Origin of the sequence: Rhodococcus sp. NPDC059179, from assembly GCF_042754885.1 — a bacterium.
In the GTDB taxonomy this organism is placed as follows: Bacteria; Actinomycetota; Actinomycetes; order Mycobacteriales; family Mycobacteriaceae; genus Rhodococcus_G.
This window is the reverse complement of the sequence record NZ_JBHZBV010000004.1, coordinates 301,660-358,330: the sequence shown is the minus strand read 5'-3', so window position 1 is coordinate 358,330 and position 56,671 is coordinate 301,660. Positions and strand designations below refer to the sequence as shown.

The window sequence follows — 56,671 nt, the reverse complement described above, 5'->3', positions numbered from 1 at the left end:
GGTGGACATCAGCCCGCCACTGACCTCCTTCTCGTTGCCGCTACGGGTGTAACCCTCGAAAAGCATTCCGTTGCCGACGAATACGCGGCCGACGGTGCCGTGCTCGACCTGCTTGCCGCGCTCGTCGAGTACCCGCACGACGGTGCCGAGCGGGGGACGGCCTGCGGTGGTGGGATGCGCACGGAGTTCGTGCGGCTGCGCGATCGACGCCCAGCTCACCTCCGTGGAGCCGTAGAAGTTGTACAGCACGGACCCGAACACCTCGAAGGTCTTGTGCACCACCCCGGTCGGGATCGCCGAGCCGCTCGCCGCGATCACCCGCAGGGTGGCGAGGTCGACGTCCCGGTCGCCGGACGGCAGGTCGGTGATCCGCTGGAGCATCGTCGGGACCACCCACAGCGCGGTGGCGCGGTGCTCGGCGATCTGCGCGACGGCGGCGGCCGGGTCGAATCGACGGGCGAGCACCATGGTGGAGCGCAGCGCCAGGCCGACCTGCGCGGCGGCCAGGCCCCAGGTGTGGAAGATCGGCGATGCCACGACGGTGGTCTCGGCGCTGCGCAGCGGCAGCCGCGAGAGCAGGGCGGACGCGGGCATCCAGCTGCGCGGTTCGGGCCGGGTGGCGCCCTTCGGGGTGCCCGTCGTGCCGGAGGTGAGCACCACGATCCTGCCCCGACGCGGGCGGCGGGGCAACGGACCCGTGCCCCGCCGCCCGTCCGTGAGCAGGCCCTCCACGGACGCCCAGCCCCGCGCAGGCTCCGCGTCCGGAACCGACCCCTCTGACGGTCCGGACACCTCCTCCGCGGCATAGGCGTCCGCGTTTCCTGGACGCTCCGCGGGCTCCGCGTCCGCGTTTCCTGGACGCTCCGCGGGCTCCCCGTCCGCGAACACCGCGACGCGGGTCGCTGTGTCCGTCAGCAGCGGGGTGAACTCGGAGTCGACCAGCAGCCAGTCGATCTGCTGTTCGGCGACGACCTCGGCGAGCTGGGTGGTCGACGCCCCGGTGTTCAGCAGTACCAGGTCGGTGCCGAGCCGGGCGGAGGCGCCCATCGCGATCAGGAAGCCGCGGTGGTTGCGGGCCAGGATGCCGATCCGTCCGCGTTCGCGCAGCCCACGGTCCCGCAGGGCAACCGCGAGCGCGCGGGCGTCCGCGTCGAGCTGCCGGTAGCTGATGGGACCGCGGTCGTCGATGACCGCGATCCGGTCGCCGTCGCGGCGCGCGGCCACCGCGAGCAGGCCACCCGCGGTGAAATCCCACTGGTACCAGGCGGATACGACGCCGACGAGACTGCCAGGGCCCATCGGGCCGACGATGCCCGCCTTGGTGACGGGTACGAGTCCCTTGAGTAGGTCGGTTGCTCCGGTAACGCTCGGCATCTCGGCGGTGTCCTCCTGGCCCTGGGGTGTACGGCGTGGGCCGCACCACCCGGTAACTTACTCGCCGGTAAGGATCATGCCAATGGGTACCCGACCGCTTGTGTCGGTGACCGGCGGGTGGACACCACCCGGGCACGTGGCCGACCATGGGGCGATGTTGCTCAGTGCGCGCGAGGCCGACCTGTTCGAGGGCTTCAGGGGACGCTTGGAGGCGATCGCCTACCGGCTGCTGGGGTCCGCCGGTGATGCCGAGGACGCGGTGCAGGATGCGTTCCTGCGCTGGCATGCCGCGGACCGGGAACGGATCGAGACGCCCGAGGCCTGGCTGACCAAGGTGCTCACCAATCTCTGTCTCAATCAGCTCACCTCGGCGCGGGCACGGCGGGAAACCTATGTAGGGCAGTGGCTCCCGGAGCCTGTCCTGGACGGGGACCGGATGCTCGGCCCCGCCGACACCGCCGAGCAGCGCGAGTCGGTCTCCATTGCGATGCTCACCGTCATGGAGCGGCTCTCGCCCAACGAGCGCGTGGTCTACGTGCTGCGCGAGGCGTTCGGGTACTCGCACCGCGAGATCGCCGGGATCCTCGACCTCAGTGAGTCGAACTGTCAGCAGATCTACCGGCGAGCCAAACAGCACGTCGCCGGGCGTGCCCGAACCACGGTCGACTCGGTCGCCGCGCGGCGGATCGTCGAGGAATTCCTCGCCGCGGTCCTCAGTGGTGACACGGATCCGCTGATCCGGCTGCTCGCCGACGATGCGGTCGGCGTCGCCGACGGCGGCGGCCGGGTCCCGGCCCGCAAGACGCAGATCCTCGGTGCGCTCGATATTGCGCGCTACCTGAGCCATGTGTTCCACCGGACCGATGCCAAGCGCCGCTACGTCGGTGGCGATCCGGTGTTCTACGCCTGCGTGGTCAACGGTGGTCCCGGCGTGCTGGCGCAGGTCGGAGAGCGGGTCATCGCCGTCCTCGACCTCGACGCGACCCCGGACGGCATCGCGGCGGTGCACATTCAGGTCAACCCCGAGAAGCTGGATCGCGTCACGCGCCAGTGGGCGGCAGGGGGCCCGCACACCGCCCTCGACATGACGTGGTGACCCACATCACACACGGTTCGTGTCAGGGATCGCGCGCCTGTCCGGTTCAGGAGGTGAGTCCAACCGATAGGAGCGAACCATGAAGCACCGCATTGTCGTCCTCGGAGCCGGGTACGCCGGAGCCATCGCCGCCGGTCGTCTCGCGAAGCGGCTACACCGTGACGACGCCCTGATCACCCTCATCAATGCCGACCCCGAGTTCGTCGAACGGGTGCGTATGCACCAGCTCGCGAGCGGCCAGGATCTGCGCCCCCGTCCGCTGCGTGAGGTCTACGCGGGCACCGGTGTGCAGGTCAGGACCGCGCGGGTCACCGCCGTCGACGTCGATCGCAAGACCGTCGATCTCGCTGGCGCCGAGACCCTCGGCTACGACAGCCTCGTGTACGCCCTGGGGAGCACCGGCGCCGACCACGGCATCCCCGGTGTCGCCGAGTATGCCCACAGCGTCGCCGGAAAGCAGGTCGCCTTGCGGCTGCGGGCGCGGCTGGGCGAACTGGCGCCGGGTGCGACGGTAGTGGTCGTCGGCGGCGGCCTGACCGGCATCGAAGCCGCCACCGAGATCGCCGAGACCCGTCCGGATCTCGCGGTCTCGATCGCCGCCCGGGCAGGCGTCGGCGACTGGCTGAGCGAGAAGGCGCAGCGTCATCTGCGCGGCGCCTTCGACCGTCTCGGCATCACGGTCCACGACAACGTCGACATCACGCGCGTCACCGCCAGTGCCGTGATCGACGGTGCCGCAACGGAAATCCCGGCCGAGCTGACGGTGTGGACCGCGGGCTTCACCGTGCATCCGATCGCGGCCGCCACCACGCTGACGGTGTCCGACACCGGGCGAATCGTCGTCGACGCCACCATGCGTTCGGTCTCGCACCCCGACGTGTATGCCGCGGGCGACGCCGCGCTCGCCGACGGAGGGGGCGGTCGACCGCTGCGGATGTCCTGCGCGACGGGAACCCCGATGGCGTGGCGGGCCGCCGACGCCATCGCCGCGCGCCTGACCGGTCGCAAGGTTCCCGATGCCACGATCGGCTACGCCTCTCAGTGCATCAGCCTCGGTCGCCGCGACGGCATCGTCCAGCGCGTCACCTTCGACGATCAGCCGACGTCGACGGTTCTCACGGGCCGGATCGCCGCTCGCGTCAAGGAATTCGTCTGCGCGGGCGCGGCCTGGAGCATCGGCCACCCGACCGTGCTGCTGCCGAGCCGGCGCCGACGCCTCGCCGCAACCGACGAGGTGGAGACCGACCTCGTCACCCCGTGACCGCGGTGCCGCCACGAGCCCTGCCTGCTACAGCGAGGATTCCCTCCGAAGCAGGTCGTCGATGGTCTCCCGACGGATCAACTCGCGGGCGGAACCGTTGCACACCGCGATGATCGGTGGTCGACCGACCGAGTTGTAGCTGGACGCGAGGCTGTGGTGGTAGGCGCCGGTGCCGGGGATCGCCAGCACATCGCCGGGATGCACGTCGTCGGGCAGCGCGACATCGACGGCCAGCTCGTCGCCCGATTCGCAGTGCCGTCCCGCCACGGTCACCGGAACCTGGGCGCCGACGGGGTGCCGGTTGGCCAGCGCGACGCCGTACCTGGCTCCGTAGAGGCAGACGCGAGGGTTGTCGCTCATGCCGCCGTCGACGCAGACGAAGGTGCGCCCGCCCTCGATGTGTTTGACGGACACGACCCGGTACACGGTCACCCCCGACCTGGCGACGATGGCCCGGCCCGGTTCGAGGGTGATCCGCGGCCGCGGGAACCGGTGACGCGCGCATGCCTCGTCGAGCGCGTCCTCGATGGTCGACGCGAGCTGGGTGAGGTCGAGCGCCACGCCGTCGAATCCGTAGGAGACCGCATGACCGCCACCGAGATTGAGCTCGGTGAGGATCAGTCCGTGGTCGCGGTACACCTGCGACATCTGGGCGATCATCCGGTGCACCGCGGTTCCGAAGTGCTCGGGTTCGGTGATTTGCGACCCCAGGTGGCAGTGCAGGCCGATCAGGTTCAGGTGTGGTTGGTCGATCACCCGCTTGATGGCGGCGTCCGCCTGGCCGTGCTCGATGGGGAAGCCGAACTTCTGGTCCGCCACCCCGGTCCTGACCGCGTGGTGACCGTGCACGTCGATGTCCGGGGTGACGCGGACCAGGACGTCCTGCTTGTGGTCGAGGGCGGAGGCGAGCACCACGATCTCGGTGTGCGAGTCGATGACGATGCGACCGACGCCCGCGTCGAGCGCGGCGGCGAGTTCGGCGGGGGTCTTGGCGTTGCCGTGCATGATGATTCGCCTCGGATCGACCCCCGAGGACAGGGCGATGGCCAGTTCGCCCGCCGAGCACACGTCCAGCGACAGTCCCTCCTGGCTCACCCACGAGGCGAGGGCCCGGGTCATCAGGGCCTTACCCGCGTAGGCGATTTCCGCCTCGGGGAAGATCTCGCGGTAGGTGCGGCAACGGTGCCGGACGTCCAGCTCGTCGATCACGTAACTGGGCGTTCCGTACTGGTCGGCGATGTCCGCAAGCGCCACGCCGCCGACGGTGATCCGACCGTGGTCGTCGTGGTGGGTGTTGATCGGCCACACCGCCGGATCGAGCCGCGGGGCCATGGCCGAGCGCAGCGACGGAAAGATGTCGAGAAGTGTCACCGGGTTCTCCTTGGGGGGTGGTGGTTCATCCTCCGGAGTACTCGTGTTCCGGCGCGTTGCGGCGGCCCTTGACGCGACCTTGATGCCGCCCGGTCTCGGCTTGACGTCACGCTGACGGATCCGCGGTTTGGGGCAGTGTGACCACCTGTGCGGCGTAGGACAGCCCGGCGCCGAACGCGATGAGCAGCGCCGTGCCACCCGCGGGAGCCTCGCCTGATCGGAGCAGGGTGTCCATCGCCAGGGGAACCGAGGCGGCCGAGGTGTTGCCGGAGTCGACGATGTCCCGTGCCACCGCGGCGTCGGGGGAGAGCCTGAGCCGCTTGGCGATGATGTCGGTGATCCGGAGGTTCGCCTGATGTGGGATGAAGGCGTCCAACTGCTCGGGCGTCACACCCGCCCGGTCCAGCGCGGACCTGGCCACCTTCTCCATTTCGAAAGCGGCCCAACGGAACACGGCCATCCCGTCCAGCTTCACGGTCGGTCGCGGTCCGGTCGGGTTGTCGCGGTAGACGTCCCAGGACGGAGCCTGGCAGATCACATGTGACTGCGACCCGTCCGAGCCCCACTCGACCGGTCCGATCCCGGGCGTCTGCGACGGTCCGACCACCACGGCACCGGCGCCGTCGGCGAAGATGAACGCGGTTGTCCTGTCGGTCTTGTCGAGGCATTCGCTCATCCGCTCGACGCCAATGACCAGAACATGCTCCGCGCTGCCGCCCCGGACCATGTCGGAGGCGACGGCCAGGGAATGGCAGAAGCCGGCGCACCCGGCCGAGACGTCGAATGCGGCGCCGTAGATGCCGAGTCGGTGGGCGATCTGCGGGGCGACGGCCGGAGACTGGTAGAGGTAGGTCGACGTCGCGACGATCACGCAGCCGATCTGCTCGGCCGCCGCCCCGGACGACGCCAGGGCCCGGCGCCCGGCCGCGACGGACATCTCGAGGACCGACTCCTCCGGCCCGGCGAACCGCCTGGTCTTGATCCCGGAACGGGTCTGGATCCACTCGTCACTGGAGTCGATGCTCTGACAGACCTCGGCGTTGTCGACGACGCGGGATGGGCGGTACACCCCCAGCCCGACGATCGCGCTGTGCGGTGAGCCGGTGGTGGCGGTGATCGGGGCGGCCATCGTTCATCTCCTGATGCGGCGGATGTTGCCTTGCCGTTCCAGCGTCGGTCCTGGCCGGGCCCGTCGATAGGCACCCTAGGGGTCGCCGATGGCCCCCCTGGTGCAACACCCGGATTCGGCTCGCTGCCCGCGAGCCGAATCCGGACGTGGGTTCACCAGCCGGAGCCGGAACCACCCGATCCGGTGTTGGCGAGGATGGTGCCGATGACCATCTGCGCGATACCGGCGACAGAGCCAACAAATTCCACGGTGTCCTCCGACTTTCCTCATCGCCGATTGTCCGGCGTAGTCGTGAACTTAGCCGAACTATCTTGTGGAAGAGAGGTGTTTCCCGAGTTCTCGGCGCAGGATCGAAGGAGAGCCGGTCGCCTGCTCCTAGCCGCCCAACTTCTTGTAGAAGGTGCCGACGATCGGCGCGATCACCGCGCGCGGGCTGTACTGCCCGGCCACCGACATGCCCTTGCTCAGGATGCCCGGCACCACCCGCATCTTGTTCTTCGCGAGCGCGTCCAGCGACAGCTTCGCCGTGTACTCGCTGGAGATCCAGAGGAAGTCCGGGACCAACTTGTCGACGATGGACGCGTCCGCCGGATCCGGGATCTCGGTGCGCACGGGGCCCGGAGCGAGCAGGGTCACGTGTACGCCGGTGCCGGTGAGCTCGCCGCGCAGGGACTCGGAGAAGGTGTTCACGAAGGCCTTGGTGGCCGCGTAGGTGGCGTTGTTCGGGATCGGCATGTTGCCCGCCGCCGATCCGACCATGAGGATGCCGCCGGAGTCGCGGGCGAGCATCCCGGGCAGCACGGCCAGCGTGAGGTCGTGCACGGCAACGGCATTGAGCTCGACCTGGGCGCGCTCGTATCCGGGATCCAGCTCGGCGACGGGTCCGAACGTGGCGATCCCGGCGTTGTTGCACAGGATGCTGATCGGGCGTTCCGCGAGCTCGGCGACCAGCACGCCGCGCTGGTCGCGATCGGAGAGGTCCACGGCGCGGACCTCGACCTCGACGCCGTGCGCCGAGGTCAGCTTCGCCGCAAGCGCCTCGAGCAGGTCGCCGCGACGGGCCACCAGGATCAGCGAGTGGCCGCGGGCGGCCAGCTCGGTGGCCAGCGCCTCGCCGATGCCGGAGGAGGCGCCGGTCACGACCGCGCGGGTGTCAGGGGTGGGGATAGGCAGGCTCACGGAGGTCAGGCTATCGCCCGTGCGCGCTTCTGGTAGTCACCGCTACCAAAAGCGCGCACGGGTGGCGGAGCCGCCTACAGCGTCGCGGCCAGTCGGGTGCCCTGCTCGATCGCCCGCTTGGCGTCGAGTTCGGCGGCGACGTCGGCCCCGCCGATCACGTGCGTGGTCACCCCGGCCGTTTCCAGGTCGCCGACCAGGTCGCGCACCGATTCCTGGCCCGCGCAGATCACCACGTTGTCGACGGCGAGGACCTGCGGTCGTTCCCGCTTCTCGCCGAATGTGATGTGCAGCCCGGCGTCGTCGATCCGCTCGTAGTTCACGCCCGAGAGCTGGTGCACGCCCTTCTTTTTCAGCGCTGCCCGGTGCACCCAGCCGGAGGTCTTGCCCAGGCGCGCGCCGATCTGGCCCGGCTTGCGCTGGAGCAGGTACACCTCGCGCGGCGACGGCTCGGTGGTCGGAGTGGTGAGCGCGCCGGGGGCGGTGTCGGAATCGGTGACACCCCACTCGCGCTTCCACTCCGCCAGGTCGAGGGTGGGGGAGCTCTCGTGGGTGAGGTACTCGGAGACGTCGACGCCGATGCCGCCTGCACCGATCACCGCGACCCTGTCGCCGACCGGCCTGCCGTCGCGGACGAGCTCGGCGTACGCGAGCACGCTGGGGTGCTCGATGCCGGGGATGCTGGGGATCCGCGGGGTCACGCCGGTGGCGAGGACCACCTCGTCGTATCCGCCGTCGATCAGCTGCCGGGCGTCGACCCTGGTACCCAGGTGCACCTTCACCCCGGACAGTTCCAGCCGGCGGGTGTAGTAGCGGATGGTCTCGGCGAACTCCTCCTTGCCGGGGATCCGCCGGGCGATGCCGAACTGGCCGCCGATCTCGGCGCCCGCCTCGAAGAGCTCGACGGTGTGGCCGCGCTCCGCGAGGTTCAGTGCGGCGGACAGGCCCGCGGGCCCGGCGCCGACGACGGCCACGCTCTTCGCGCGTCTGGTCGGTGCCAGCACCAGCTCGGTCTCGCGACCGGCACGGGGGTTGAGCAGGCAGGACACGTTCTTGCGGACGAAAGCGTGATCGAGGCAGGCCTGGTTGCAGGCGATGCAGGTGTTGATCTCGTCGCCGCGGTCGGCCTCGGCCTTGCGGACCCACTCGGGATCGGCGAGCATCGGCCGGGCCATCGAGATCAGCTCGGCGTCGCCGCGGGTGAGGATCTCCTCGGCGACCTCCGGCATGTTGATCCGGTTGGACGCGCAGACCGGGATCGACACGGCCGCGGCGACCTTGGCGGTGAACTCGACGAACGCGGCCCGGGGCACGGAGGTGACGATGGTGGGCACCCGGGCCTCGTGCCAGCCGATGTCGGTGTTGATGATGGTGGTGCCGGCCTCCTCGAGTTCGGTTGCCAGGGCGGAGATCTCGCCCCAGGTCTGGCCCTTCTCGACGAGGTCGGCCATGGACAGCCGGAAGACGATGATGAAGTTCGGCCCGACCGCCGCGCGGGTGCGCCGCACGATCTCCACGGCCAGCCTGCGCCGGTTCTCGGCGCTGCCGCCCCACTTGTCCTTGCGCTTGTTGGTGCGGGCCGCGAGGAACTGGTTGACGAAATAGCCCTCGCCGCCCATGATCTCGACGCCGTCGTACCCGGCGGACTGCGCGAGTCGGGCGGTGCGCACGAAGTCGCCGATGGTGCTCTCCACGCCCCTGCCGGTGAGCGCGCGGGGGCGGAACGGATTGATGGGGGCCTTGATCGACGAGGCGGAGACGCTCAGCGGCTGATAGGAGTACCGCCCCGCGTGCAGGATCTGCAGGGCGATCTTGCCGCCCTCAGCGTGCACGGCGTCGGTGACCTCCCGGTGCCGCCTCGCCTCGGCGGAGTTGGTGAGCTTGGCCCCGAACGGCAGCAGCCAGCCGGTGCGGTTCGGCGCATAGCCGCCGGTGATGATGAGGCCGACGCCGCCGCGGGCCCGCTCGGCGAAATACGCGGCGAGCTTCGGGATGTCGCGAGCCCGGTCCTCGAGCCCGGTGTGCATCGACCCCATCACCACGCGATTGCGCAGCGTGGTGAAGCCCAGGTCCAACGGGGACAACAGGTTCGGGTACGGGTTGCTCACGTGGGCGGCCTTTCGGGTCGGACTCTTCGCTGGTGGGGTGGGGTGGGGTCGGGGTCAGGGGTGCAGCGCATCGAGCACCTCCTGGCACCAGGCGGTGAAGCCCTCCTCGACACGGATGCCGCCGCGCAGGACGAGGTACTGGTGCAGTTCGGTGCCGGACAGCCGGTCGGGTGCGGGGAAGTCGCGCTTCTCGATCGATCGGTAGACGTCGAGTCGCTGGGCGTGGTCGACGATGTGCCTGCCGACCTCGGCCCGCACATCGTCGAGGTCGCCGTAGGCGGCGGCGCGAATCTTCACGGCCAGCTCGTTGCGCAGGTTCCCGGCTTCGGTCGGTTCGGCGATCCACCGCCGCAGCTCGGCGCGGCCTGCGTCGCTGACCCGGTAGACCTTCTTGTCCGGGCGGCCGTCCTGGCCGACGGTCTCGCCGTCCACCCAGCCGGCCTCGTCCATCCGCTTGAGCACGCGGTAGATCTGCTGGTGGCTGGCGTTCCAGAAGAAGCCGATCGACTTGTCGAAGCGGCGCGCGAGCTCGTATCCCGACCCGGAGTGCTCGGAGAGCGAGACCAACAGCGCATGTTCGAGTGCCACGGGTCGAGTATGTATGCAACGAGGTGACTATGCAACTGGGTTCATAGTAGGTGGACGAAAGGGAGTGCCCTCAGAACACCCATCGCAGCGCGGCCACGACCTCTTCCGGGCTCGCGTCGGCGAAGCGTGCGATCTCGGCGCGACGGAGGTCGACGACGGTGGCCGCGAGCTCGGGACCGAAGGCAGCACCCAGCACGGCGTCGGCCTCGAACGCATCGGTGGCCGCGGCGAGCGTGTCCGGCAGCGCGCGGATTCCGCGTCGAGCCCGCTCGCCGTCGGTCAGGCCGGCGGGGTCGACGTCGACCAGGGCGGGCAGGCGGGCCTGTGCGCCCTGCCCGGCCAGGCCCGCGAAGATCAGCGCGGCGATGCACAGGTACGGGTTCGCCGACTGGTCGAGGACCTTGACCTCCAGGTTGGCCGACCGCCCCTCGTCGCCGCGGCTGCCGGTGATCAGCCGCAGTGCGGTCTCGCGGTTCTCGTGCCCGCATGCCTGGAACGGGCCCGCCCAGTGGCCGGGGACGAGCCGCAGGTAGCTCGCGACCGAGGGCGCGCCGACGGCGAGCAGCGCGGGCAGCCTCCGCAGAATGCCTGCCGCGAAGGCCTCCGCGTCGTCGGTCATCCCGCAGGGCCCGTCGCCGCCGTCGTGCAGGTTGATCCCGTCGCGCCAGATGGACAGGTGCACGTGGCCGCCGTTCCCGACGCCGTCGGCGACGACCTTCGGGGAGAACGAGGCGCGCAGCCCGCGGGCCGCGCTCAGCGCGCGGATCGTCTCGCGGACCAGCACGAAGGTGTCGGCGGCGCCGACCGGATCCTCGGCGGCGACCGACAGTTCGTATTGCCCGGCCGCGTACTCGGGGTGGATCTGCTCGACCGCGACGTCCTGCTCCCGCAAGGCGGTGAGCAGGTCGGCGAGGTAGTCCGAGTGTTCGACGATCCGGGTGAACCCGTAGGCGGGTCCGCGGGTGGCGGGCACGAAGTCGTCCTCGTCGAGTCCGAGGGTCCACTCCACCTCGATCGCGCTCTTCGCGGTCAGCCCGGCGTCGGCCAGTCGGGTGACCGCGCGGCGGATGACGCTCCGCGCGTCCTGTGGGTGCGGCTCTCCCTCCTGGGTGTGGCGGTCGGCGGGCGCCCACGCCCAGCCGGGCTGTGCGGCGAGCGCGGTGATCCGGCTCAGGTCCGGCAGCAGCCGCAGGTCGCCGACCGGGCCACCCGCGTAGCGGCCCGCGATGATCGCATCGTCGGTCGCGAACGCGTCGAACACCGGCGACGCGCCGACACCCCAGGCCGCGGCGTTCTCCAAGCGGTCGAGGGGGACCGCCTTCGTCCGCGTGATCCCGCTGTTGTCGACCCACGTCAGCGCCACGCCGACGACGCCCTGCGCGGCGAGCCGGGCCGCCACCGGGCGGGCCTGCGCGGCTCGCCGGTCCCGCTCGTCCCGGTCCATCGCGTCTCCTTCGCGCAGTCTGTGATCAGCGGCGATCCTCGTTCAGCGGCAGAATGGCGTCCATGGCACGACCCTCCGACGATACGTCCGCGCGGGCGCCCGGATCCGGCGAACGGCGCCTCCAAGAGTTGCTCGGGCAGATCCCGCTGGTCGACCATCACTGCCACGGCGTGGTGCGGGACCCGCTCGACCGCGTCGGGTTCGAGTCGCTGCTCTGCGAGGCCGACGCGCCGGGCCCGCTACACGGGACGCTGTTCGACACCCAGGCCGGCTTCGCGGTCCGGAGCCTGTGCGCCCCGCTGCTCGACCTGGCCCCCCCATGCCGCGGCCGACGCCTATCTCGCGCGGCGCGGCGAGCTCGGTTTCGAGGAGGTCGCACGGCGGCTGCTGCGCGGCGCCGGGATCGCCGAGTTCCTGGTGGACACCGGCTTTGGGTCCGACCGTGTGACGTCGCCGGACGAATTGGCTGCCTGTGCCGGGGCGTCGGCCCGCGAGATCGTCCGGCTCGAATCGGTGGCGGAGCGGGTGATCGCACGGCACGGTGCCGACGACTTCGTCGACGCGTGTGGGGACGGCCTGACGAGCGCCGCGACGACCGCGGCCGGGTTCAAGTCGATCGCCGCCTATCGGGTCGGCCTGGATCTGTCCCCGGATCGGCCGTCCGCGAACGACGTTGCCGCGGCGGCCGCGCGGTGGGCGGAGGCGATCGAACGGGGAGCGTCGATTCGGCTGGCCGACGAGACCCTGACCCGCTTCCTGATCTGGACGGCCGTCGACCTCGGTCTGCCGATCCAGTTCCACACCGGGTACGGCGACGCCGACGCGGACCTCGGCCGCTGCGATCCGTTACTGCTGACGCCGTTGCTGCGCGCCACGGCCGGCCGCGGGGTGCCGATCATGCTGCTGCACACCTATCCCTTCCATCGGCACGCGGGCTACCTGGCGCAGGTGTTCGACCACGTCTTCGTCGACGTCGGCCTCGCGGTGCAGAACGTCGGGAGCCGGGCCCGTCGGGTGGTGGCCGAACTGCTCGAGCTCGCACCGTTCGGGTCGGTCCTGTTCTCTTCCGACGGCTACGGGCTGCCGGAGCTGTTCCACGTCAGCGCCACGCTGTTCCGGCGGGCGCTGACGGACTTCCTGGTGGCAGGCACCGCCGACGACGCCTGGTCTCACCGGGACGCCGAACGGATCGCGAACCTGATCGCCGCCGACAACGCCCGCCGCGCGTATCGCCTCGACTGAGGGTGAGCCGCAGGGTGCGTCCAACCCGCGGCTGGTTCGTCTGAGGAAGCGGACTCCCATCCACCACCGGGCGGGAGCAGACCTTCCTTCGAGAGGAACCCGCTGATGACCATCCACCAGTTCGCCTCGTCCGTCATGGTCGAGGACCTCCATGTCGCCTACGGCAACGCGTGGGCGCTCGACGGTATCGACCTTTCCGTGGCACCGGGGACCACCCTCGGGGTGCTCGGCCACAACGGCGCGGGCAAGACCACGCTGATCCGCACGCTGACCACACTGGTGCGTCCCACCATCGGCCGCGTGAAGATCGAGGGCCTCGATGTGGTTGCCGACGCCACCGAGGTGCGTCGCCGGATCGGGGTGACCGGCCAATACGCCGGACTCGACGACTTCCTCACCGCCCGCGAGAACCTGGAACTGATCGGCCGCCTGAGCGGGCTGCGCCGCACGGCCCGCGCGCGGGCCGACGCGTTGATCGACCGGCTCGGGCTGCACGAGTACGCGGCCAGGCGGGTCGGTGAACTCTCCGGTGGTTCCCGCCGCCGAGTCGATCTGGCGGCCAGTCTCGTCGGGTTCCCGTCGGTGCTCTTCCTCGATGAGCCGACCACGGGCCTGGACCCCCTCGCCCGCGCCGGGCTGTGGGACGTCGTCGACGAGCTCACCACCGCGGGCACCGCCGTCGTGCTCACCACGCAATACCTCGACGAAGCCGACCGGCTCGCCGATCGGATCGTGGTCCTGCGCCGCGGCCGGGTCGCCGCCCGCGGCACCCCCGCCGAGCTGAAACGGATCGTCGGCGGCAAGGTCCTGCGCGCCACCATCCCCACCAGCCAACGTTCCGTTCTGCCGTTCACCTCGGACTCCGACCGGGTCGACGGCGACCGGGTCCGGGTGTCGGTCACCGTCGACGACGCCCCCACCGCCGCCGAGTTGGTCGCGGAACTGCACCGCGGCGGCATCGAAGTCACCGACCTCGACGTGACCTCTCCGAGCCTCGACGACGTCTTCACCCACCTCGCCCACACCACAGGAGCCCACCGATGACCACCACCGCCACCACGATCGGGCGTTCCCCGATCGGGAACCAGCTCGCCGCCCTCACCGTCCGCAACCTGCGCACCAGCGCCCGCGTCCCACAGCTGCTGATGTTCTCCCTGACCATGCCGATGGCGATGCTGGTCCTGTTCAGCCAGGTGTTCCGCAGTGTCGCCGCCGGACCGGGCTTCCCGGCCGGGGTCAGCTACATCGACTTTCTCACCCCGGCCATGCTCGCCGTCTCCACTGTGATGGCCGGCACCAACGCCGGAGTCTCCGCCGCCATCGATCACACCAACGGCCTCCACGACCGCTTCGCGGCCCTGCCGATGCGGGCGGCGCTCCCGGGGGTGGCCCGCACGATCAACGAGGCCGTCTTCACCCTCGCCCGCGCTGTGCTGCTCGGGATCGCTGCCGTCGCTTTGGGTTTCGACTTCCACGGCACCGCCCTCGATGCTGTCGCCGCGGTCGTGGTCCTGGTGGTGCTGGCCGGGGCGATGAGCGCGCTGTTCGGGCTGATCGGGGACCGGCTCCGCCGCCCGGACGTGGTCCAGTTCGCCGGGATGATGGTGATGATGCCGCTGATGTTCGTCTCGAGTGCGTTCGCGCCGATCGAGACCATGCCCGGGTGGATGCAGGCCATGGCCACGCTGAACCCGGTCGCTCACGCCACCGACGCCCTGCGCGGACACGTGCTCGGCACCGCCACCGCCGGGGACACCGTTGCCGCACTGGTGGCCGCGATCGGGCTGTGGGCCGTGGTCATCGCGGTCCCCGGACTCACCCGACTGGCTCGGCAGGCACGCGCCCGCTGAGCGACGACGAACCCGCTCTGCCCCTCCTTCGAAGGAGGGGCAGAGCGGGTTTGCAGGTGCGGTGGATGGCCTGAGCGGGATCTGGCATCGGACCGCTCAGGACGCGGGGGCTGCCTGCGTACGTAGGTGTTCGGCGAATGTATGTGCAGCCTGCAGATCGTCGACGTCCGGCCGTCCCTTTCTGATGCCGCCGACGAGCTTGAACGGCAGGTAGGTGTCGAACGCCCGGCAGGAGAACGTGTCGACCACCTCGAGCCCCTTCTGCTCGAGTAGTCGTTCGAGGGAACGGTTGTAACGCCGGAACGGAGGTTCGGGAAGGCCGCTGGTGGAGAACAGGAACGCCGCGGTGCCGCGCTGTGGCGGGAGAGCCCTGACGAACTCTTGTAGCTGTGGGTGAAACGACATCTGGAAGATCCCGGACCCGAATCCAACCAGGTCGTAGCCTGCCAACGCGGCTGGGTCGACCTGCTCGGGAGCCATGACCGGCGCAGACAGCACCTCGCCCATGACGTCAGCGATCCTTCTGGTGTTGCCGTGCGAGACGGATGTGCACACGATCAATGCCTTCACGATGATTCTCCTACCGATGTCGTGTCCATGTTGTGTCCTGTCATTCGTGTGAGTGGATGGAAAGTCCGGCTGTGGCCGAGCTTGTCGGGATTCCGGTGCAACCGGATCCGCTCGACGAACTCCCGTCGAGGATTGATCACGGTCACCACGACATCCGCGATCCCTGCCGAGGCGACACGATTGGCCGCCATCACCCCGGCGTAGCCCGCCCCCGCTACGACAACATGCGTCATCGCCACAACCTCCCCGCTGTCTCGGTCTATTTCGATCACACACGTAAGGACACCGACCACGACGGAAATGTGACACCCGACCCGATTCGGTCGGTCCCGCCCGGCATTCGCACCAGTTCAGCTGCCGGTCGTCCCTCGGGAAGAACAGCTCGTCATGCCGTGAAGAGGCTGGATATGGCCGTCGGTCGCCGACCCCCGTGGCGGGGTGTCGCGGTTACATTCGACTGGGCCTGCTCCGGTGCGGGCGTCGGCGGCGCTCATACGGCGGCGTCGAGCAGATGCAGTTCCTCCGCCACGATCAGATCGACCTCTTCGCTGGTCAGATCCGACAACAGATGTGTGGTCAGCATCGCTCACACCTCCTCACGGCGTTCTACTGGTACGACGAATCGGAAGACCCGATTTCGACATCGACACCCATACAGACGAGGCACCCCGGATCGGGACGCAGACGTGCGATGCTGGAGACGGAGAGGAACCAGGATCATGGGCGATGAAACGGCCGCCACCGAGACGACACCACTGCCGGGGCAAGTTGATCTCGACCAGCTCTGGCGCCGATTCTCGAGCGACTTGCGGTCCTTTATCGCCCGCCGGGTCTCGCGGCCGGAGGACGCCGACGACATCCTGTCGATCGTGTTCCTGCGGATGGCCAAGAGCCTCGACAGTCTTCGTGAGCAGGACCGGCTTCTCGGATGGATGTACGCCATCACCCGCAACGCGATCACCGACTACTACCGCTCGGCCGCGCATCGGCGCGAACTGCCCGTCGACGCCGTCCCCGACGCTCCTCCCGCCGGCGAACCGGAGGGCGACGAGGCAATGGAGAAGGAACTCGCCGCCTGCCTGGTGCCGATGCTGTCCGGGCTGCCCGCCGAGCAGGCGGCCGCGGTGAAGATGGTCGACCTGGACGCGCGCACACACGCCGCCGCGGCCAGTGAGGTCGGAATCTCGGTGTCCGGGATGAAATCCCGAGTCCAACGCGGCCGCGCCACCCTTGCGGCCCAATTGCATGCCTGCTGTCAGATCAGCCAGGACCGCACCGGGCACGTGCACGACTACCAGCCCCGCGGCGGAGCCTGCGCGTGCGGGGCCGCACCACCGGTCGACCAGTAGACCAGTAGACGGAAATCGATACCCGGTCGGGTGGTCACCGTCTCAGGCCACCACGCACCGACGACGACGGTGCGGTGCGAGCGTTTGTCCGCTCGCACCGCACCGCGGGCTTCCGTTGCTGGATGAGGGCTACTGGCAGCCGCACCCGCCGTTGGCCGTCGCCACCGGACCGCAGCACGTCGCCTTCTCGCTGTGGTCACAGCAGGTGGTCTGCCGTTCGGTGCCGCAACACGCGAGGGCCATAGCCTCCGCGGCCGCGTTCCGGTCCGTCGCCGGGTTCTCGAATTCGTCGGGGTTGGTCATGGTGACTCCTTGATCCGTGGGAATGCTGGGCACCAGAGCAGACGTGGGAGAACGAGAAAGGACGCACACTGGTCGGCTCGCCTAGGCTCGCGGTCATGGACCCAGCGGCCGACGGCGTCACCCGCACACAGGTCTTCGCGTGGGGACTGTGGGACTGGGGTTCGGCCGCGTTCACCGCTGTGATCACGACCTTCGTCTTCTCCGTCTACCTCACCGACGCCGTGGGAGATGACCTGCCCGGGTCGATCTCGGCGACCAGCTGGCTCGGCTGGTCGCTCGGCGCCGCCGGGTTCCTCATCGCGATCCTGGCCCCGATCACCGGGCAGCATTCCGACGCCACCGGACATCGCAAGCGTTCGCTGGCGTTGCTTACCGCGGCGGTGGTGGTGTTCATGGCCGCGATGTTCCTCATCGAAGACCGGTACGAATACCTGTGGTTGGGCCTGCTGCTACTCGGCATCGGCTCGGTGCTCTTCGAGCTGGCCCAGGTGCCGTACTTTGCGATGCTCCGTCAGGTGTCCACGCCGGAGAACGTCGGAAGGGTGTCCGGATTCGGCTGGGCCATGGGCTATTTCGGCGGCATCGTGCTGCTGTTGTTGTGCTACTTCGGATTCATCGTCGGTGACGGCGAGACCCGTGGGCTGCTCGGCCTGAGCACAGCGGACGGGCTGAACATCCGGATGGTGACGCTGTTCGCGGCCGTGTGGTTCGCGGCGTTCGCGGTCCCGGTCCTGCTTGCGGTGCCGGAACTGCCCCGGACACAGGCGGATCCGGGGGCCGCGGACGTCGGCTTCCTCGGCTCGTACCGGGTGCTCTGGCGGGACCTGCGTGAGCTGTGGGCCGCCGACCGTCGGACGGTGCGCTACCTCATCGCGAGCGCGGTATTCCGGGACGGGCTGGCCGGGGTGTTCACCTTCGGCGCCGTGCTCGCGGTCACCGTGTACGGCATCGCGACCGCCGACGTGCTGCTGTTCGGGATCGCGGCGAACGTGGCCGCCGCGATCGGTGCCCTGGCTGGCGGTCGTCTCGACGACCGGTTCGGGCCGAAGACCGTCATCGTCCTCGCCCTGGCCGCGATGTTGGTGGCGGGCACGATCCTGCTGGTGGTCTCGGGTCCGGCGGCGTTCTGGGTGTTCGGGCTGCTGCTGTGCCTCTTCGTCGGCCCCGCGCAGTCGGCGGCCAGGACCTTCCTCGTGCGGATCACCCCGTCCGGCCGTGAGGGGCAGATGTTCGGCCTGTACGCGACCACGGGCCGGGCGGTCTCGTTCCTGTCGCCCAGCCTGTTCGGGCTCTTCGCGTGGCTGTTCGACAGTGACCGCGCCGGCATCGTCGGCCTGCTGGTGGTGCTGGCGGTCGGGCTGGCGGCGCTGCTGCCGGTCCGACCGCCGCAGCGGGACTACCGCTTGGCGCCCTCGTCCGCCTGAATCCCGAGCTTCTTCGGAAACAGGCGTCGCTGCACGATCCAGCCGGCCGCGGAGAGCGCGATCCAGAGCAGGGTGGAGGTGACCTGTTCCCATCCGGCGGTCGGTTCGTGCAGGAAGGCGAGGGTGTCGCTGGTGCGGCCGAGGCCGCTCAGGATCATGCTCGCGCCGCCGATCGAGGTGAGCCACAGCAGCGCCCGGGCGCGGTACTTGTCGGCGAGGAAGGCCGATGCCACCGCGACCGCGACGATCACGATCGCGCTGAGCGCCCAGTTCCTGTCGCCGGGTTGCAGCACGTCCGCGAGCTTCGCGCCCGCCATCGCGCCGGTGAGCCCGCCGATGAAGTAGGCGGAGAACTTGAAGATCAGCGTGGTGACCACCCACGAGGCGACGGCGCCGATGAGCGCGAACAGGAACAGCGTCGCGAGCGAGGCGTGGAACAGGTCCGCGATCAGCCAGCCGAGGCCGAAGCCGGCGGCGAGCACCGCGACGTGCAGCGAGCCGATGCCCCAGAAGCACAGGACGACACCGACCAGGAGTACCGCGAGACCGCTCATTTCTCGTTCCCTTCGACTCGCGCGAGGACCGCCTCGGCCAGTGCGGCGGTCGCTTGTTCCGGAATCCAATGGCTGACGCCGTCGAGCTCGACGAAACGGTATGGGGCGTCCACGAACTCGCCGCACCGCTCGGCGGCCGCCCGGCCGAGGAACGCGTCGCCTGAACTCCAGACGTAGGTGGTGGGTACGCGGACCGCGGGCAGATCCCGGAAGCTCCGCATGGCTCGGTACCAGGACAGTGCGGCGGTGAGTGCCCCCGGCTCGCTCAGTACACGTATGTGCTCGTTGACTTGGACGCGGTCGAGATCGCCGAAGGACGAACGCAGCGCACGCGCGTCGTCGGCGAGAAGTCGGTCCGCAACGGACTCGCCGTGCCGGAATGCCCCGAAATAGGAGGAGCGCTTCTGTTGGTCGGGATCCTCGCGGATTGCCCAACCGAAAGCGGCGAGGTGCGGCGTCGACACCGCGGTCAGGGTCTCGACGCGACCGGGATGATGCGCGGCGAGCCACCACGCCACCGATCCGCCGAGGTCGTGTCCGACAATGTGCGCCGAGGCGAGACCGAGGGCGTCCATGATGCCCAGCACGTCCGCGGCGAGATGCTCGATCGCGTAGTGCTCCACGCCGACCGGCCGGGCGCCGGGGGAGTAGCCGCGTTGCGACGGCGCGATGACTCGCACGCCGGCGGCGGTCAGCAGCGGCGTGATCGGGCGCCAGCACGCGAGCGTCTCGGGAAAGCCGTGCAGCAGGACCACCGGGATTCCGTCGACGGGCCCGGAGACCTCGACGTCGAAGGTGAGCTCGCCGACGGTCATGGTGGTCAGGGTGTGCTCGTCCACGGAATCCATTTGCCCCTCAACGTCCGTCGTCGCCGTGCCGGTCCTGGCCGAGATTACCGCTCGGGCCTCGAAAAGGGCGGTATTCGTGGTGGCCGCCGGGGGCGCTTGCGCCGATCCGGTTCATTTGGTGCGTGGTACATGCTAAGTATCTGTGGGGATCTGGTGACCTGGCGTATTTCTTGGGGCTATCGGGAGTGAACTGTGACGATTGCCAATGGTGCGGTCCGCGATGACGAACCTCTGCGAATCGCCGGACGGTCGGTGGCGAACTGGCTGGACGCCGCGGCGACCGACCTGACCGCCGCGGTGATCGAGCGACTCGTGGACGACCTCCCGATCTACCGGGAGCTGCCGCAGGAGGAGGTGCACGGTGAGATCGCGGACATCGTGCACCACAACATGGAACTGTTCGCGACGCTCGTTCGTGAGCGCCGCCCGGCGCGAGACGCCGAGTTCGCCGAGCAGCGCAACTCCTCGGCCCGTCGCGCGGAGGAGGGCGTCCCGCTCGACGCGGTGCTGCACGCGTACCACGTCGGCATCGGGATGGCGGCCCAGGAACTGTTCGCCGACGCGGAACCCGGCGACATCGCCGACGTGCAGACGATCATGGCGATGGTGCTCGATTTCCTGCGCCAGTTGACCCTCGAGGTGAGCGCGTCGTACCTCGAGGAGCGTCAGATAATGGACAGTCAGGAGAACTCGGGACGCCGCTCGTTGATGACCGCGCTGGTCGCCGGGGAACCTCTCGATGCCATCGCGCACCGAACCGGGCTCCGCCTCGCTCCGCACTACCTCGCATTGAGCCTGTCGATCGGGGAACACGTCGACGAGCGCGGTGAGGGTGTCAGCGGCACCGTGGCGGGCAGGCGGAAGCTGCGCAGGCTGCAGGCCGAGCTGGACCGGATCACCGGGGAGCCGGCGCTCACCGTCATCGACAGCGGCGGGGGGACGGCGCTGATCCCGTGCCAGGGGAACCCGCCCGATTGGGACGCGCTGCAACGGATGATCGACCGCGCGCAGGCGGTGGTGGGCACCGAGATCCACGCCGCGGCGGTGGTCGCGGCGCCAGCCGAGGTGCCAGCCGCGGTGGAGCAGACCGCCGAGATCATCGCGCTCGTCACGCGGTCGGGCCGCCCGCCCGGGCTGTACCGGCTGCGCGACGTGCTGCTCGAGTATCAGCTGAGCAGGCCGAGCCCCGCGCACCCGGAACTGGCGGGGCTGCTCGAGCCGCTGGTCGCGAGGCCGGAGCTGATGCAGACCCTGGAGGCCTACGTGGCCAGCGGGCTCAACCGTCGCGCGACGGCGACCGCGTTGCAGGTGCATGCCAACACCGTCGACTACCGCATGCGCCGCGTCGCGGAGCTGACCGGGCTGAATCCGGCGGACCCCGCGGACCTTCCGCATGTGGGGGCGGCGTTGGCGGCGCGGCGCGCGCTGGGGTGAGCGGCCCGACCTCGGGCATAGTGGGTGAGACGAACTCGAGGGGGATTCTGTGCGGTGGTTGACGCGTGCGCTCGTGGTGCCGGCGTGGCTGGCGGTTCTCGCCGCTGCGATCGGCGTCGCCGCGCACTACCTGGACTCGACCGCGACCGCACTGGTGGTGCTGGCGTCGTTTGCTCCGTTCCTGATGGCGTGCGGTGTCGTCGGGCTGCTGGCGCTGGCGGGTACCCGTCGGTGGGTCAGCGCGGGGATCGCGACGGTGGTGCTGACGGCGGCGGCGTGGACGCAGTTGCCGCTCTACGTCGGTGACCGCGCCGTCGACTCCGCGGCGTCCGACCTGACGGTCATGCAGGCGAACATCTTCTTCGGGAACAGCGACCTGGAAGGCATCGTTGACCAGGTTCGGTCGGGGCAGGTCGACGTGTTGACGGTCAACGAGCTGACACCGGCCGCGGTGCCCCAACTCGGCGCGGCGGGCCTCGACGAGGTGCTGCCGTTCCGGTACCTGCGTCCGATGGAGTTGGGCGGCGGGACCGGGATCTGGAGCCGCTATCCGCTCGCCGAGGAGACGGAGCATCTCGGGTTCGTGCTGAACATGCTCTCCGCTCGGGTGCAGCCGCCGGAGGAGCGATCGTTCGTGGTGGTCGCCGCGCACCCGTTGCCGCCCGTGCCGCGGCCGCAGACCGACACGTGGGCGAGCGAGCTGGGGAAGGTGCGCGAGATCCTGCAGCGCCTGCGCGCGGGCGGCAAGCCCGTGATCGTGGGCGCCGATTTCAACGCGACCTACGACCACGCGCAGTTCCGCGCACTGATCGGCGACGGATACCGCGACGCGGCCGAGCAGTCCGGTGCGGGCGTGCTGCGCACCTATCCGGCGGACCGCTGGTGGCCACCCCTGCTGGCGATCGATCACGTACTGGTCTCGGGGGTGAGCGCCGTGAGCGCCGAGGCGGTGGAACTGCCGGGGTCGGATCATCGGGGCGTGGTCGCGGAGATCGATCTGCGTGCCCCCGAGGACTACTCCGTCTCTGACTGATCCGAAGTTCGTTCGCTGATCAGGGCAGCGACGCCATCGAGGATGCGGTCGAGGCCGAACCGGAGCGCGTGCACCGGGTCGGTGGCGGCCTCGTAGTGAGCGCTCGCGGCCTCACCAACGCGGCCGGACACCGGGTACTTTGCGGGGTCCATCAGCCGCTCGAGGATCGGGCCGGTGATGTCCCACCACTGGGCGTCGGTCAGCCCGGAGTTCTCCGCGGTCTGGGCGACGCTGGCGAGCAGGCGGGCGGTTCCGACCACGTGGGTCAGGACGAGGGTGAGGACCGAATCCATCTCGACGTCGGTGAGGCCGATTCCGTCCAGGGGACGTAGCTCCGCCTCGTACTTGAGGCTCGTGTTCGGGCCGAGCACCGGCCGCGCGCCGACGAGCGACAGCATCCACGGATGGCGGCGATAGAGGTCCCAGTTGCGCTCCGCGATGAACTCGAGCCCGCCCCGCCAGCCGTCGGGGACCCGGGTGGGCTCGTCCAGGTCTGCGTAGAGGCCACCGAGTACGGCGTCGTGCATGAGGTCGACCAGGTCGGTCTTTCCCGGGACGTGGGTGTACAGCGACATGGCGCCGACGTCGAGCCGCTCGGCGACCCGCCGCATCGAGACGGCGTCGAGGCCCTCGGTGTCCGCGAGCGCGATGCCGGCGGCGACGATCGCGTTGACGTTGAGTCCCTTGCGTCCGGCCTTGCCGTGCAGCCCCCACAGCAGGGCCAGGGTGCGCGCCGGATCGGCAGGCGCCTCATTCTTTGCCGTCACGGGAACATTCTCCCCCAGCGCGGCGTTGAAGCCCTCGAAGCGAAGTCGTACGCTGTACCGTACGGCCTACGTAATTCGTGGTGAGAGGGGATGACGTTGAACGAATCGGGTATGGCCATCGAGGCCCGTGATCTTCGGAAGCGCTACGCGGGGGCGGCGGAGGATGTCGGACTGAACGGCTTCGACCTGCAAGTTCCGGCCGGATCGGTATGCGGACTGCTCGGACCGAACGGTGCGGGCAAGACCACCGCGATCAGGATTCTCACCACCCTGCTCGGCTATGACAGCGGCGAGGCCCTGGTCGCGGGGTTCGATGTGCGCACCGAGTCGCACCGGGTGCGCGAACGCATCGGCCTGGTGGGTCAGCATGCAGCCGTGGACGAGATCTTGTCCGGGCGGCAGAACCTGGTGATGTTCGGCCGGCTGGGTCACCTGTCCGCGAAGGCGGCTGCGGCCCGTGCCCACGAACTGCTGGAACAGTTCGGACTAGCCGAGACCGGGCGCCTGCCGGTGGGCAAGTATTCGGGCGGTATGCGGCGGCGCCTCGACCTGGCAGCCAGCCTCATCGTGGCGCCCTCGCTGCTGTTCGTGGATGAGCCGACGACGGGGCTCGATCCGGGTGCCCGCCGTGAGGTCTGGACCGCGATCGGGGCCCTCGTCGAGACCGGCACCACCGTGCTTCTCACGACCCAGTACCTCGAGGAGGCCGATCAACTGGCCGACCGGATCGTGATGCTGGGCAAGGGGCGCGTCGTCGCCGAGGGCTCGCCCGCCGAACTGAAGGCACGAGTCGGCACCGACTGGATCGACATCGTGCTGGGCAACGAATCGGACGCCGTCGCGACCGCCCGGATCGGGGCATCGGTGGCGAGCGGTGAGATCCACTTCGATCCGCAGTCCGGTTGCGTCCGGATACCGGTCGTCGACCGGACGCACGCGCTGGTCGAGGTGGCGGCCGCCCTGCGGCTGGCTGGGATCGCGCCGTCGGACATTGCCGTTCGTCAACCCACCCTCGACGAGGTCTTCTTGCAGCTCACCGACTCCGGAAAGGTCCCAGCATGACCACCACCACGCTTGCGCCCGCTCCGTTCGGCCGTACACGATGGATACTGCCCGACGCCTGGACCATCACCAAACGCGATCTCGCGCACTGGGTCGCCGCCCCCGGCCCGGTGATCCTCGGCTGGGTCTTCCCGGTCATGGTCACGCTCATGTTCAGCGCGTTGTTCGGCGGTGCCATCGAAACACCTGGCGGCGGAAGCTATCTCGAGTTCCTGATGCCTGGAATGCTCGCGATGACGATGGCGTTCGGGCTCGAGACCACGATGACGGCGGTGACCATGGACGCCTCCAAGGGCATCACCGACAGGTTCCGCTCGCTGCCGATGAACAGCGGCGCCGTGGTGCTCGGTCGGTGCCTCGCGGACATGCTCAACTCGATCGTGGGCCTCGCGGTCATGGTGGCCACCGGGCTGGCCCTTGGCTGGCGCTGGCACGAGGGACCCGCGTCCGCCCTCGCGGCCTTCGCGTTGCTGCTGATGCTCCGGTTGGCCCTGCTCTGGGTTGGCATCTACCTGGGTCTGACGGTGAAGGGGCCGGAGTCCCTCGCGGCCGTCCAGATCCTGGTGTGGCCGGTGTTGTTCCTCTCGAACGCCTTCGTGGACACCTCGACCATGCCGTCCTGGCTGGGCACGATCGCCGAGTGGAATCCGCTCTCGGCGACCGCGGCCGCGGTGCGTGAACTGTTCGGAAACCCAGGTTGGGGTACGGACTCGTGGATGACGCAGCACTCCATCGTCCTGGCGCTGGTGTGGCCGGTCCTCATCACCGCGGTGTTCCTGCCCCTCTCTGTCCGGAGGTTCCGGGCTCTTGGCAACTGACGCACCGGAGTTCGGCCGCTCGACCGCCAACGAAAGCGACCGGATCGGGTAGGGGGGGCGGGGATTGCTCACCCTTGGGTGTGTTTCGGGAGGCGGCGCGGCGGGCGACGCTTGAACTCCAAGCCCGACACCGACCGAACGGAGCGACATCCGATGCGCCACTCCACCATGACCCGCACAGTCCTCGCCTCAGCCGCAGCGGTGGCCGCCATCGCCCTGGCGGGCGTCGGCGCCGCGTCGATCGCCTCGCACTCCAATCCGGGATCGGCGACGAGCGTGGACGCCCCGGTCGGGCCCGGCGGTGCGGTCGCGCCGGGGTCCGACAAGAGCCGGGCGACCGGTGACGGTGCGGAGATGCCGGCCTCGGAGGGTGCGGGTCCGGGTGTGGTTCCTGGGGCGGTAGCGGCTCCGGCGGACGGTTCGGTGGCGCCGGGTTCCGTCGGTCCCGTCGGTCCGAATCCGGTCGGTCCGGCGGGCCAGAAGCCCGTCGCGCCGGTGGCCGATCATCCGGTGGAACCGCCGCCGGCAGGTCCGGTGGTGGATCCGGGTCCGAAGCCGGTCGACCCCGTCGTGGACCCGGTGGTTCCGCCGCCGGCCGCCCCGGTTGCCGATCCCATCGTTCGGGACCATCGAGGCGAGGGGGCAGACCCGAACCCGCCCGGTGGCGTGAGCGTCGGGCCGTCAGATGGGGCCGGGCCGATCGTCCGGGACCATCGCGACCAGACCGGACCGATCGTCCGGGACCATCGCTGACGGCGATGCACGTCGGGGCCACCCAGGGTCCGTGATGTGGGTCAACAAAGGGGTCGGCCTCCGCGCGTCGCGCGGGGGCCGACCCCTTTGTGCGCCATACTGGGCGGCCCGCTCACATCTCGATCAGGAGTTCCCCCTTGCGTTTTCGTTCGGCCACCCGTCCGCGTCTGTTCCTGATCGCCACCGCGGTGGCCGCGCTCGCCCTGGCCGGTTGCGCCGCGCCTGCCGCGGACGCGATGCCGACCGGGAGTGCGGGCGACGCAGTCCCCGGCACCGGCATGGCCGAAGGGGTGGCGGCCACCCTCGCCGCGCTGGAGACCATCCCGGTCAAGGGCCGGGCACCCAAGACCGGATACGACCGCGACCTGTTCGGGCCGGCGTGGACCGACGACGTCGCCGTCGCGGGCGGCAGGAACGGCTGCGACACCCGCAACGACATCCTGGCCCGTGACCTCGTCGACAAGACCTTCAAGGCCGGGACCAGGAACTGCGTCGTGCTCACCGGCACCCTGCACGACCCGTACACCGGCAGGGCGATCGCGTTCACCCGCGGTTCGGGTACCTCGAGCGCGGTCCAGATCGACCACGTGGTCGCGCTCAGCGATGCCTGGCAGAAGGGTGCGCAGCAACTCGACGACCCGACCCGCCGCGACTTCGCCAACGATCCGCGGAATCTGCTCGCGGTCGACGGACCGACGAATCAGCAGAAGTCGGACGGCGACGCGGCGACGTGGTTGCCGTCGGCGAAGTCGTATCGGTGCACCTACGTCTCGAAGCAGGTCGAGGTGAAGGCCGCCTACCGGCTGTGGGTCACCCAGGCCGAGAAGGACGCGATCGCGCGCGTGCTGTCGTCCTGCTGACACGCTTCAGCGCGGCCCGGGCCGCCAGCCGCCCATCCCGATCATGATCAGCCGCAGCTGACGTTCGGCGCGCGCGATCACCTCGCGTTCGTCGCGGGCGCCGCGCTGGTCGGCCTCGAGGACGCCCACGACGGTGGACATCATGGTGCCGACGATCAGGTCCGCGGCCATCTCGAGGTCCTCGACCTCCCACTCGGACAGGCCCGGCATCCGGGATAGGTCGATGGTGAGTTCGCTTGCGAACAAACGTAGTTCGGAGGCGATGGCCCGGCGCACCTCGGTGACGCCGCCGTAGCGTTCGCGGCTGAGGAACCGGAACTGCCCCTCGTGCGCGTGCACCTGCCGCAGCAGGATCTCCAGCGACGTGCCCGCGTTCTTCGTGCTGGGATCGCGGCGGGCCTCGCGCAGCATCCGGCGCAGCATTCGCATGCTGTCCTCGACCAGGGCGACGCCGAGCTCGTCCATCGAGGCGAAGTGCCGGTAGAACGCGGTCGGCACGATCCCGGCCGACCGCGCGACCTCACGCAGGCTCAGATTCGCGAAGCTGCGGTCCTCGAGCAGCTCCAGTGCCCCGTCGAGCAGTGCCGCCCGTGTGCGCTCCTTGCGTTCGGCCCTGCTCTCCGGTTCGGTCACGCAGAACAGTGTATGCGTGTTCACTTTTTCCGTGTACGGCATGCCTGTAATGGGCGTCACAGATGCTCGGGGGTTGACACCTACCTGGTACTTCCTGACACACTTGTTTGTGTACGAGTGTTCACTGAAACTCGATCCAGGAGGCTGTGGTGACCTTGCAGACCCGTTCCGGCTCCCGTCGGATGTCGCTGATGTCGCTGTTCGAGGCGATGGCGACCCCGCATCAGATCGACCGCTATCTCGAGCTCGTGAACCCGATGGCGACGGTTCGCGACCTGCGGGCCGAGGTCGCCGAGGTGCGGCGCACCACCGCGGACACCGTCACGCTCACCTTGCGCCCCACCCGGCAATGGCGGGGCTTCGAGGCCGGCCAGTTCGTCCAGGTCGGGGTCGTGATCGACGGGGTCCGGCACACCCGGTGCTATTCGCCGGCCTGCTCGCAGCACCGCTCGGACGGACGCATCGAGCTCACCGTCAAGGCGCACCCGCAGGGGCTGGTGTCTCAGTACCTGCACGCCAACGCCCGCGTCGGGCTGGTGTTGAGCCTCTCGCAGGCCGACGGAGTGTTCCGGCTGCCGGCCCGCAGGCCCGAGAAGGTCCTGCTCATCAGCGGCGGCAGCGGCATCACCCCGGTGCTGTCGATGCTGCGCACCCTCGTCGACGAGGGCCACGCAGGCGACGTCACCTTCCTGCACTACGCCTACACCGAGCGGGACGTCGCCCACAGGGCCGAGCTGGCCGCGCTCGCGGCCGCCCACGACAACGTCAGGGTGGTACTGGCCTACACCGAGCAGACCGACGGCGGCGACCTGCACGGCTTCTTCGGGCAGGCGCACCTCGACGCCGCCGCGGCTTGGCACGGCGAGGCGCAGACCTATCTGTGCGGCCCGCCCGGACTGATGCGCGGGGTCCGTGAGCATTACGACCGGATCGGACTCGGTGAGCGTCTGCACACCGAGGAGTTCGCCGCGCCGGTCATCGCTGCCGACTCCGGCGCCATCGGTGAGCTCACCTTCGCCGCGTCCGGGGTGACGGCGCCGAACTCGGGGGCGAGCCTGCTCGAACAGGCGGAGGCCGCCGGTCTCACACCGGAGTTCGGTTGCCGGATGGGGATCTGCTTCTCCTGCACCGCGATCAAGACCTCCGGCTGCACCAAGAACCTGCGAACCGGCGAGACCGACTCCGATCCGGATCAGCCGATCCAGCTGTGCATTTCGGCGGCGGTCGGCGACGTCGCGATCGACATCTGACCACACCCACATCGACCTAGGAGAACTCCCATGCTCGGTTTGTCCATCCCGACGCTGCCGTTCCTCGGGGGCGCGAAGAACGACAGGGACGCCGGCCCGATCGTGCTCAGCTACGAGCAGGTCGAGGAGATCGGCCGCGAGCTCGACGAACTGCGCGCCCGCGTCGTCGCCGACCTCGGCGAGAAGGACCGCGAGTACATCTACCGGATCATCAAGGCGCAGCGCGGTTTCGAGGTCGCCGGCCGCGGGCTGATGTACCTCGGGTTCCTGCCGCCGTTCTGGCTCGCCGCCGTCGGCGCCCTCGGCATCTCGAAGATCCTCGACAACATGGAGATCGGCCACAACGTCATGCACGGCCAGTACGACTGGATGCGTGAACCGGGCCTGAACTCGCGGGACTTCGAGTGGGACACGGTGTGCCCCGCGGACCAGTGGCGGCACTCGCACAACTACATGCACCACACCTACACCAACATCGTCGGCCGTGACCGGGACATCGGCTACGGCATCCTGCGGATGGACGAGGCCCAGAAGTGGAATCCGTACTACCTGGGCAACCCGGCCTACGCCTTCGCGCTCATGGTCTTCTTCGAGTGGGGGGTGATGCTGCACGACCTCGAGACCGAGAACATCGTCAAGGGCACGCGCAAGTGGCACGACGTCAAGCCACTGCTGCGGGGGATGTGGCGCAAGGCGGGCAGACAGGTCCTCAAGGACTACGTCATTTTCCCGGCGCTGACCGGCCCGCTGTTCGTGACGACGCTGCTCGGCAACGCGAGCGCCAACCTGGTCCGCAACCTGTGGACGTACTCGATCATCTTCTGCGGGCACTTCCCGACCGGGGTGCAGACCTTCAGCGAGGAGGAGACGGCGGAGGAGACGCAGGGTCAGTGGTACGTGCGTCAGATGCTCGGCAGCGCGAACATCGAGGGCAGCCCGCTGTTCCACATCATGTCAGGGAACCTCTCGCACCAGATCGAGCACCACCTGTTCCCGGACGTCCCGGCCCATCGCTACCCCGAGATGGCGCCGCACGTGAAGGCGCTGTGTGAGAAGCACGGTCTGCCCTACAACACCGGCGGCTTCTTCAAGCAGATCGGCTCGGTGTGGGGCAAGATCTTCAAGCTCGCGCTGCCGCCGTTCCTGACCGGCTCCGACCAGGCTCCCGGTGTTATCGTCGAACGTCAGAAAGCCGCAGCCTGAGAGGTGACGCGTCCATGGTGAGCAAGTTCGAGAGGCGCAAGGACACCGTGCAGGAGCTGACGGAGTCCGGGGCCACGCACGTCGGCAGGATCGCGATGATCATCGCGGGCGCGGTCCGGGACGTGACCCGCGAGATCGGCGACTGGATCAGCGACGGCATCGAGATGCGAGAGGCGTCGAAGAAGGCGCAGGCGGACGCGGACGACAAGGTCGACGGGAAGCTCGACGCAGAGTCTCTGTCGGACGACGAGCCCCGCTCGAAGTAGTCGACGGGCCCGCAGTTGTGAAGGATTCCTCCCGGTAGGCGTCGGGAATCCTTCTTGAATCGCCGATTCCGGTGCCCTGGCAGGTGTGCGGCTGTATGCCACGCGTGATAATTGATCCAGCTGATGATGATCGGCGGGACGACACGCGCCCGCCTGGAGTAGTGGATGTGGAGAGCGGCGATGAGCGAGGCGGTACAGGTCGGGGACCTGGTGCATATTTCGGACACTGCCGGAACGTGGGTGGTGGAGGAGATCCGGTCGGGCATCGCCTTGCTGCGCGGCGGCGAGGACAAGCGGATCTCCTCCCGGCTGCCCAAGCTGACCGTGGTGCGCAAGGGCGCGACGAAGTAGCGGGGCGAGGCCACGCCACCGTCTCAGGGGGTCGCGAGGAACTTGTCGAACGCAGGCAGCACCTTGGGATTTGAGTCCCTGATCCCGTTTGCGGCACCGGTTCCCGCGCCGATCACGCCACCGAGGATGCACCCGGCGATGAAGTTGGGGAAAATCGTGAAGCAGCCGACGGCGGCGCCGACGCCGAGGCCGATGAGCGCGCCCTGCGCGCCGCCGTTGTTCCAGCCGACGGCGATCTCGGTCGCGAGGGAATCGAAGGCGGACTGTTTGGTGGGATTCTCGGGCCACACCGCGTCCGAGACGGCTTCGGCGCCGGGCGGCGGCGGTAGCTGCGGTTCGGCGTAGGCCGTTCCCGTGCCTGCGCCGAGGGCGGCGACCACGAGCACGGACGCTGCCAGAGATCTGGTCGGATTCATTGCGGGACTCCAATACTGGTTTGGATGGCCATGATCCAATTCAGTCGCCGCTGGGGTGCCTCATCGGCGGCTGGTGGCGACGGACTTCACGCAGACATGAGAGCTCGGATCGCGCCGTACTGTGCGGCCGTAGTCATGGAAAGATTCAGCCATAGCGCACCTCCACGGAGTCGCCAAGAGTCAGGTGAAAACACTAGCGCGGTGAGCTCTTGACCATGAGGGGAACCGCGGAGAACAACACCTTGCCGGCGTCGGCATCCATGAGGCGAGAAAAGGCCCCCGGCCCGTGGGTCGAGAGCCTTTCCTGCGGTGGGCGTCGATCACGACCCGAGGCTGCCTCCGCCGAGGCTGCCCATCGGGCCGGCGCCCTGGCCTTCGCCGCCGCCCTGCAGTCCGCCCATCATGTCCATCACTTTGCTCATCAGATCGATCAGCTTTTCCAGCATTTCGAGGTCCATCGTCTTGCCACCTTCACGGGATATTCACGGTGTTGAGTGAGCGGTGTGGTCGCAACTGAACGCGAGGCGCACCAGTCGAGCATTTCCCGCCCACCGCTCGATGAGGACGGCAACGCCGATCGGAATTCCGGCATCCGCGCGGCGGCGATCCGGAATCGGTGAGTGCGCGATCTACCGAACGCGCGGTCGCAGCGGCGGTGGCGAGCGGCAGGTGGCGACCGCGAAATGTCCGCGGAATGCTCCACTGCCCGCTCCGGCGCGCCGTGCGGCGCGATTGTTCGTCATACGAACTCACCTCAACCCTGTGTATCGCTGGGTCTCGGTTCAATGTTGCAGGAATGTGCCACCGATTCTGGCTGATTGCGGCAGGAGGGAGGGGCGCCGCGGTAGCGGACGGCTGACATGCACAGGTGTGCCCCCGGCAGGAATCGAACCTGCGACCTAGAGATTAGAAGGCTCTTGCTCTATCCAACTGAGCTACGGAGGCATGATCCGGTTGGGATCGGCTCCGGAGTCTACCGGTAGCGATGGCCGATTTTCGATAGGCTCGCTTACGGGTCGGCGAACCTGGACGAACCCGACAGGCGCGGGCCTCCTACCCTTGTGGTCATGGCATCACCCGAGCTCGCCCCCTCCGCACCGCCGACGATCCGTAAGGCAGGGGAGACCTCGGTACCCATTTTCGCCACGCTGGGGATCATCGCCGGACTGGTCGCGGCGATCATCGTCGGGCTGTCCGCATCCGACGCGCTGGTGCTGCTCGGCATCCCCGACCCCGGCCCGCTCACCACCTACGGACTGCCCGCGGTCAAGGCCGCGGGTGAGGTCGCTGCCGTCATCGCGATCGGTTCGCTGCTGCTCGCGGCGTTCCTGGTGCCGCCGCAGCGCAGCGGGGTGCTCGACGTGGACGGATATCGGGCGGTGCGCACCGCGTCGAACGCGGCGATCGTCTGGGCGGCCTGCGCGCTGGTCCTGGTGCCGCTGACGGTCTCGGACACCTCCGGTCAGCCACTGAACGACGCCATCCAACCCGCCAACCTGTGGAAGGCGATCCCACAGATCGAGCTGGCCGGGGCGTGGCGATCGACCGCGATCCTGGCCGTGCTGCTCGCGGTGGGTACCCGCCTGATCCTGCGCTGGGCCTGGACCCCGGCGTTGCTTGTGCTCGGTGTGGCCACCCTGATCCCGCTCGCGCTGACCGGACACTCCTCGGCCGGCGGATCGCACGACCTGGCCACCAACAGCCTGCTCTGGCACCTCGTCGCGGCGGCGTTCTGGGCGGGCGGGCTGTTCGCGCTGCTCGCGCACGCGCGCAGGCGGGGTGCGTACACCGACGTCGCGGCCCGACGGTTCTCGACCATCGCTGTCGTGGCGTTCGTGGTGATGGCGATCTCCGGCGTCGTCAACGGCCTCGTGCGGCTCCCGCTGAGCGAGCTGTTCACCAGCACCTACGGCTGGTTGCTCGTGGCCAAGACCGTCGCCCTCGTGATCCTCGGGGTGTTCGGGTACGTGCAGCGGCGCCGCGCCATGCCCGCACTGGTCGCCGACCCGACTGCCCGCGGGCCGCTGATCCGTTTCGCGGGAGGCGAGGCAATCGTCTTCGCCGCGACCATCGGCATCGCCGTCGGTCTGGGCCGCACGCCGCCGCCCGCGGAGAACATCAACCCGACGCCTGCCGAGGTGCAGTTGGGCTACAACCTGGACGGCCCGCCGACGTTCGCGCGGCTCGCCTTCGACTGGCGATTCGACCTGATCTTCGGCACCGCGGCGATCATCCTGGCCGTGGTGTACCTGCTGGGCGTCCGGCGGCTGCGGAAGCGCGGCGACGCCTGGCCGGTGGGCCGCACCGTCGCCTGGGTACTCGGCTGCGCGGCGCTGCTGGTCGCCACCTCGTCGGGCCTTGGCAGGTACTCACCCGCGGTGTTCAGCGTGCACATGGGTGCGCACATGGCGCTGTCGATGCTCGCGCCGGTGCTGCTGGTGCTCGGTGGTCCGATGACCCTGGCGCTGCGTGCCCTCAAGCCCGCCGGACCCACCGGGGTGCCGGGACCGCGCGAATGGCTGCTGGCCGCGCTGCACAGCCCGGTGTCGCGTTTCCTGACCCATCCACTGGTGGCCTCGGTGCTCTTCGTCGGCGGCTTCTATGCCCTCTACCTCGGCGGGATCTTCGGCGCGACGCTCGATTCGCACGGCGCGCACCTGCTGATGAACCTGCACTTCATCCTCAGCGGCTACCTCTTCTACTGGGTCGTGATCGGCATCGACCCGGCGCCGCGAACCCTGCAGCCGATCACGAAGCTGGCGATGGTGTTCGGATCGTTGCCCTTCCACGCCTTCTTCGGCATCGCCCTGATGAGCATGGGCGAGGTGATGGGCGGCTGGTACTACCGCGCGCTCGGCCTGGACTGGAACGCGGACCTCATCGGCGACCAGCGGCTCGGCGGCGGCATCGCCTGGGCCACCGGCGAGATCCCGCTGGTGCTGGTGATGTTGGCACTGCTCGTGCAGTGGTCGCGCACCGACCAGAAGACGGCCAAGCGGGTCGACCGCGCGGCCGACCGCGACGACGATGCCGAGCTCGCCGCGCACAACGCCATGTTCGCCGAGTTGGCGCGGCGGGACCGCGAAGGCGGTCAGTGACTATCAGGCCAAGCGCTCGCGGGCCTGCGCCGGGCTGACGGTGACGGCCCGCAGCGGGGGTGCCCCGTTGAAGTGTTGGTCGAGCACCGCGTGCGTCATCGGGAGCAGTCGCTTGATCACCGCGAGTTCGATTCGCGGGGAGCTGGTGACCCGCACGGCGGCGCGGGCCAGCGGGGCGACCGTCCGATCGACGGCCGCGGGCTGATCGAAGTCGCCGAGCCGGCGCATCCAGGCAGGCAGGGTCGAGATCGTCGCGGGCGCCATGAGCCGACTCTGCGCCCAGAGCGGCCATCTGCCCTTCCCGCCGCGGGTCCGCAGCAGGTAGTGCATGCCTTCGATGGCGGCCTCGGAGACGCACAGGCGCGACCGGACCTCGGCGAAGTACTCGCGCACCTCCTCGCGTGAGCGGGGCACGTCCGAACCCTTGCAGGTCTGCAGTTCCGCGGCGACGACGCAGTCGGCCCAGTACCTTTCCTCCTCCTCCGGGGTCAGCGGGCCCGGCCCGAACATCTCGTAGCACTTGAGCACCGAATGCCACCCCGTGACGTGGATCCACAGCTGGCTGTCGGGGCTGTTGGCGCTGTATCGCTGCCCGCTGATCGGCTCGATCCCGGTTGCCTTCGCGTGCACCCGCATCAGCAGCTCCGACGTCTCGATCGCGGAGCGGCTGTCGCCGACCGCCACGATGAGGAAGTAGGAGAGGGTGCCGTCGAGGCGGCCCCGCGGGTCGAGGTAGATCCCCCTGGCATCCGCGACCGCCGCGGTGAGGAACGGGTCGAAGTGCTCGAGCGTGACCGCACGCTGAAACCCGAGCAGGGCGGTCGGGCTGGTCCACACCTTCCAGGTCGGCGATCCCGGGCCGAAGAATCCGTTGTCCTCGCGTCGGCGTGCGGGATCGAAGGGCCAGCCGCGGTCGGCCAGCAGGCGCGGTGCGGTCGTGGTCTGCTGCGACGTCATCTGTTCGTCTCCTCGGCCGGCGGATGGCGGGAGGCCACCGCGAAACTGAATGCAACGCGACCGTAACAATGTGTCGAAGTAAATACAACGGCCGCGTAGCATTACGATCTGGTGGTGCCGTGCCGAACGGGACGGGCGATGTCGGACAGGCGGACGGAGGGGTCGGGTTGACGGGAACTGACGCGTCGCCGATCCGGCAGCGCCGCAAGTACGCGCCACGACTGCCGCCCGCGCAGCGCCGCGCTCAACTACTCGACGCGGCCTTCGAGGTGACCCGCCGGACAGGACTGCACGACCTGAGCATGGAGGCGGTCGCCCTCGAGGCCGGTGTGGGAAAGCCGGTGCTCTACACGGTCTTTCGCACCCGCGCCGAACTGGTCGAGGCGCTGCTGCACCGCGAACATCAGCGGGCGATCGAGCAGGTGCTCGCGACGATGCCGACCGATCTTCGTCCGCTGGGCCCCAGTGCCGCCTATGCGGGCACGGTCTCGGCGTTCGTGCACGTGGTGCTGGACAATCCCACCCGCTGGCGGTTGATCCTCACCGCGCCCGACGACGCCCCGAGCGAGTACCGCGATCACCTGCGCATCGCGCGCGGCGCCGTGCTGTCGCGCGCCGTCGATCTGGCGACGGCGGGTATCGCGTTGGAACCGGCCCTGTCGGGGCTCGATGCGGAACTGCTCGCCCACACCATGCTCTCGTTCGCGGAGATGCTGGGACGACTCGCGGTCGGCGACCCCGACGCCTACACCAGTGAGCGCCTCGCGAACTATGCAGGCGCGCTCGTCGCGTCCGTCACCCGCCGGTGACGTCGGGCACATAGCACACCTCTCCGACCGAAACCCGCTCGCGGAGACTGTGTTCGGATGTCCTGTGGACAGCCGATTCGTTCATCCACAGATTTGCTGACGGCCCCAATTCGTCCGCGAACCGGGGCACGCTGGACATCGAGGGGCCGCACGGCCCACGGATGCGAAGGGGGAGCGGCATGTACGAGACGCATACGGCGGTGATCGGCACCGTCATCACGAATCCGGTCAAGCGCCCGACCAACTCCGGCGAGGAGGTGCTCAGCTTTCGGATGGCGAGCAACGCGAGGAGACAGGACAGGGCGACCGGGGAATGGACGGACGGCGGCACCCTCTATCTGACGGTGACCTGCTGGCGGCGGCTCGTGGCCGGGGTCGGCGCCTCCCTGATGAAGGGGGACCCGGTGATCGCCTACGGGCAGTTGCGCACGAACGAGTACACGACGAAGGACGGGATCGATCGCTCCGACCTGGAGATGCGGGCCAGCGCGGTCGGGCCCGACCTCGCCCGCTGCCGCGCCAAGCTCGACCGTGTGCCGAAGGCGGCACAGTCGGCCGAGCCGGATCCGCAGGCAGGCACGGGGGAGGAGGACGCGGACCTCGGCGACCGGCCTACGGCGGGACTCGAGGTGGTGGCCGCCTCGAGCTGACGCGCGACTCGTCGGCGTGCCGACGAGTCGCGGGCCAGGGAGTGACTTACGCTGCGCGAGATCGATCCACCCATCCGAGCGAGGGGTTGGTTCCGTGAGACGGCTGAAATTGTCAGTTCTGATGTTGACCGTCGGAGCGATGGCGGTGTCATTCCTTGCGGCGCCGCCCGCGACCGCTCAGGCGATCGGCCCGCCCGGATCGGTGGTCGGGGCGCAGCCCCTTCCTGAGGGACTCTGGATCCCCGGCACCGGTCGTGGGTACCGGATCACGTACGGAACCACCGACCATCGAGGGTCGCCCGCGTTGAGTTCGGGGGCGATCTACCTGCCGCGCGGCACCGCGCCGCCCGGTGGCTGGCCGGTGGTGTCGTACGCCCATGGGACGGTCGGCGTCGCCGACCAGTGCGCTCCGTCGACGGCGGGCATCTACAAGCCCGAGGCGGACTACCTCGTGGGATGGCTTGAACGCGGGTACGCGGTGGTGGTGACCGACTACCTCGGACTGGGGACGCCAGGCGTGCTCCCGTACCTAGACGGCGCGGCCGCCGCGCACAGCGTGATCGACATGGTTCGCGCGGCCCGCGCCGTCGACGCCGGTCTCTCGCGCACGTGGGCGGTGGTCGGGCTGTCCGAGGGCGGGCATGCCGCGCTGTTCACCGGTCGCCTGGCGACCGCGTACGCCCCGGAACTGGACTACCGGGGTGCCGTGGCGCTGGGTGCGCCATCGAACCTGGAGCGGGTGTTTCCGTTCGGCGGCCCCGGGTTTCCAAATCTGGGCCTGCAGGGCCTGACGACGTTCGGGCTGTTGACGGTCGTCGGGCTGAGGGCGGCGCGTCCGGACCTCCTGCTGGACGGATACTTGTCTCCACGCGGCAGGGAACTGGCCGATCTGGCGGAGCGGCTGTGCTCGATCGAACTCAGCGCCGCGGTGGCCGGAGTCCCGATCGGCGACGTGTTCTCGAAATCGTTGAACAACAGCGAGATTCGGTCGGCGCTCGCCGACTACCTGGCCGTGCCCGCTGCGGGGTACGACCGTCCGGTGTTCATCGGGCAAGGCCTCAGGGACCTGGTCGTGCCGTTCCCGCTGACGCTCGCCCTGGTCACGGAACTGAAGGCCAACCGGGTCAAGCTGACCTTCGTCCCGTACTGGGGCGCAGACCATGTCGGCACCCTGGCGGCCGCCTTCCCCGATACGGTCCGCTTTGTCGGCAGACTGATGCGTTGAGCCGGCCAGGGATAACCCGCATCGACCAGATGGGAACCACCGATGGATCGACAACGGATTCGGGCGCTCGCCTCCGTCCTCGTCGCGGTCGTGATCGCGGCGCTGGGTCTGCCCGCCATGGCCGGGGCCGGTCCCGGCGCAGCGGGGGAGGTGCTGAGCACTGAGAACCTCTCGGCCGCGGCGTCGATCCCCGGCGCCGGAGCCGGGCACCGGCTGACCTACCGCACGACCGACCACAGCGGCGCGCCGACGGTGAGCGGCGGTGCGATCCACGTGCCGCCTGGCCCGGCGCCCGTCGGCGGGTGGCCTGTCGTCTCCTACGCCCACGGCACCGTCGGCGTAGCCGACCTGTGCGCGCCATCCACGTCGGGTCAGAGCCAGGCCGAATCCGCCTACCTCGCGCGCTGGCTGGCCCGCGGGTACGCGGTGGTCGCCACCGACTACGCCGGACTCGGAACGCCCGGCTCGCTCGCCTATCTGGACGGCGTGGCTGCCGCGCACAACGTGATCGACATGGTGCGCGCGGCCAGGGCGGTGGTCCCCGCGCTCTCGCCCAGGTGGGTGGTCGCCGGGCTGTCGCAGGGTGGGCAGGCCGCGATGCTCACCGCGCGGCTGGCCACCGGGTACGCGCCCGAGCTCGATTACCGCGGCGCCGTCGCGCTGGGAGTGCCGTCGAACCTGGACCGGTTGTTTCCGCTGGCAGGCCCGGGGATACCCGACCTCGGCCTGGCCGGGCTGACGAAGTTCATGCTGTTCACGATGATGGGCATGCGGGACGCGCGCCCGGAACTGCACGTCGACCAGTTCCTCTCCCCGAAGGGTCGTGAGTTGGCCGCCACCGCGGAACGCGTGTGCACGGTTGCGCTGAACCCGTACGTCGCGGGGGTCGCGGTCGGCGATCTGTTCTCCCGGCCACTCGGCACCGAGGAGATGCGCCGGGCCATGACGGACTACCTGGGTCTGCCGACGGCCGGCTACGACAGGCCCGTCTTCCTCGGACAGGGCGCCCGTGATCTGGTGGTGCCGATTCCGTTGACCCTCGCGTTCGCCGGTGAACTCGCCGCGTCCCGCACGGATCTGACCTTCCTTACCTACCCGGGCGCGGACCACCTCGGCACTCCGGCGGCGTCGTTCGACGACTCGGTCCCGTTCGTCGATCGGTTGATGCGGTGATGACTGGGCGCTGATCCGGTGATGGCGGCGGGAGACGTCGACACGAAACGGACTGGACGAGTGTCCGGGGTTTGCGTCCCGGCCGCGCAGGAGTGACTACGCTGCTGCGAGTTCGGGACCGCACAATCAACAAGGGTGGGGAACACAGTGAAGCTCGAACTCAATAGCCGTGCCGGGCAACGTGCCAGGCTGCGTTTCGGAACCGCCGCACTTGCTCTCCTCGCCCTTGCAGTGCCTGCGACGGGGCAGGCCGCGGCGGACCCGGGCCGTGACCCCGGCACGGTGGTGGCCAACGTCGTCCTGCCGAAGTCCGCGGAGGTCGCAGGAGCGGCCGAGTCGCGGCAGCTCACCTACTGGACCGAGGGCCCGAGGGGCGAGGCCGCTCTCAGCACCGGTGCGGTGTACCTGCCGAACGGACCGGAACCCGAGGGCGGGTGGCCGGTGGTGTCCTGGGCCCACGGCACCACGGGCGTCGGAGACGACTGCGCACCCTCGCTGGGGTTCGACGTCACAGCGCTCACCCGTGACTACGTCTCCAAGTGGCTGGCGCAGGGCTACGCGGTGGTGGCCACCGACTACGTGGGTCTCGGCACCGACGGTGTCCACGCCTACCTGCACGGCAAGAGCGAGGGCCGCGCGGTGATCGACATGGTCCGGGCGGCGCGCGCGGTGACGCCCACGTTGTCACCGCGCTGGGCGGCCATCGGTCACTCGCAGGGCGGCCACGCCGCGATGCTCGCCGGGCACGAGGCGACCAGGTACGCGCCGGAGTTGGACTACCGCGGAACGGTCGCCACCGCGACCCCGGCGAACCTGGAGCAACTCCTCCCGTTCGGCGGGCCGGGCTTTCCGAATCTCGGTCTCAACGGGCTGACCGTATTCGCCGCCTACATCATCGACGGCGTCCGGGTCGCCCGGCCAGATCTGCGGGTCGACGACTACCTCACCCCGGCCGGAGCCGCAGCGGTCAAGGCCTCCGAGACCAGTTGCTTCCTGGATTTGCGGAAGCAGTTGGGCAGCCTCGGAGTCGGCGAGATGCTCTCCCGCCCGCTCGACACCCAGGAGTTCCGCGACGCCATCCGGGACTACCTGGCGGTGCCCACCACCGGCTACGACCGGCCCGTGTTCGTCGGGCACGGCATGACAGATCAGACGGTCCCGTTCCCGCTCGGGGCGAAGCTCGCGCTCGACCTGCAGCTGAGCGGCCAGCCCGTGACGTTCCGGGCCTATCCGGGTAACCACAGCACGTCGATAGCAGACGCGTTGCCCGATACGACCGCCTTCGTGCGGTCGCTGTTCGGCACCGCCTGACCGTCGGCGCTGACCTGCGGCGGCCCGCAATTCGCTCCTGGGCCGCCGTGGTTCGGGCCGTCGGCCCGTGTGGATTGGGGCGCCGCCCGCCGTCCCGATACTCTGGTCGCCATGGCGGAGTTCATTTACACGATGAAGAAGGTGCGCAAGGCGCACGGCGACAAGGTCATCCTCGATGACGTCACGATGAGCTTCTACCCGGGCGCGAAGATCGGTGTCGTCGGCCCGAACGGCGCGGGTAAGTCCTCCATCCTCAAGATCATGGCCGGACTGGACCAGCCGGGCAACGGCGAGGCGTTCATCGCCCCCGGCGCCTCGGTCGGCATCCTCATGCAGGAGCCGCACCTCGACGAGACCAAGACCGTTCGCGAGAACGTCGAGGAGGGCCTCGGCGAGACGATGGTGCAGCTCAAGCGCTACAACGAGATCGCCGAGCTGATGGCCACCGACTACTCCGACGAGCTCATGGAGGAGATGGGTGAACTCCAGGAGAAGCTCGACCACGCCGACGCCTGGGAGATCGACTCCCAGCTCGAGCAGGCGATGGACGCGCTGCGTTGCCCGCCCGCCGACGATCCCGTCACGCACCTGTCCGGCGGTGAGAAGCGCCGCGTCGCGCTCTGCAAGCTGCTGCTGAGCAAGCCCGACCTGCTGCTGCTCGACGAGCCCACCAACCACCTCGACGCCGAATCCGTGCTCTGGCTCGAGCAGCACCTCGCCGCCTACCCGGGCGCGATCCTGGCCGTCACCCACGACCGCTACTTCCTCGATCACGTCGCGCAGTGGATCTGTGAGGTCGACCGCGGCCGGCTGTACCCGTACGAGGGCAATTACTCCACCTACCTGGAGCAGAAGGCCGCGCGCCTCGAGGTGCAGGGCAAGAAGGACCAGAAGCTGCAGAAGCGCCTCAAGGAGGAGCTCGCCTGGGTCCGCTCCGGCGCCAAGGCCCGCCAGGCCAAGAGCAAGGCCCGCCTCGACCGCTACGACGAGATGGTCGCGGAGGCCGAGAAGCACCGCAAGCTCGACTTCGAGGAAATCCAGATCCCGACCCCGCCGCGCCTCGGCAACGTGGTGGTCGAGGTGGAGAACCTCGACAAGGGCTTCGACGGCCGACTGTTGATCAAGGACCTGTCCTTCACGCTGCCGCGTAACGGCATCGTCGGCGTGATCGGGCCCAACGGCGTCGGCAAGACCACCCTGTTCAAGACCATCGTCGGGCTCGAGGAGCCGGACTCGGGCACGGTCAAGGTCGGCGAGACGGTCAAGCTCAGCTACGTCGACCAGACCCGCGCCAACATCGACCCCACCAAGACGGTGTGGGAGACGGTCTCCGACGGACTCGACTTCATCGAGGTCGGCCAGAACGAGATGCCCTCGCGGGCCTACGTCTCCGCGTTCGGCTTCAAGGGTCCGGACCAGCAGAAGCCCGCGGGCGTGCTCTCCGGCGGTGAGCGCAACCGACTGAACCTGGCGCTGACCCTCAAGGAGGGCGGCAACCTGATCCTGCTCGATGAGCCGACCAACGACCTCGACGTCGAGACCCTCAGCTCGCTCGAGAACGCGCTGACGGAGTTCCCCGGCTGCGCCGTGGTGATCTCCCACGACCGCTGGTTCCTGGACCGCACCTGCACGCACATCCTGGCCTGGGAGGGCGCCTTCGGCGACAACGAGGCGGCCTGGTACTGGTTCGAGGGCAACTTCGAGGCGTACGAGGAGAACAAGGTCGCGCGGCTCGGCGCCGACGCCGCCCGCCCGCACCGGGTCACGCACCGCAAACTCACCCGGGGCTAGCGCGTGCCGAACAAGACCTTCACCTGCGAGGTTCAGGTGCGGTGGGGCGATTCCGATCGACTCGGCCATGTGAACAACACCCTCTTCCTCGAATACACGCAGGAAGCGCGGGTGAAGTTCTTCCATGAGCGGGTCTTCCCCGCGGGCGTGCGTCCCACCGCGATGGTGGTGCGCAAGATGGAGATCGAGTTCCTCAAGCCGATCACCGACCAGTCGGGGCCGGTCACCGTCGAGGTGTCCATCCTCGCGGTCGGGAACACCTCGTTCGGAATCCGTCACGTGATCCGCGACGTCCACGGGGTCACCTGTGGCGTCGCGGACGCCGTGATGGTGTGCTTCGACGTCAAGACCGAGACGTCGGTTCCGCTGACGGAACTGGTGCGATCGGTCCTGTCGGAGTACGCGATCACCGAAACGGCGCGCTAGAGGGCGCCGTCAGTTCACCTCTCGACCCGCTCCCCGCGGTTAGGCTCGAACGTGCACGTCACTTCGACCAGGGGAGTGGGCCGCGAGATGACCGAACCTGCCGATCGCTTGGATGACGGGGCTGATCGCTTCGACACAGGGACCGGGGCGGGCCTGCCCGCGGACCTCGCCTCCCACATCGACGAGGTCCGCGCGGCGTACTTCCGGAACATCGACTGGGCGTGGTCGCAGGGTCGCCTGCGCGCGGACGCCCTGACGGTGCTCGATCGACACCTCGAACTGGCGTTGCGGCGCACCGCCGGACACTCGGTGTCGCGGGTCCTGGAGCCTCGACCTGGCGAGCCCGCGGTGCAGATCGTCACCGACGACATGCCGCTGCTCGTCGAGTCGGTCATGGCGCTGCTCTCCCGCCTGGGCGTGACGGTCACCGAGCTGATCCATCCGATCCTCCAGGTCCGGCGGGACCGGGACGGCGGCCTCCTCGACGTTGTCGCCAACGGCACGGCGCCAGGCGAGGGGGCGGTCACCGAGTCCTGGATGCACGTACAGCTGCATCCGAGAACCGACCCTGGTCTGTTCGACCGGGTCGAGACGGCGGTCCGGAACGTGCTGTTCGACGTGCGGCAGGTGATGGCCGACGCGGACGCGATGCGCGACCGCCAGCTGGCGCTCGCCGACCAGCTCGACGCGCTGGCGGACAGCGAACCCCGCGGGTACCGGGCGCTGGACATCCGGGATACGGCCGCGCTGCTGCGGTGGATGTCCGAGGGACACTTCACCACATTGGGCTACCGACGGTACGAGTTCCGGGATCCGGGTGAACACGGTCGCCCGCTGGCCCACATCGCGGCAGAGAGTGGGCTGGGGGTGCTCGGCGCGGCCTCCGTGACCGACCACCGAATCGATCTGCCCGCACCCGAATTCAGTGTCGACCGACCCCTCCTGCTGCTCGCACAGGGGCCTGCGCCGGCCACCGTGCACCGGTCGGTGTATCCGTTCTTCGTCTCCGTCACCAGCGTCGACGGTGACGGGGCGATCACCGGCGAGCACCGGTTCGTCGGTGTGTTCACGGTGACCGCGCTGCACGAGAACGTTCTCGACATCCCGGTGATCGGGCGCCGGGCGCGCTCCGTCATCGAGCGGGCCGGATTCGAGCTCGATTCGTTCTCCGGCCAGCGGATGCTCGAGGTCATTCAGTCCTTCCCGCGCACCGAGCTCTTCTCCAGCGACACCGACACCCTTTTCGACACCATCACCGCCGTGCTCGCCATCGGCCTGCGCAGGCAGGTGCGACTGTTCCTGCGTGACGACCGTTTCGGTGGCTTCACATCCGCGCTCGTCTACCTGCCTCGCGACCGCTACACCACGCGGGTCCGCCTGGCGATGCAGTCGATCCTGCTGCGCGAATTGGGCGGGAGCACACTGGAATACAGCGCACGGGTGACCGAGTCGGATCTTGCGATGGTTCATTTCACCATCCGTAAGGGTGCGACCGCGGCCCCGACGTCGATGGAGGTCTCGGCCGGCGGCAGGGAGCGGATCGAGTCGATGTTGGCGGAGGCGACCAGGGCGTGGGAGGACGACCTTCTCGATGCCGTGGCGGCGGAGCCGTCGGTGACCTCCGTGACCGCGCAGCGCTTCGCGGCGGCCTTTCCCGAGGCGTACAAACAGGACTTCGGCGCTCAGCAAGCGGTCAGGGACATCGCCCGGCTGGAGGCCCTGACGGCCGGCGAGATCGATCTGAAGCTGTACCGGCACAAGGCAGCCCGGCCGGGTCAGTGGCGCTTCACCCTGTACATCAGCGGTGCGGGCGTCTCGCTCAGCCAGGTGCTGCCGGTGCTGCAGAGCCTCGGCGTCGAGGTGCTCGACGAACGGCCGTACCGAGTCGTCCGCCCGGACGTACTGCCGTGCTGGATCTACGATTTCGGGCTGTCCGCTGCGCCCGAGCTGGTCGACGCGACGGTGGGCGAGAACCTGGACTCCGAGCTGGACGAGGCCGACCGGATGATCGAATCCACCCAGGCGCTCGCCCTGCAACGCCGATTCACCGATGCCTTCACCGCGGTCTGGCACGACCGGTCCGAGCCCGACCGATTCAACGAGTTGGTGCTGCGCGCCGGGCTGGAGTGGCGGCAGGCCACCGTGCTCCGGGCGTACTCGAAATACCTGCGGCAGGCGGGGTTTCCGTACAGCCAGTTCCACATCGAGGGCGTGTTGCTCGAGCACGGTCAGACGACCAGGCTACTGGTCGAGTTGTTCCGGTCGATCTTCGATCCCGAGCTGGCATCGGCGCCGCGCGCGGAGGAGCTCGCGGTCGAGCTGCGCGGCCGGATCAACGAGGTGATCAGCCTCGACGCGGATCGCATCCTGCGCGGCATGCTGGGGCTCATCCTGGCCACGCTGCGGACGAACTTCTACGTGACCGACGAGTCGGGTAATCCCCGCGACATCCTGGTGTTCAAGGTCAACTCGCAGCAGATAGCCGAACTGCCAAGGCCGCGCCCGCGTTTCGAGGTGTTCGCCTATTCGCCGCGGGTCGAGGGGGTGCACCTGCGGTTCGGTCCTGTGGCCCGTGGCGGGCTCCGCTGGTCCGACCGTCGGGAGGACTTCCGGACCGAGATCCTCGGCCTGGTGAAGGCACAGGCGGTGAAGAACGCGGTGATCGTGCCGGTCGGTGCGAAGGGCGGATTCGTGGTCAAGCGGGCGCCCGCGCCGACGGGGGACCCGGCGGTCGACCGGCAGGCGCTCACGGCGGAGGGGCAGGCCTGCTACCGGTTGTTCATCTCCGGCCTGCTCGACGTCACCGACAACGTCGACCCCGCGAGCGGCGCGGTGCTGCCACCGGCGCGGGTGGTGCGCCGCGACGGCGACGACACCTACCTCGTCGTGGCCGCGGACAAGGGCACCGCCCAGTTCTCCGACATCGCCAATGATGTGGCGGCGCAGTACGATTTCTGGCTCGGTGACGCGTTCGCGTCCGGCGGCTCGGTCGGCTACGACCACAAGGAAATGGGCATCACGGCCAAGGGTGCCTGGGTGAGCGTCCGGCGGCACTTCCGGGAGATGGGCATCGACACCCAGGCGGAGGACTTCACCGTCGCGGGCATCGGCGACATGAGCGGCGACGTGTTCGGGAACGGGATGCTGCTCAGCCCGCACATCAGGCTGGTCGCGGCCTTCGACCACCGGCACATCTTCCTCGACCCGGACCCGGACGCCGCACGTTCCTTCCTCGAGCGCAGGCGGCTCTTCGCGCTGCCGCGGTCCTCGTGGGCCGACTACGACCCGACGCTCATCAGTGCTGGCGGCGGGGTGTGGGACCGCTCGCGCAAGTCGGTGCCGCTGGCCGGGCAGGCGCGGGCGGCGCTCGGTCTTGGCGAGGACGTCACCGAGTTGTCGCCGCCGGAACTGGTCCGGGCGATCCTGCGTGCGCCGGTCGACCTGCTCTGGAACGGGGGGATCGGCACCTACATCAAGGCCGCCACGGAGAGCCACGCGGAGGTCGGGGACAAGTCCAACGACTCGGTTCGGGTCGACGGAAAGGAGGTGCGCGCCAGGGTGATCGGCGAGGGCGGCAACCTCGGGGTGACCTCGAGGGGCCGGATCGAGTACGACCTGGCGGGTGGCCGGATCAACACCGACGCCGTCGACAACTCGGCGGGCGTCGACTGTTCCGACCACGAGGTCAACATCAAGATCCTGCTGGACACCGCCGTCAGCGGCGGCGCCCTGCCGCGGGCCGAGCGCAACGACCTGCTCGCGTCGATGACGGACGAGGTGTCGCGTCTGGTGCTGCGCGACAACATCGACCAGAACGAGCTGATGGGCACATCCAGGGCCGACGCCCCGGCGATGCTCGGGGTGCACGCGCGTCAGTTGGCCGACCTCGAGTCGCGTCGCGGGCTGGACCGGGACCTCGAGGCGCTGCCGGCGCCGGCCGAGATCGAGGCGCGCCAACAGGTCGGTCTCGGCCTCACCTCGCCGGAACTGGCCACCCTGCTCGCCCACGTCAAGCTCGCGCTGAAGGACGATCTGCTGGCCAGTGAGCTGCCCGACAGCGACACCTACGCGGTGCGGCTGCCCAGGTACTTCCCGCGGCCGTTGCGCGATCGGTTCGCCGGCCTGATCAAGTCGCACCGGCTGCGCCGCCAGATCGTGGCCACCATCCTGGCCAACGAGGCCATCGACTTCGGCGGGATCAGCTTCGCCTACCGGCTCGCCGAGGAGGCGGGCGCCAGCAGCACCGATTCGATCAGGGCCTTCACCGCGGCGACCGAGATCTTCGACCTGCGCACGGTGTGGAGCGACATCCGCGACGCCCCCGTCGATGCGGCGGTGGCCGACGAGCTGATGCTGGAGTCGCGCCGGATGCTCGACCGCGCGGCGCGGTGGTTGCTCTCGAACCGCCCGCAGCCGGTCGCGGTGGGTGCGGAGATCAACAGGTACGCCTCTCGGGTCCGCACGGTGACCCCGCAGATCCCGAGCTGGCTGCGCGAACACCACGTCACCTACCTCACCACCCGAATGGCGCACGTGGTCGAACGCGGCTGCCCCCACGACCTCGCCCGCCGGGTGTACGGGTTGCTCGACGGGTTCCCGGCACTCGACATCATCGACATCTCGGACATCAGCGATCGCGAGCTCGACGAGGTCGGTGCGCTTTACTATGCGCTCGACGAGCGCCTCGGCATCGACGGATTCCTCACCGCCATATCGGGACTCGAGCGCGGCGACCGGTGGCATTCGCTGGCCAGACTCGCGCTGCGCGACGACCTGTACAGCTCGTTGCGCTCGCTCACCCTCGACGTGCTGGCAGGCGGAGAACCCGACGAGACGGCCGAGGAGAAGATCGTGGACTGGGAGTCGACGAACTCGTCGCGGCTCAGTAGGGCAAGGGCAGCGCTCGGCGAGATCGTGGAGTCTGGGACGCTGGACCTTGCGACGCTCTCGGTGGCGGCGCGTCAGGTTCGCAGCATGGTGCGCGGAGCCGGCACCTGATCGGAAGGAAAACGAAGTTGAGCGTCGAGACGGCAGAGTCGGTGACCGGGGCTGCGGTCGGCTTCCACACGAAGGTCGGCGTGCGCTGGTCGGACATGGACGTCTTCCAGCACATCAACCATGCCAGGATGGTCACCCTCCTCGAGGAGGCGCGGATCCCGTGGCTGTTCGAGGACGGCAGGCCGACGGTGACCCTCCGGGACGGTGCGGTGATCGCCGACCTGCACGTGCGCTACCGCGGCCAGTTGCGGCACGACGACGGCCCGCTGGACGTGCTCATGTGGATCGAGGCGGTCCGTGCGGTCGACTTCACGATCGGCTACGAGGTTCGGGCAGGCAATGCTGACCCGGCGTCGACCCCGGCCATCGTGGCGTCCACCCAGATCGCCGCCTTCGACATCGATACCCAGCGGCTCCGGCGGCTCACGACGCCCGAGCGCGAGTACCTGGAGACCTTCAAGCGTGCATGAGCGGATGCTGAGCATTCCCGACGCGGGCGAACGGGAGAACCTCGCGACGTTCCTCGCGAGGGCGATCCGGCTCGACGAGGCGGTGATCGTCCGGATGAGGCAGCGGGACGGTGGGCAGCTGGTGGCCTTCGTCCCGACGGGATTCGATGCGCTGGCCGCGCGGGTGGTCTCGGGCCGGATCAGCCCGGACGACACCTCCGCCGCGGCGGACGTCCTGCTGCGCGGCGTGACGGCGGCCGAGGGCGCCGAGATCGACCCCGGTTTCTCGATGGACTCGGCGTGGCGGGGTGCGCTGCCGCCGGAGGCGGGCTTCACCCACGTCGACGACGTGCCAGCCCGGGTGCTGATCGGGCTGGCGCAGCAGGGTGCGACACTCGCCAAGGAGCACGGCGGGCCGAAGGGCCCACCCGCCTCGCTGCTCGCGCAGGAGGTGCTCGCGGTTGACGGCGGCGGCGAGCACGTCGTGGTCAGCATGCGGACCGTGTTCGCTCTGGCCGCAATGGGATTCGTCCCGCAGGTCGGTTCGGACCCGATGACCGCGGAGGTCGACCTGGACCGCATCGACGCGGCGGAGATGGTGCGGGTGCGCGCGACCAAGACCTGGCTGCGCCTGGACGCGCGCTTCGGCTCGGTGTTCGCCCGGCGCGGCGGGGAGATCGGACTGACCGTGCGCCGCTGAACCCGGCTGCGGTCAGACCAACCAGGCCGCCGCGTTCGGGGGCAGTTCCCCGTTCACCAGCGGGGCGCTGGACAGCAGCAGTTCCCCCGGCGGCAGCGGGATGGGTGCGTCCGTGGCGTTCAGCGCGCAGACCAGCCCGCCCCGCCTGCGGAACGCGAGGCAGCCGGAAGGGCTTCCATACCAATCGATCTCGTTGCCGGAGAACTCCGGTCGCTGGGCCCGCAGCTCGAGCGCGGACCGATAAAGCGACAGCATGGACGTCACGTCCTCGATCTGCGCCTCCACGGTGCGATCGGCCCATTCGGGCGGCATCGGCAGCCACGACGACTCCGCGGAGCTGAAGCCGAACGGCGGGGCCGAGCCCTCCCACGGCACCGGGACGCGGCAGCCGTCACGTCCACGCTCGGTGTGCCCCGAACGCTCCCAGACCGGATCCTGCAGTACCTCGTCGGGAAGTTCGACGTTCGGCAGGCCGAGTTCGGCGCCGTTGTAGATGAAGACGGCTCCGGGCAATGCGAATTCGACGACGGCCATCGCGCGCGCCCTGGCCAGTCCGGTTTCGCCGCCGCCATACCGGGTGACCTCCCGGGCGACGTCGTGGTTGGACAGCGTCCAGGTGGGGGTGCCGCCGACCGCGGCCACCGCGCCGAGCGAGTTCTCGATGGCCTCGCGCAGGCTGTCGGCGCCGAACTCGGCCTCGGCGAGCCGGAAGTTGAAGCCAAGGTGCAGCTCGTCGGGCCGGATGTACTCGCCGAACCGCTCGTTGTCGCGCACCCAGATCTCGCCGACGGCCACCGTGCCGGGGTACTCGTTCATCACCTTGCGCAGGCCGCGGTGGATCTCGTGCACGCCCGGGTTGTTGAAACGCGGATCGTTGTCGTCATTGTGCAGGAGCCGATTGGATTCCCAGTCGTAGTCCGGCAGCCCCTCGGGCTTGGCCATGCCGTGCGCGACGTCGATGCGGAAACCGTCGACCCCGCGGTCCAACCAGAACCGCAGCGTGGTGGCGAGGTCGTCGGCGACCTCCTGGTTCTCCCAGTTCAGGTCCGGCTGCTCGGGCGCGAATATGTGCAGGTACCACTGGCCGGGGGAGCCGTCCGGCTCGGTGACCCTGGTCCAGGCGGACCCACCGAAGATGCTCGGCCAGTTGTTCGGCGGCTCGGAGCCGTCCTCGCCCAGGCCGTCACGGAAGTGGTAGCGATCGCGTTCGGCGCTGCCCGGCTCGGCCGCCAGCGCGGCCGCGAACCACGGATGCTCGACACTGGTGTGGTTCGGCACCAGGTCCATGGTGACCTTGATCCGCCGCGCGTGCGCCTGCGCGATCAGTGCGTCCATCACCTCGAGGTCGCCGAACAGTGGATCGATGTCGCGCGGATCGGAGACGTCGTAGCCGTGGTCGGCCATCGGCGAGCGCATCACCGGGCTCAGCCAGATCGCGTCGACACCGAGCAGTTCGAGGTAGCCGAGCCGGTCGCGGACCCCGCCCAGGTCACCGACGCCGTCGCCGGTCGAGTCGGAGAAGGAACGCGGATAGATCTGGTAGAACACCGCGTTCGTCCACCAGGGATCGGTCGTCTCCGGCACGGTCTCGTCAGTGGTCACAGGGACACATAGTGCCAAACCACACCGGCCATCACGACTTCGAGCGCGATGTGCCAGGTCGCGTCGATCAGACCGGGGAGTTCACCATCGAGGCGGCGGCCATGTCCATGTAGTCGATGAGCGCGCGGCGATGGGCGTCGTCGAGGGTGACGTCGTCGATCGAGGCGATCGCGATGTGCATGCAGCGCAGCCAGGCGTCGCGCTCGAGCGGACCGATCCGGAACGGCTGGTGCCGAAGCCGGAGCCGGGGATGTCCGCGCTCATCGGAGTAGGTTCGCGGGCCGCCCCAGTACTGCTCGAGGAACATTCGCATGCGGCGTTCGGCCGGTCCGAGGTCCTCCTCGGGGTAGAGCGGTCGGACGATCTCGTCCTTCGCCACTTCCTCGTAGAACCGCGCGGTGAGTTTGCGGAACGTCTCGGCTCCGCCCACCGCTTCGTAGAAGCTCACTTCGGCATCAGTCATGTCGGCGTCCATTGTGCCCGTACTCGCGCCGTGACGTCGACGCACCGTCGTTGTCACCGGTTGTTCACCGAATGTCCTGCATCTTTGTGCGAAATGGACGTGCGCGAGCAGGTCATCCGTGGTCAACTTGGGAGCAATCTTCCCGGAGGTCGCATGAAGAACTCGCACAGCGCCCGAGCGCACCGACAACTCCAGCCCACTGATGCCCGCGCCCCGCGGGGATCGGGGGCTTCTTCGCTGCAAGTGCTAGACGAGGGCCTCAGACCCTCGACCCCAGGTGAGGACGACGCGGTGCCCGCCTGGGTGAAGCGCCGGGTGCTGCTTCTGAACGCCACCTATGAGCCGCTCACCGCGCTCCCCGTCCGGCGGGCCGTCGTGCTGCTGGTCTGTGAGAAGGCCAGCGCCGTCCACGAGGACCCGCTCGGGCAGGTCATCCATTCCGCGGGCTGGTCGGTGCAGGTCCCCTCCGTGATCCGGCTGCGCAACTACGTGCGGGTGCCCTATCGGGCCCGGATCCCGATGACCAGGGCCGCGCTGATGCACCGTGACCGTTTCCGGTGTGCCTACTGCGGCGACAAGGCCGAGACCGTTGACCATGTGATCCCGCGTAGCCGAGGCGGCGGGCACTCCTGGGAGAACTGCGTGGCCTGCTGCGCGCCCTGCAATCACCGCAAGGCCGACAAACTCCTCAGCGAGCTGGGCTGGACGTTGCGGGCCGCGCTGGTGCCGCCCAAGGGGCAGCACTGGCGGCTGCTGGCGAGCACCAAGGAGCTCGACCCGGTGTGGCTGCGCTATCTCGGCGAGGGTGCTGCGTAAACGTCCGATCTCGAGGTGGCCCCCACGGCACCTTCTCGGGCTTTGCCTCGGGTCATGACACGGTTTGTCGCGCACTGGGCTACGGTTTGGGACGTGAGCATTCTTGAGACATCGCTGATCTTCGTAGGGATCCCTGCGCTCATCACGGCGATCATCGCGGGGCTGTGCTACCTGGCCAAGCCGGTGGCAGGCACGACGCCCTCGCACTACTCGCTGGACGAGGAATGGACCCACAAGCCGGTTCTGTGGTCCGCGGTCGACGAGGTGACCGTCGGTCATCACGGCGCGCACGCGGCCATCGAGTCCGGATCCGCAGATCTGATCGGAGGTTCGGCAAGTGGCAGGTGGTAACCGTTTCCCGGCGGTGATCGAGGCAGAGCTCCCTGTGGGTTCGGTGGTGACCGCCAGCGGGCGCGTCTCCGGCGTGCACCGCATCGGCGATCCCTTCGATGACCTGCCGTTCAGCGTGGACGAGCTGGTGTCGCTGGATGACGCGTTGACCGACGCGACCAGGGCCACCAAGGTGCGCTTCAACGCCTACATCGGTGATCTCGGCGAGGACACCGCAGCAGGCGCCGACGCGCTGTTCCCGAAGACCCCCGAGTCAGAGCGGTCGGTGCTGATCGCGGTCTCGCCGAACCAGCGCTCCGTCGAGATCCGCTCCGGACGCAAGGTGGCCCACCGGGTCACCGACCGCGTCGCGCAGCTCGGCGTGACCGCCGCGGTGTCGTCGTTCGGGGACGCCGACCTCATCGACGGACTGGTCAGTGCGATCCGCGTGATGAGCGCGGCCATCGCGGTGCGCTGACAACCCACGGCACGCACTCCTGCTCAACCCCCGGTGACCCAATGTCACATTGATTCAGCTCAGCTGAACCAATGTGACATTGGGTCACTTGCGTTGGAGGTCAGCCGGCGTCGAAGGCGCGGGCCCTCAGCGAGCGCACGATCCCGGCCTTGCCCTCGACCACGAGCCGGCGCAGCGCGGGCGGATGGTCGCCTGCCAGGAAGTCGTCGGCCGCCGCGACCGACGCCTCCGAGATCGACCAGGCCGGGTACAGCCCGACGACCACGGTCTGCGCGACCTCGCTGGACCGGCGGGCCCAGACGCCCGAGATGTCGGCGAAGTAGCGGGCCACGTACGGCTCGAGTAGCTCGCCCTGGCCGGTGGGCGCAAATCCGGCGATGATCGCGCGGGCGGTGATGTTCGGGACGGAGTCGTCGCCGACCACGGTCGCCCACACCTGCTCCTTGACCGCTGCCTGCGGCCGCGCCGCCCGCGCGGCCGCCGCCTGCCGCACGCCTGCCGCGGTCGGGTCCCGCTCCGCCTCCGCGTCGATGAACGGCGTCTCGGGCCCGTCCGAGTCGACCTCACCTGCGGCCGCCAGCGCCTGCACCAACCGCCAGCGCAGGTCGGTGTCGACCACCAGCCCCGGCAGCCCGACGGTTGCCGGATCGGCGTCGAGCAGCTCCTGCAACACCTCGGTGTGCCAGGCCTGCAGGCGCGCGCCGGTCAGCGAGTTGACGAAGGCCAGCTGGTGGTCCGAACCCGGCTCGGCCTCCCTGGCCAGCTCGAGCAGCCGGTTCGCGAAGCCGGGCCAACCGGTCTCGTTCGCCCAGCCGGGTTCCGCATAGCTGCCGAGAGCGGTGTGCGCCTGCATCAGCAGCCGCAACGCGACACCGACCTCGGTCTCCGCGCCGACGCCACGCTGCACCAGCGCGACGAAGTCCCTGGCCTTGAGCTCGGCCTGCCGGGCCATCTCCCATGCCGCCGACCAGGCCAACGTGCGGGGCAGTGGCTCGGCGATGTCGCCGATGCGCTCGATCAGCACGGCCAGCGAGTCCGGGTCGAGCCGCACCGAGCAGTAGGTGAGGTCGTCGTCGTTGACGAGCACCAGCTTGCCGCGGCCGACCCCGACCAGCTCGGGCACCTCGGTCCGCGGGCCGTCGACGTCCAGCTCGATCCGCTCGGTGCGCACAAGCCTGCCGTCGACGTCGTCGTAGATGCCGACCGCGAGTCGGTGCACCCGGTGCTCGCCCGCGCCGGGGGCGGCGCCGCCCTGCAGCACAGCGAAGGACGAGAAGGTGCCGTCCTCGGCGACGGTGAACTCCGGGCTGAGGGTGTTCAGCCCGGTGGTCTTGAGCCACTGCGCGCCCCAGTCGGACAGGTCCCGGCCGGAGGAGCGCTCCAGCGCGGCGAGCAGGTCGTCGAAGGTGGCGTTGCCGAACGCGTGCTCCTTGAAGTAGGCGCGCAGGCCCGCCAGGAACGGGTCGAGCCCGACGTACGCGACGAGCTGCTTGAGCACGCTGGCGCCCTTGGCGTAGGTGATCCCGTCGAAGTTCACCTCGACCGCGGCGAGGTCCGGGATGTCGGCGGCGATCGGGTGCGTCGAGGGCAGCTGGTCCTGCCGGTACGCCCACGACTTCTCCGCGTTCGCGAAGGTGGTCCAGGCGTTGACGTACTCGGTGGCCTCCGACTGGCACAGCACCGAGGCGAAGGTCGCGAAGGACTCGTTGAGCCACAGGTCGTCCCACCACGTCATGGTGACGAGGTCGCCGAACCACATGTGCGCCATCTCGTGCAGGACCGTCTCGGCGCGGCGCTCGTACGATGCCCGGGTGACCTTGGACCGGAACACGTAGTCCTCGAGGAAGGTCACGGCACCCGCGTTCTCCATTGCGCCCGCGTTGAATTCGGGCACGAACAGCTGGTCGTACTTGCCGAAGGCGTAGGGCACCTCGAAGTTGCGGTGGTAGAAGCCGAAGCCCTGCTTGGTCTCGGTGAACAGCCGCTCGGCGTCCATGTGCTCGGCGAGCGACGCGCGGCAGTAGATGCCGAGCGGGATGTGGCCGTGCTCGTCGGTGTAGGCGTCGGTCCACCGCGCGTACGGCCCGGCGATCAGCGCGACGAGGTAGGTGCTCATCCTCGGGGTGGTGCGGAACTGGTGCAGTCCCGGTGTGGCGGCGAGGGTTTCGACGACGGCGGAGTTCGACACGACCTGCCAGTCGGTCGGGGCGGTGACGGTCACGTCGAAGGTGGCCTTGAGGTCGGGCTGGTCGAAGCACGCGAACATCCGCTTGGCGTCGGCGGTCTCGAACTGCGAGTAGAGGTAGACGGACCCGTCGGCGGGATCGACGAAGCGGTGCAGGCCCTCGCCGGTGTGCGAGTATTCGCAGTCCGCCTCGACGACGAGCTCGTTGCGCTCGGCCAGGTCGGTCAGCGCGATCCCGGTGGACTCGTCGTATCCGGACACATCGAGGGCGGCGCCGTTGAGGGTGGCGCTGCGGATGCCCGCCGCGATCAGGTCGATGAAGGTGGTGCCGCCCGGCGTCGCGCCGAAGGTGACCGTGGTGCGGGAGGCGAAGGTGCGCTCCCCGGGCCTGCCGCCGCCGTCGGTCAGATCCAGCTCGATGCGGTAGTTGTCGACGCTCAACAGCTCGGACCGCTGTGCTGCCTGCTCGCGGGTCAGGTTCGGTGGGGCCACGTCGGACGCTCCTCGTGATTGGGGACAGATGTGTGTCGGGACAATCCTGTTCGGGACCATCCCATCACGAGTGCCCCCGACGGCTCAGGCGGTGACGTCGGTGAGCGCGACGGCGGGGTCCGCGAGCAGGCCGGGATCCACCGGGGATCCCGACGCGATCAGCGCCTTGACGTCGTCGGTGACGTCCCAGATGTTCACGTTCATCCCGGCCAGCACCCGGTTGTCCGCGCCCAGCCAGAACGCGACGAACTCGCGTCGGGTCACGTCGCCGCGCACGACGAGACGGTCGTAGCCGCCTGCCGGTGCGTGCCCGACGTACTCCATCCCCAGGTCGTACTGGTCGGTGAAGAAGTAGGGCAGGTTGGCGTACTGGGCGGCCCTGCCGAGCATCGTCGCCGCGGCGGTGGCCGGCTGGTTGAGGGTGTTCGCCCAGTGCTCGACCCGAATCCTGGTGCCCAGCACCGGATGCTGCACAGCCGCGACGTCGCCGACCGCGACGATGTCGGGGTCGCTCGTGGCAAGGGAGGCGTCGACGAGCACCCCGCCGTCCACCGCGAGGCCCGCCTGTTCGGCGAGTTCGACGTTCGGCTGCGCGCCGACCGCGACCAGCACGGCATCGGCCGGCAGCACGTCGCCGGTCGCCAGCAGGACCCCGGTCGCGCGGCCGCCGTCGGTGGTGATCGCCTCCACCGTGGCGTCGAAGTGCAGGTCGACGCCGTGCTCGCGGTGCAGTTCCGCGAACACGGTGCCCATCTCGGGGCCCAGGGGGCCGAGCAGCGGCAGCGCCGCGGCCTCGATGACGGTGACCACCACCCCGCGCTCGCGGGCCTGGGCGGCGACCTCCAGCCCGATCCAGCCTGCGCCGATCACGACCAGGCGCGAACCCTCCACCAGCGCGCCGATCAGGGCGTCGGACTCCTCGATGGTGCGCAGGTAGTGCACCCCGGCGGCGTCCGAGCCCGGGATCGGTGGCCGGCGCGAGCGCGACCCGGTCGCGAGTGCGAGTTTGTCGTAGCCGAGAGTCGAGCCGTCGGGCAGCTGCACCTGGTGCGCCTCGCGGTCGAGCGCGGTGACGGCGGTGCCGAGCCGCAGATCGATGTGGTGGTCGCGGTACCAGTCCCCGTGGTGCACGGTGAAGTCGGCGAGCGACTTCTTGCCCGCGACGTGTTCCTTGGAAAGCGGTGGTCGCTCGTATGGCAGGTGGTCTTCGCCGCTGAGCAGGACGATGGAGCCGTCGAAGTCCTTCTCGCGCAGGGCTTCCGCGGTCTTGGCTCCGGCGAGTCCGCCGCCGACGATCACGAATCTACGGTTCGGTGACATGTCTTCACGCTCCGTTGTGACGCTGCGTTGTGACGTAACAGGTCCTGATGTCGCTGCCCTCGACAGTACTGCCGACGGTCGGCCGGCAGGCGGGTTCTCGGCCGGGAAGGATTCGGCGCGGTTGGTGGTTGTGTACGAGTGGACCCGCGGTGACGGGTCGATTTCGTGACGAGCGCGTCGTGAGCCGCGACGAGAACAGACAGGGGAGCAGCCCGTGAGCGAATCCAGGGATACCGCCGACTTTTGGTTCGACCCGCTCTGCCCGTGGTGTTGGATCACCTCGCGCTGGATCCTCGAGGTCGAGAAGGTCCGCGACATCGAGGCAAACTTCCACGTGATGAGCCTTGCGGTGCTCAACGAGGGTCGAGAGCTGCCCGAGGAGTACCGGGCGATGATGGAGAAGGCCTGGGGGCCGGTGCGGGTCGCGATCGCCGCGGCCGGCGAGCACGGCGACGAGGTGCTGCTGCCGCTCTACACGGCGATGGGCACCCGGATCCACGAGCAGGGCAACAAGGACTTCACCGTCGTCATCGCCGAGGCGCTGGCCGAGGTGGGCCTGCCCGCCGACCTGGCCTCCGCCGCCGATACCGACGTCCACGACGAGGCGTTGCGGGCGAGCCACAAGGCCGGGATGGACGCGGTCGGCGACGATGTCGGCACCCCGACCATCCACGTCAACGGCGTCGCCTTCTTCGGGCCGGTGCTCTCGCGCATCCCGCGCGGCGAGGACGCGGGCAGGGTGTGGGACGGCACCGTGGCGCTGGCCTCATACCCGCACTTCTTCGAGCTCAAGCGCACCCGCACCGAGGACCCCTCCTTCGAGTAGGCGCTCCGCGCCCGTGCGCGGTTGACGGGTCCCTGGACC

General features: G+C 69.3%; 52 protein-coding genes, 1 tRNA gene and 1 pseudogene (1 of these 54 cut by a window edge). 32 read left to right on the top strand and 22 right to left on the bottom strand.

Translation table 11 applies throughout. The features are described from left to right. Nucleotides 1–1,374, bottom strand: the 5' portion of a protein-coding gene (locus tag ACFXMV_RS12220) for an AMP-binding protein (protein ID WP_378503646.1). 354 nt of this gene lie to the left of the window's left edge; the window shows 1,374 of its 1,728 coding nt (coding positions 1–1,374); its start codon is at nt 1,372–1,374; its stop codon lies beyond the left edge, outside the window. A gap of 154 nt (nt 1,375–1,528) precedes the next feature. Here ACFXMV_RS12220 and sigJ point away from each other — a divergent pair, with 154 nt between their 5' ends. Next, nucleotides 1,529–2,470, top strand: a complete 942-nt coding sequence (gene sigJ / locus ACFXMV_RS12215) for an RNA polymerase sigma factor SigJ (RefSeq protein ID WP_378501726.1) — start codon at nt 1,529–1,531, stop codon at nt 2,468–2,470. 79 nt (nt 2,471–2,549) lie between these two features. Continuing rightward, the gene (locus ACFXMV_RS12210) at nt 2,550–3,731 is read left to right on the top strand and encodes an NAD(P)/FAD-dependent oxidoreductase (protein ID WP_378503647.1); all 1,182 of its coding nucleotides are present in this window, start codon (nt 2,550–2,552) and stop codon (nt 3,729–3,731) included. A gap of 27 nt (nt 3,732–3,758) precedes the next feature. Here the strand turns inward: ACFXMV_RS12210 and lysA are convergent, their stop codons facing one another. From lysA to ACFXMV_RS12180, 6 genes are all read right to left on the bottom strand, one after another. Continuing rightward, nucleotides 3,759–5,102, bottom strand: a complete 1,344-nt coding sequence (lysA, locus tag ACFXMV_RS12205) for a diaminopimelate decarboxylase (protein WP_378503648.1) — start codon at nt 5,100–5,102, stop codon at nt 3,759–3,761. A 106-nt stretch (nt 5,103–5,208) separates the two neighbouring features. Next, a complete protein-coding gene (locus ACFXMV_RS12200) occupies nt 5,209–6,231 on the bottom strand; it encodes a beta-ketoacyl-ACP synthase III (protein ID WP_378502058.1) in 1,023 nt (340 codons plus the stop codon). Nucleotides 6,232–6,606: 375 nt separating this feature from the next. Then, nucleotides 6,607–7,410, bottom strand: coding sequence for a mycolate reductase (gene cmrA / locus ACFXMV_RS12195; protein ID WP_378503649.1), 804 nt, complete (start codon nt 7,408–7,410; stop codon nt 6,607–6,609). A gap of 74 nt (nt 7,411–7,484) precedes the next feature. Next, the gene (locus ACFXMV_RS12190) at nt 7,485–9,515 is read right to left on the bottom strand and encodes an FAD-dependent oxidoreductase (protein WP_378498722.1); all 2,031 of its coding nucleotides are present in this window, start codon (nt 9,513–9,515) and stop codon (nt 7,485–7,487) included. Between the two features lie 54 nt (nt 9,516–9,569). After that, nucleotides 9,570–10,103 (bottom strand): PadR family transcriptional regulator, encoded by a 534-nt coding sequence (locus ACFXMV_RS12185; protein WP_378498723.1) that lies wholly within the window; start codon nt 10,101–10,103, stop codon nt 9,570–9,572. A 70-nt stretch (nt 10,104–10,173) separates the two neighbouring features. Then, on the bottom strand, nt 10,174–11,547 hold the full coding sequence (locus ACFXMV_RS12180; RefSeq protein WP_378498724.1) for a glutamine synthetase: 1,374 nt from the start codon (nt 11,545–11,547) through the stop codon (nt 10,174–10,176). Nucleotides 11,548–11,991: 444 nt separating this feature from the next. Here ACFXMV_RS12180 and ACFXMV_RS12175 point away from each other — a divergent pair, with 444 nt between their 5' ends. The 3 genes from ACFXMV_RS12175 to ACFXMV_RS12165 all read left to right on the top strand — a co-directional run bounded on the left by ACFXMV_RS12175 (nt 11,992) and on the right by ACFXMV_RS12165 (nt 14,639). Then, a complete protein-coding gene (locus ACFXMV_RS12175; RefSeq protein WP_378498725.1) occupies nt 11,992–12,789 on the top strand; it encodes an amidohydrolase family protein in 798 nt (265 codons plus the stop codon). A gap of 105 nt (nt 12,790–12,894) precedes the next feature. Continuing rightward, nucleotides 12,895–13,833 (top strand): ATP-binding cassette domain-containing protein, encoded by a 939-nt coding sequence (locus ACFXMV_RS12170; protein WP_378498726.1) that lies wholly within the window; start codon nt 12,895–12,897, stop codon nt 13,831–13,833. Further along, nucleotides 13,830–14,639, top strand: a complete 810-nt coding sequence (locus ACFXMV_RS12165) for an ABC transporter permease (RefSeq protein ID WP_378498727.1) — start codon at nt 13,830–13,832, stop codon at nt 14,637–14,639. The genes ACFXMV_RS12170 and ACFXMV_RS12165 overlap by 4 nt, the downstream gene beginning before the upstream one ends. 96 nt (nt 14,640–14,735) lie before the next feature. Here ACFXMV_RS12165 and ACFXMV_RS12160 read toward each other — a convergent pair whose 3' ends face one another. After that, the gene (locus ACFXMV_RS12160) at nt 14,736–15,209 is read right to left on the bottom strand and encodes a flavodoxin family protein (protein WP_378498728.1); all 474 of its coding nucleotides are present in this window, start codon (nt 15,207–15,209) and stop codon (nt 14,736–14,738) included. 92 nt (nt 15,210–15,301) lie between these two features. Further along, nucleotides 15,302–15,442 (bottom strand): annotated as a pseudogene (locus ACFXMV_RS12155) (pyridine nucleotide-disulfide oxidoreductase); the annotation flags it as partial. Between the two features lie 486 nt (nt 15,443–15,928). Here ACFXMV_RS12155 and ACFXMV_RS12150 point away from each other — a divergent pair. Then, entirely contained in the window at nt 15,929–16,558 is a 630-nt protein-coding gene (locus ACFXMV_RS12150; RefSeq protein ID WP_378498729.1) for a sigma-70 family RNA polymerase sigma factor, read from the top strand. A gap of 129 nt (nt 16,559–16,687) precedes the next feature. Here the strand turns inward: ACFXMV_RS12150 and ACFXMV_RS12145 are convergent, their stop codons facing one another. Next, nucleotides 16,688–16,861, bottom strand: a complete 174-nt coding sequence (locus ACFXMV_RS12145; RefSeq protein ID WP_378498730.1) for a hypothetical protein — start codon at nt 16,859–16,861, stop codon at nt 16,688–16,690. Between the two features lie 95 nt (nt 16,862–16,956). Here ACFXMV_RS12145 and ACFXMV_RS12140 point away from each other — a divergent pair, with 95 nt between their 5' ends. Further along, complete coding sequence (locus ACFXMV_RS12140) at nt 16,957–18,285, top strand: MFS transporter (protein ID WP_378498731.1); 1,329 nt, start codon at nt 16,957–16,959, stop codon at nt 18,283–18,285. Here the strand turns inward: ACFXMV_RS12140 and ACFXMV_RS12135 are convergent. Next, nucleotides 18,258–18,839 (bottom strand): DUF4203 domain-containing protein, encoded by a 582-nt coding sequence (locus ACFXMV_RS12135; RefSeq protein WP_378498732.1) that lies wholly within the window; start codon nt 18,837–18,839, stop codon nt 18,258–18,260. The genes ACFXMV_RS12140 and ACFXMV_RS12135 overlap by 28 nt on opposite strands. After that, nucleotides 18,836–19,687 (bottom strand): alpha/beta fold hydrolase, encoded by an 852-nt coding sequence (locus ACFXMV_RS12130; RefSeq protein ID WP_378498733.1) that lies wholly within the window; start codon nt 19,685–19,687, stop codon nt 18,836–18,838. Before ACFXMV_RS12130 ends, ACFXMV_RS12135 begins: the two co-directional genes overlap by 4 nt. 192 nt (nt 19,688–19,879) lie before the next feature. On the opposite strand from ACFXMV_RS12130, the gene ACFXMV_RS12125 reads away from it, so the two are divergent. Together ACFXMV_RS12125 and ACFXMV_RS12120 are read left to right on the top strand one after the other, a co-directional pair. Then, entirely contained in the window at nt 19,880–21,121 is a 1,242-nt protein-coding gene (locus ACFXMV_RS12125) for a PucR family transcriptional regulator (protein ID WP_378498734.1), read from the top strand. Between the two features lie 49 nt (nt 21,122–21,170). Then, nucleotides 21,171–22,154 carry an endonuclease/exonuclease/phosphatase family protein gene (locus tag ACFXMV_RS12120; RefSeq protein ID WP_378498735.1) on the top strand — a complete coding sequence of 328 codons (984 nt, stop codon included), beginning with the start codon at nt 21,171–21,173 and terminating at the stop codon, nt 22,152–22,154. Here the strand turns inward: ACFXMV_RS12120 and ACFXMV_RS12115 are convergent. Further along, the gene (locus ACFXMV_RS12115) at nt 22,136–22,921 is read right to left on the bottom strand and encodes a TetR/AcrR family transcriptional regulator (RefSeq protein WP_378498736.1); all 786 of its coding nucleotides are present in this window, start codon (nt 22,919–22,921) and stop codon (nt 22,136–22,138) included. The genes ACFXMV_RS12120 and ACFXMV_RS12115 overlap by 19 nt on opposite strands. 90 nt (nt 22,922–23,011) lie before the next feature. Between ACFXMV_RS12115 and ACFXMV_RS12110 the strand changes: the two genes are divergently transcribed. The 4 genes from ACFXMV_RS12110 to ACFXMV_RS12095 all read left to right on the top strand — a co-directional run bounded on the left by ACFXMV_RS12110 (nt 23,012) and on the right by ACFXMV_RS12095 (nt 26,414). Next, on the top strand, nt 23,012–23,983 hold the full coding sequence (locus ACFXMV_RS12110) for an ATP-binding cassette domain-containing protein (RefSeq protein WP_378498737.1): 972 nt from the start codon (nt 23,012–23,014) through the stop codon (nt 23,981–23,983). Next, on the top strand, nt 23,980–24,801 hold the full coding sequence (locus ACFXMV_RS12105; protein WP_378503650.1) for an ABC transporter permease: 822 nt from the start codon (nt 23,980–23,982) through the stop codon (nt 24,799–24,801). Before ACFXMV_RS12110 ends, ACFXMV_RS12105 begins: the two co-directional genes overlap by 4 nt. A 153-nt stretch (nt 24,802–24,954) precedes the next feature. Beyond that, a complete protein-coding gene (locus ACFXMV_RS12100; RefSeq protein WP_378498739.1) occupies nt 24,955–25,554 on the top strand; it encodes a hypothetical protein in 600 nt (199 codons plus the stop codon). A gap of 137 nt (nt 25,555–25,691) precedes the next feature. Then, entirely contained in the window at nt 25,692–26,414 is a 723-nt protein-coding gene (locus ACFXMV_RS12095) for an HNH endonuclease family protein (protein ID WP_378503651.1), read from the top strand. Nucleotides 26,415–26,420: 6 nt separating this feature from the next. Here the strand turns inward: ACFXMV_RS12095 and ACFXMV_RS12090 are convergent, their stop codons facing one another. Continuing rightward, nucleotides 26,421–27,089, bottom strand: a complete 669-nt coding sequence (locus ACFXMV_RS12090) for a TetR family transcriptional regulator (protein ID WP_378503652.1) — start codon at nt 27,087–27,089, stop codon at nt 26,421–26,423. A 140-nt stretch (nt 27,090–27,229) separates the two neighbouring features. Between ACFXMV_RS12090 and ACFXMV_RS12085 the strand changes: the two genes are divergently transcribed. The 4 genes from ACFXMV_RS12085 (at nt 27,230) to ACFXMV_RS12070 (ending at nt 30,117) form a co-directional block, all read left to right on the top strand. Next, entirely contained in the window at nt 27,230–28,297 is a 1,068-nt protein-coding gene (locus ACFXMV_RS12085) for a ferredoxin reductase (RefSeq protein ID WP_378503656.1), read from the top strand. Nucleotides 28,298–28,327: 30 nt separating this feature from the next. Then, nucleotides 28,328–29,500, top strand: coding sequence for a fatty acid desaturase family protein (locus tag ACFXMV_RS12080; protein ID WP_378501566.1), 1,173 nt, complete (start codon nt 28,328–28,330; stop codon nt 29,498–29,500). Between the two features lie 14 nt (nt 29,501–29,514). Then, complete coding sequence (locus ACFXMV_RS12075) at nt 29,515–29,766, top strand: hypothetical protein (RefSeq protein WP_378501565.1); 252 nt, start codon at nt 29,515–29,517, stop codon at nt 29,764–29,766. A 180-nt stretch (nt 29,767–29,946) separates the two neighbouring features. Continuing rightward, nucleotides 29,947–30,117 (top strand): hypothetical protein, encoded by a 171-nt coding sequence (locus tag ACFXMV_RS12070; RefSeq protein ID WP_378503653.1) that lies wholly within the window; start codon nt 29,947–29,949, stop codon nt 30,115–30,117. A 23-nt stretch (nt 30,118–30,140) separates the two neighbouring features. On the opposite strand, the gene ACFXMV_RS12065 is transcribed toward ACFXMV_RS12070, so the two are convergent. The 3 genes from ACFXMV_RS12065 to ACFXMV_RS12055 form a co-directional block, all read right to left on the bottom strand. Next, nucleotides 30,141–30,533, bottom strand: coding sequence for a hypothetical protein (locus ACFXMV_RS12065; RefSeq protein WP_378501564.1), 393 nt, complete (start codon nt 30,531–30,533; stop codon nt 30,141–30,143). A 320-nt stretch (nt 30,534–30,853) separates the two neighbouring features. Then, entirely contained in the window at nt 30,854–30,991 is a 138-nt protein-coding gene (locus tag ACFXMV_RS12060; RefSeq protein ID WP_378501563.1) for a hypothetical protein, read from the bottom strand. A gap of 413 nt (nt 30,992–31,404) precedes the next feature. Beyond that, a tRNA-Arg gene (locus ACFXMV_RS12055) sits at nt 31,405–31,478 on the bottom strand. 122 nt (nt 31,479–31,600) lie between these two features. Between ACFXMV_RS12055 and ACFXMV_RS12050 the strand changes: the two genes are divergently transcribed. Next, nucleotides 31,601–33,631 carry a cytochrome c oxidase assembly protein gene (locus tag ACFXMV_RS12050; RefSeq protein WP_378503654.1) on the top strand — a complete coding sequence of 677 codons (2,031 nt, stop codon included), beginning with the start codon at nt 31,601–31,603 and terminating at the stop codon, nt 33,629–33,631. A gap of 3 nt (nt 33,632–33,634) precedes the next feature. Here the strand turns inward: ACFXMV_RS12050 and ACFXMV_RS12045 are convergent, their stop codons facing one another. After that, nucleotides 33,635–34,588 (bottom strand): oxygenase MpaB family protein, encoded by a 954-nt coding sequence (locus ACFXMV_RS12045; RefSeq protein WP_378498519.1) that lies wholly within the window; start codon nt 34,586–34,588, stop codon nt 33,635–33,637. A 167-nt stretch (nt 34,589–34,755) separates the two neighbouring features. On the opposite strand from ACFXMV_RS12045, the gene ACFXMV_RS12040 reads away from it, so the two are divergent. The 10 genes from ACFXMV_RS12040 to ACFXMV_RS11995 all read left to right on the top strand — a co-directional run bounded on the left by ACFXMV_RS12040 (nt 34,756) and on the right by ACFXMV_RS11995 (nt 48,120). After that, nucleotides 34,756–35,397 (top strand): TetR/AcrR family transcriptional regulator, encoded by a 642-nt coding sequence (locus ACFXMV_RS12040; protein WP_378498518.1) that lies wholly within the window; start codon nt 34,756–34,758, stop codon nt 35,395–35,397. A gap of 179 nt (nt 35,398–35,576) precedes the next feature. Further along, nucleotides 35,577–36,047, top strand: a complete 471-nt coding sequence (locus tag ACFXMV_RS12035; RefSeq protein WP_378498517.1) for a single-stranded DNA-binding protein — start codon at nt 35,577–35,579, stop codon at nt 36,045–36,047. Nucleotides 36,048–36,186: 139 nt separating this feature from the next. Further along, nucleotides 36,187–37,272, top strand: coding sequence for a lipase family protein (locus ACFXMV_RS12030; protein WP_378498516.1), 1,086 nt, complete (start codon nt 36,187–36,189; stop codon nt 37,270–37,272). Nucleotides 37,273–37,314: 42 nt separating this feature from the next. After that, complete coding sequence (locus ACFXMV_RS12025; RefSeq protein ID WP_378498515.1) at nt 37,315–38,445, top strand: lipase family protein; 1,131 nt, start codon at nt 37,315–37,317, stop codon at nt 38,443–38,445. A gap of 189 nt (nt 38,446–38,634) precedes the next feature. Continuing rightward, entirely contained in the window at nt 38,635–39,756 is a 1,122-nt protein-coding gene (locus tag ACFXMV_RS12020; protein WP_378498521.1) for a lipase family protein, read from the top strand. A 111-nt stretch (nt 39,757–39,867) separates the two neighbouring features. After that, on the top strand, nt 39,868–41,547 hold the full coding sequence (gene ettA, locus ACFXMV_RS12015; protein ID WP_378498514.1) for an energy-dependent translational throttle protein EttA: 1,680 nt from the start codon (nt 39,868–39,870) through the stop codon (nt 41,545–41,547). Nucleotides 41,548–41,550: 3 nt separating this feature from the next. Then, nucleotides 41,551–41,973, top strand: coding sequence for an acyl-CoA thioesterase (locus ACFXMV_RS12010; protein ID WP_378498513.1), 423 nt, complete (start codon nt 41,551–41,553; stop codon nt 41,971–41,973). Nucleotides 41,974–42,060: 87 nt separating this feature from the next. Beyond that, complete coding sequence (locus ACFXMV_RS12005; RefSeq protein ID WP_378498512.1) at nt 42,061–46,971, top strand: NAD-glutamate dehydrogenase; 4,911 nt, start codon at nt 42,061–42,063, stop codon at nt 46,969–46,971. Nucleotides 46,972–46,988: 17 nt separating this feature from the next. Continuing rightward, entirely contained in the window at nt 46,989–47,441 is a 453-nt protein-coding gene (locus ACFXMV_RS12000; RefSeq protein WP_378498511.1) for an acyl-CoA thioesterase, read from the top strand. Continuing rightward, nucleotides 47,434–48,120, top strand: a complete 687-nt coding sequence (locus ACFXMV_RS11995) for a hypothetical protein (protein WP_378498510.1) — start codon at nt 47,434–47,436, stop codon at nt 48,118–48,120. Before ACFXMV_RS12000 ends, ACFXMV_RS11995 begins: the two co-directional genes overlap by 8 nt. A gap of 12 nt (nt 48,121–48,132) precedes the next feature. Here ACFXMV_RS11995 and ACFXMV_RS11990 read toward each other — a convergent pair whose 3' ends face one another. Beyond that, on the bottom strand, nt 48,133–49,722 hold the full coding sequence (locus ACFXMV_RS11990; RefSeq protein ID WP_378498509.1) for a glycoside hydrolase family 13 protein: 1,590 nt from the start codon (nt 49,720–49,722) through the stop codon (nt 48,133–48,135). Nucleotides 49,723–49,789: 67 nt separating this feature from the next. After that, nucleotides 49,790–50,185: a globin gene (locus ACFXMV_RS11985; RefSeq protein ID WP_378498508.1), complete on the bottom strand. Its 396-nt coding sequence runs from the start codon at nt 50,183–50,185 to the stop codon at nt 49,790–49,792. 153 nt (nt 50,186–50,338) lie between these two features. Here ACFXMV_RS11985 and ACFXMV_RS11980 point away from each other — a divergent pair, with 153 nt between their 5' ends. The 3 genes from ACFXMV_RS11980 (at nt 50,339) to ACFXMV_RS11970 (ending at nt 51,809) form a co-directional block, all read left to right on the top strand. Next, a complete protein-coding gene (locus tag ACFXMV_RS11980) occupies nt 50,339–51,001 on the top strand; it encodes an HNH endonuclease (protein ID WP_378498507.1) in 663 nt (220 codons plus the stop codon). A gap of 93 nt (nt 51,002–51,094) precedes the next feature. Continuing rightward, nucleotides 51,095–51,352 (top strand): hypothetical protein, encoded by a 258-nt coding sequence (locus tag ACFXMV_RS11975; protein ID WP_378498506.1) that lies wholly within the window; start codon nt 51,095–51,097, stop codon nt 51,350–51,352. Further along, entirely contained in the window at nt 51,339–51,809 is a 471-nt protein-coding gene (locus ACFXMV_RS11970; RefSeq protein ID WP_378498505.1) for a DUF5130 domain-containing protein, read from the top strand. The genes ACFXMV_RS11975 and ACFXMV_RS11970 overlap by 14 nt, the downstream gene beginning before the upstream one ends. 100 nt (nt 51,810–51,909) lie before the next feature. Here the strand turns inward: ACFXMV_RS11970 and pepN are convergent, their stop codons facing one another. Then, nucleotides 51,910–54,486: an aminopeptidase N gene (pepN, locus tag ACFXMV_RS11965; RefSeq protein WP_378503655.1), complete on the bottom strand. Its 2,577-nt coding sequence runs from the start codon at nt 54,484–54,486 to the stop codon at nt 51,910–51,912. An 84-nt stretch (nt 54,487–54,570) separates the two neighbouring features. Beyond that, nucleotides 54,571–55,806: an NAD(P)/FAD-dependent oxidoreductase gene (locus ACFXMV_RS11960; RefSeq protein ID WP_378501314.1), complete on the bottom strand. Its 1,236-nt coding sequence runs from the start codon at nt 55,804–55,806 to the stop codon at nt 54,571–54,573. 214 nt (nt 55,807–56,020) lie between these two features. Here ACFXMV_RS11960 and ACFXMV_RS11955 point away from each other — a divergent pair, with 214 nt between their 5' ends. Next, the gene (locus ACFXMV_RS11955) at nt 56,021–56,632 is read left to right on the top strand and encodes a DsbA family protein (RefSeq protein WP_378501313.1); all 612 of its coding nucleotides are present in this window, start codon (nt 56,021–56,023) and stop codon (nt 56,630–56,632) included. The last annotated feature ends 39 nt before the right edge of the window (nt 56,633–56,671 follow it).

What these genes read in the sequence shown, in the direction of transcription:
- ACFXMV_RS12025 (WP_378498515.1), top strand. Translation starts at nt 37,315, where the DNA reads ATGGATCGACAACGGATTCGGGCGCTCGCCTCCGTCCTCGTCGCGGTC.
- ACFXMV_RS12075 (WP_378501565.1), top strand. Translation starts at nt 29,515, where the DNA reads ATGGTGAGCAAGTTCGAGAGGCGCAAGGACACCGTGCAGGAGCTGACG.
- ACFXMV_RS12165 (WP_378498727.1), top strand. Translation starts at nt 13,830, where the DNA reads ATGACCACCACCGCCACCACGATCGGGCGTTCCCCGATCGGGAACCAG.
- ACFXMV_RS12210 (WP_378503647.1), top strand. Translation starts at nt 2,550, where the DNA reads ATGAAGCACCGCATTGTCGTCCTCGGAGCCGGGTACGCCGGAGCCATC.
- ACFXMV_RS11985 (WP_378498508.1), bottom strand. Translation starts at nt 50,185, where the DNA reads ATGACTGATGCCGAAGTGAGCTTCTACGAAGCGGTGGGCGGAGCCGAG.
- ettA (WP_378498514.1), top strand. Translation starts at nt 39,868, where the DNA reads ATGGCGGAGTTCATTTACACGATGAAGAAGGTGCGCAAGGCGCACGGC.
- ACFXMV_RS12130 (WP_378498733.1), bottom strand. Translation starts at nt 19,687, where the DNA reads ATGGATTCCGTGGACGAGCACACCCTGACCACCATGACCGTCGGCGAG.
- ACFXMV_RS12180 (WP_378498724.1), bottom strand. Translation starts at nt 11,547, where the DNA reads ATGGACCGGGACGAGCGGGACCGGCGAGCCGCGCAGGCCCGCCCGGTG.
- ACFXMV_RS11960 (WP_378501314.1), bottom strand. Translation starts at nt 55,806, where the DNA reads ATGTCACCGAACCGTAGATTCGTGATCGTCGGCGGCGGACTCGCCGGA.
- ACFXMV_RS12005 (WP_378498512.1), top strand. Translation starts at nt 42,061, where the DNA reads ATGACCGAACCTGCCGATCGCTTGGATGACGGGGCTGATCGCTTCGAC.
- ACFXMV_RS12170 (WP_378498726.1), top strand. Translation starts at nt 12,895, where the DNA reads ATGACCATCCACCAGTTCGCCTCGTCCGTCATGGTCGAGGACCTCCAT.
- ACFXMV_RS12080 (WP_378501566.1), top strand. Translation starts at nt 28,328, where the DNA reads ATGCTCGGTTTGTCCATCCCGACGCTGCCGTTCCTCGGGGGCGCGAAG.
- ACFXMV_RS12060 (WP_378501563.1), bottom strand. Translation starts at nt 30,991, where the DNA reads ATGGACCTCGAAATGCTGGAAAAGCTGATCGATCTGATGAGCAAAGTG.
- ACFXMV_RS12085 (WP_378503656.1), top strand. Translation starts at nt 27,230, where the DNA reads ATGTCGCTGATGTCGCTGTTCGAGGCGATGGCGACCCCGCATCAGATC.
- ACFXMV_RS12145 (WP_378498730.1), bottom strand. Translation starts at nt 16,861, where the DNA reads ATGACCAACCCCGACGAATTCGAGAACCCGGCGACGGACCGGAACGCG.
- ACFXMV_RS12135 (WP_378498732.1), bottom strand. Translation starts at nt 18,839, where the DNA reads ATGAGCGGTCTCGCGGTACTCCTGGTCGGTGTCGTCCTGTGCTTCTGG.
- ACFXMV_RS11980 (WP_378498507.1), top strand. Translation starts at nt 50,339, where the DNA reads ATGAAGAACTCGCACAGCGCCCGAGCGCACCGACAACTCCAGCCCACT.
- ACFXMV_RS12140 (WP_378498731.1), top strand. Translation starts at nt 16,957, where the DNA reads ATGGACCCAGCGGCCGACGGCGTCACCCGCACACAGGTCTTCGCGTGG.
- sigJ (WP_378501726.1), top strand. Translation starts at nt 1,529, where the DNA reads ATGTTGCTCAGTGCGCGCGAGGCCGACCTGTTCGAGGGCTTCAGGGGA.
- ACFXMV_RS12100 (WP_378498739.1), top strand. Translation starts at nt 24,955, where the DNA reads ATGCGCCACTCCACCATGACCCGCACAGTCCTCGCCTCAGCCGCAGCG.
- ACFXMV_RS12045 (WP_378498519.1), bottom strand. Translation starts at nt 34,588, where the DNA reads ATGACGTCGCAGCAGACCACGACCGCACCGCGCCTGCTGGCCGACCGC.
- ACFXMV_RS12110 (WP_378498737.1), top strand. Translation starts at nt 23,012, where the DNA reads ATGACGTTGAACGAATCGGGTATGGCCATCGAGGCCCGTGATCTTCGG.
- ACFXMV_RS12050 (WP_378503654.1), top strand. Translation starts at nt 31,601, where the DNA reads ATGGCATCACCCGAGCTCGCCCCCTCCGCACCGCCGACGATCCGTAAG.
- ACFXMV_RS12200 (WP_378502058.1), bottom strand. Translation starts at nt 6,231, where the DNA reads ATGGCCGCCCCGATCACCGCCACCACCGGCTCACCGCACAGCGCGATC.
- ACFXMV_RS12070 (WP_378503653.1), top strand. Translation starts at nt 29,947, where the DNA reads ATGAGCGAGGCGGTACAGGTCGGGGACCTGGTGCATATTTCGGACACT.
- ACFXMV_RS12150 (WP_378498729.1), top strand. Translation starts at nt 15,929, where the DNA reads ATGGGCGATGAAACGGCCGCCACCGAGACGACACCACTGCCGGGGCAA.
- ACFXMV_RS12065 (WP_378501564.1), bottom strand. Translation starts at nt 30,533, where the DNA reads ATGAATCCGACCAGATCTCTGGCAGCGTCCGTGCTCGTGGTCGCCGCC.
- ACFXMV_RS12030 (WP_378498516.1), top strand. Translation starts at nt 36,187, where the DNA reads ATGGCGGTGTCATTCCTTGCGGCGCCGCCCGCGACCGCTCAGGCGATC.
- ACFXMV_RS12105 (WP_378503650.1), top strand. Translation starts at nt 23,980, where the DNA reads ATGACCACCACCACGCTTGCGCCCGCTCCGTTCGGCCGTACACGATGG.
- ACFXMV_RS12090 (WP_378503652.1), bottom strand. Translation starts at nt 27,089, where the DNA reads ATGCCGTACACGGAAAAAGTGAACACGCATACACTGTTCTGCGTGACC.
- ACFXMV_RS12035 (WP_378498517.1), top strand. Translation starts at nt 35,577, where the DNA reads ATGTACGAGACGCATACGGCGGTGATCGGCACCGTCATCACGAATCCG.